Source organism: Sphingomonas corticis, assembly GCF_012035195.1.
In the GTDB taxonomy this organism is placed as follows: domain Bacteria; phylum Pseudomonadota; class Alphaproteobacteria; order Sphingomonadales; family Sphingomonadaceae; genus Sphingomonas; species Sphingomonas corticis.
On sequence record NZ_JAAVJH010000003.1, the window covers coordinates 53695 to 108600 of the forward strand.

Below are 54906 nucleotides of genomic sequence, written 5' to 3' on the forward strand. Positions count from 1 at the left end.
CAGGTGAGCGCAGGACGGTGACGGCCCGGCGGATGGCGCTGGCGCTGGTCTGCGCGCGCGCCCCCGCTCCCGCCCTCGCCAGCGTCGCGGCGCCGCGCGGCGCCGGGTCGGTGGTGTGGGAGGAACAGGCAGCGGGCGGGCACGGCATCGCGATCGACCATGCCGCCGCCTCGCCGTCCACCGACGCGCTGGAGCAGGAGATCGCCGCCCTGGGCGAGAACGAGAGCTACGCCACGGCCGAGCCGGGGCCGCTCGACGCGTTGATGCGCGCGGTCGGCCGCCTGCCCGAGCCGGCCACGTGGGGGCTGATGATCCTGGGCTTCGGCGGCATCGGCGGGGCGATGCGCCGCCGGATGCGCCGGTCCGACGCCGATTTCACCGCCCGCGTCCGTCGCATCGCCGATGGCGAGGATCCGCCGCGAGGCTGACGCGACCGGCCACGGAGTGGCTCAGTCCGGCCGGAACCGGTGCGCCTCCAGCGCGGCGCGATAGTCCGCCGGAATGCCGTCGCGCGGGTCGGTGACGACGATGACCGCGTCGTTGGTGGCGATGGCGCGGCCGTCCTGCATCATCACCGCCAGGATCTCGTAGGATCGCGTGCCGATGTGACCCGTGCCGACGCCCACCTCCACCTCCTCGGGATAGCTTCCTTCGGCGAGGTAGTTCACCGCGTTCATCGCCACCACGGCGCGGAAGCCGCCGGGCTGGTTCAGCCGGCCGAGCGCACGGTTGAAGCGCACCCGCGCATCCTCGAACAGCGCGGCGATCGCCACGTTGTTCAGATGGTTCATCGGGTCGAGATCCTGGAACCGCGTCGGCATGGCCGAGCGCAGCGGATACCGGTCGATCGACAGGCGGTTTGCGGAGGGGCGGGCCATCGGCAGGTGCCGGCCCCCGGCGACGTGCGCCGGGAGCCGTCGGGATCAGCGCGGCGCCATGCGGATCGCGCCGTCCAGGCGCACGTCCTCGCCGTTGAAGTACCCGTTCTCGATCATCGTGAGCGCAAGGCTGGCATATTCCTCCGGATTGCCGAGCCGCTTGGGAAAAGGCACCTGCGCGCCCAGCGCATCCTTCACGTTCTGCGGCGCGGCGGCCAGCAGCGGCGTGTTGAAGATGCCGGGCAGGATCGTGTTGACGCGGATCGCCTCGCCCATCAGGTCGCGCGCGATCGGCAGGGTCATGCCGACGACGCCGCCTTTGGACGCCGAATAGGCCGCCTGGCCGATCTGCCCGTCCTCCGCCGCGACCGACGCGGTGTTGACGATCGCGCCGCGATCGCCGTCCTCGGTCGGATCCAGCGTCAGCATGCCCGCCGCCGACTTGGCGATGCAGCGGAAGGTGCCGACCAGGTTGATCTGGATGATCGCGTTGAAGGCGTCGAGCGGGAAGTGCTTGATGCTGCCGTCCTCCTTCGATCGGCTGGCGGTCTTGATCGCATTGCCCGTGCCCGCGCAATTCACCAGGATGCGCTCCTGCCCGATGGCGGCGCGCGCCTTCTCGAACCCGGCATCGACCGACGCCTCGTCGGTCACGTTCACCTTGCAGAACACGCCGCCCAGTTCCTGCGCCAGCGCCTCGCCCTTCTCCTCGTTGAGGTCGAACAGCGCCACCTTCACGCCCTTCGCGGCGAGCGCGCGGGCGGTGGCGGCACCGAGGCCGGAGGCGCCGCCGGTGATGACGGCGGATACGGTGTTGTCGAGCTTCATGATGTCCCCTCTCGATGATCGTCATGCCGGGCTCGTCCCGGCATCCAGAGCCACGGGCGACCCCGCCCATGGCCCTGGACCCCGGGACGAGCCCGGGGTGACGGTGTTGTGATCGTTCTGAAATTCAGGCCGCCTTCGCGTCCTCGCCCTGCCAGTCGCAATTCTCGATGATCGTGACGTTGGCGACGCCCCCGCCCTCGCACATCGTCTGCAGGCCGTAGCGGCCGCCGCGGCGCTTCAGTTCGTGGACCAGCGTCGCCATCAGCTTGGTGCCGCTGGCGCCGAGCGGGTGGCCGAGCGCGATGGCGCCGCCGTTCACGTTCAGCTTCTGCGGGTCGGCCCCCGTGTGCTTCAGCCACGCCAGCGGCACCGGCGCAAACGCCTCGTTCACCTCGTAGAGGTCGATGTCCTCGATCTTGAGACCGGCGCGGCTCAGCGCCTTGTCCGTGGCGTACAGCGGCTCTTCCAGCATCACCACCGGATCGCCCGCGGTGACGGTGAGGTTCACGATCTTCGCCAGCGGCTTCAGACCGTATTTGGCCAGCGCCTCGCCGCTGACGATCAGCACTGCCGACGCGCCGTCGCAGATCTGCGAGGAGGAGGCGGCGGTGATGACGCCCGTCTCGGACAGCTTCTTCACGCCCGCCATGCCCTCCGCGGACGCGTCATATCGGATCCCCTCGTCGCTGCCGTGCGGCTCGCCGTCGACGGTGACGGGCACGATCTCGTCCTTGAACTTGCCACCCTGCGTGGCGGCCACCGCCTTCTGGTGGCTCTTCAGCGAATAGTCGTCGAGGTCCTCGCGCGTGAAGCCGAACTTCTTGGCGATCATTTCCGCGCCGGCGAACTGACTGAACTGGATGTTCGGATATTTCTCCTCCAGCCCCGGCGACTTGTTCTTGCCGAGGCCGGCGTCATAGAACAGCTTGAAGGTGGAGCCCATCGGCACGCGCGTCATGCTCTCAACGCCGGCGGCGATCACCACGTCCTGCGTGCCGCTCATCACCGCCTGCGCCGCGAACTGGATCGCCTGCTGGCTGGAGCCGCACTGGCGGTCGATCGTGACCGCGGGGGTCGATTGCGGCAGCTTCTTCGCGGCCAGCACCGCGTTGCGGCCGACCTGCCCGGCCTGCTCGCCGCCCTGGCTGACGCAGCCCATCACCACGTCGTCCACCGCCTCGCCGGGGATGCCCGAGCGTTCGATCACCGCGTCCAGGACCTGCGCGGCGAGATCGACCGGGTGCACGCCGGCGAGCTTCCCGCCGCGGCGTCCGCCCGCCGTCCGCACCGCTTCGACGATATAGGCCTCGGCCATCTTCCGACTCTCCATAACAACTGTTATCCCCGCTACTGATGGCGCGAATTGACGCGAACGGCAAGAGGTGGAGAGGCGAATGGATGTGGCAGAGGCGATCGTGGCGCGCCGGTCGGTGCGCGGGTTCCTCGACCGGGAGGTCGATCCGGCGCTGCTGAAGGAACTGGCGGTCCGCGCCGCGCGCGCGGCGACAGGAGGCAACATCCAGCCGTGGCACGTCGACATCGTCCACGGCGACAGCATGGCCCGGCTGAAGGCGATCATGGCGGGCAAGATCGAGCGGCGCGAGACGGAGACGCCGGGCTACGACATCTACCCGCGCGAGATGGACGACCGCTATCGCCAGCGCACCTTCGCCATCGGCGAGGAGATGTACGGCCGCCTGGGCATCCCGCGCGAGGACAAGAAGGCGCGCGCGATCTGGTTCGCGCGCAACTTCCAGTTCTTCGGCGCGCCGGCCGCCTATTTCGTCACGGTCGACCGCCGCATGGGGCCGCCGCAATGGTCGGACCTGGGCATGTACCTGCAGAACCTGATGCTGCTGGCCGTCGAGCACGGCCTCGCCACCTGTCCGCAGGAATGCTGGGCGGTGTATCCGAAGACGGTGGAGGCCTTCCTCGACGTGCCGGACGAGCGGATGCTCTTCTGCGGCGTCGCGATCGGCTACGAGGACGCGGACGATCCGGCCAACCTGACGCGCAGCGCCCGCGCGCCGGAGGAGGAGTGGCTGCGCGTGCTGGCGTAAAGAGGTCGGGCCGGGCCCCTCTCTCTCGGAAGGGTTGACGCTGCACCGCAGCATGGCCAGCTAGAGCGCGATAATCGAACATCGGGAGCGCGCCATGGCCACCGCCATCGCCGATCGGCCACAGGCGCCGGTCGGCCTGATCCATTTGTCCCTCGCTGTCGGCGGGTTCGCGATCGGCACCACCGAGTTCGCGACGATGAGCCTGCTGCCGGACATGGCGCGGGACCTCGCCGTCGATGCGCCCACCGCAGGGCACGTCATCAGCGCCTATGCGCTGGGCGTGGTGGTCGGCGCGCCGACGCTGGCGGTGCTGGGCGCGCGGATGGCGAAGCGGACGCTGCTGATCGTGCTGATGACGCTGTTCGCGCTCGGCAATGCGCTGTCCGCCTTCGCGCCGGGCTACGGCTGGATGCTGGCCTTCCGCTTCCTCAGCGGGCTGCCGCACGGAGCCTATTTCGGCATCGCCACGCTGGTTGCGGCGTCGCTGGTCGATCATGGAAAGCGGACGCAGGCGGTGGCGCGGGTGCTGCTGGGCCTCACCGTCGCGACGATCGTCGGCGTGCCGCTCGCCAATGTGCTGGGGCAGGTCGCCGGGTGGCGATCGGCCTTCCTCGTCGTCGCCGCGCTGGCCGGATTGACCGCGGTGCTGGTCGCCGCCTTCGCGCCGCGCGGCCGCGCCGATCCCGATGCCAGCCCGTTGCGTGAACTCGCCGCGCTGAAGCGGGCGCAGGTGTGGCTGACGCTGGGTGTCGGCGCGATCGGCTTCGGCGGGCTGTTCGCGGTCTACACCTATCTCGCCGACACCATGGCGGCCGTGACGCACGTCGGCCCCCGCCTGGTGCCGGTGGCGCTGATGGCGTTCGGTATCGGCATGACCGCGGGCAATCTGATCCTGCCGCGGCTCGCCGACCGGGCGCTGCTGCCGACCGCGGCGGGGCTGCTCGTGTGGAGCGCGGTGGCGCTGGCGCTGTGGCCGCTCGCCGCGGGCACGTTCGCGACGGTAATCGTCGCCATGCTGGCGATCGGCATCGGCGGTGCGCTCGGCACCGTGTTGCAGACGCGGCTGATGGACGTCGCCGGGGACGCGCAGGCGCTGGCGGCGGCGCTGAACCACTCGGCGTTCAACACCGCCAATGCGCTGGGCCCCTGGCTGGGCGGGCTCGCCATCGCGGCGGGTTACGGCTGGACCTCCACCGGATGGGTGGGCGCCGCGCTGGCGCTGGGTGGCCTTGCCATGCTGGCGGTGTCGTGGTCGCTGGAGCGACGGCGACCGCCGGTATAGGCGGGGACCAAGGCGACGGGGGTCGGGCGAAGTGCAGTGCGGCTACATGACGATGCCGGGCTTCGCCTCGTCCAGCGCGGCGAGCACCATGCGCTCCCACACGGCGGCGTCGCCGGCCGCCGCCATCGCCTCGCTGGGCGCGCGGAGCGTATGGAGCACCGCCACCGCATCGTCGCGATAATCGCGCCACGATTGCTCGATCAGGTCGGCGGCGGATTCCTCCTGCCCGTGCGCGTTCGCGCTGATGCGCTGCCCGGCCAGCACGCGCGCGATGCGCTCCACGGCGGGGGTGAGGGCGGTATCCATCGACGGTCTCCTGCGCTTCGGTGAGCGCGGAAACGTCTGGATTCGCCTTGGAGTTTCGCTCGCACGTTTCCCCTGAGCGAAGTCGAAGCCGATGCGCGTTGCGCGTGCCCTTCGACTTCGCTCAGAGCGATCGGACGGTTACGCGCTGGCTGCGCGCGGGCCGCCGCGGCCGCGCCCGCCGCGACGGCGGCGGCTGGCATTGGCATAGTCGCGCCCGCCGGTGTTCGCGCCGGCGCCGCGCGGGCTCGCGCTCGGGTCGTGCTGGCGCGATCCCTGGCTGGGGCGCGGGGCATGGCTGGCCTTGGGACGGGCCGGGCCGCGCTGGCGCTCGACCCGCGGCGCGGGGTCGGCGCCGATCGCCTTCACGCGCTCGGTCTTGATCGCCTCGGCGCGGCGCAGGAAGTCCTCCGGCAGCGCGCGCACCGGCACCTTCTGCCGCGTCAGCTTCTCGATGTCGCGCAGGAACGGCCGCTCGTCATCGGCCACCAGCGCGATCGCCTCGCCGCTGGCGCCCGCGCGCGCGGTGCGGCCGATGCGGTGGACGTACTGCTCGGGCACATTGGGCAGTTCGAAGTTGAACACGTGGCTGACGCCGGACACGTCGATGCCGCGCGCCGCGATGTCGGTGGCGACCAGGATCGGCACGGTGCCGTCCTTGAACGCCGCCAGCGCGCGCTCGCGTTGCGGCTGGCTCTTGTTGCCGTGGATCGCGTTGGCGGCGATGCCGTTGCCCGCCAGCAACTTCACGACACGGTCGGCGCCGTGCTTCGTCCGCGTGAACACGAGCGCGCGGTCGATGTCGGTCTCGCGCAGCAGCATCGTCAGCAGGGCCTGCTTCTCCGTCTGGTTGCAGAAGATCGCCGACTGGTCGACGCGCTCCGCCGTGGTCGCGGCGGGCTTGATCGTGACGGTGGCGGGATCGGTCAGGAACTGGCTGGCGAGGTCGCGGATCGACGTCGGCATCGTCGCGGAGAAGAACAGCGTCTGGCGCTTGCGCGGGACCATGCGCACGATCTTCTTCAGCGCGTGGATGAAGCCGAGGTCCAGCATCTGGTCCGCTTCGTCGAGGACGAGGATCTCGATCATCGACAGGTTGATGAAGCCCTGCTCGACACAGTCGATCAGACGGCCGGGCGTGGCGACCAGGATGTCGACGCCGCGCGCCACGTCCTGGCGGTTCTTGTTGATGCTGGTGCCGCCGAAGACGGTGGCGACGGTCAGCTTGCTGAACTGGCCATAGCCGCGCGCGCTGTCGGCGATCTGCGAGGCGAGCTCGCGCGTTGGCGCCAGGACGAGCATGCGGACATGCGTCGGCAGCACGCGCTTGCCCGCGGCGACGAGGCGCTGGATCGACGGCAGCACGAATGCGGCGGTCTTGCCGGTGCCGGTCTGCGCGATGCCGAGCAGGTCGCGGCCCTCGAGGAGGGTGGGGATGCTGTCGCGCTGGATCGGCGTGGGCGTGGTGTAGCCCTTGGCCTCGATCGCGCGGACGAGGGGTTCGGCGAGGCCGAGATGGGAGAAGGACATGGGATAGCCTGTACGTGGCCGTCCGCGCGCGCCGGACGCACGGGTGGCGGGGAGAATGGACACCCCGCGTGACTTGGGAAGCCGGAGAACCGTTACGGGAGGCGGAGCCGGAGCCTGTTGAGAAGCTCGATCACGCTGCTTTACGCCTCGGTGCTGCGCGATCTAGATGCTGCGGCGCAAAATGTCAATCAGTGCGCCGCGATCCAGCCGGCGAGGATCGTCAGCGCGCCCAGCCCCAGCGACAGTGGTACGCGCAGCCGCATCCAGTTGGCGGGCGCGTCGCTGCCCCGCACCAGCGCGCGGTCCACGGGCAGGGTGAGGAACAGCGCGATACCGGCAGCCACCAGCGCCCAGTCCAGCCGCCCGGTGACGAAGGCGGCGAGGAGGATCGCGACCGCGACCAGGCTCGGCACCACGGCCATCAGGGCGAGCCGCCCCTGCGCCGGATCGTCCGCCCGGCGCATGGCGAAGCCCCACCACATGCCGCCCAGGAAGCTGAGGATCAGCAGGGCGTAGAACAGCGCGAACAGCGGCGTGCCGCGGTCGCGGTCCAGCGCGAACGCGACCGCCGCCATCTGCGGCAGCAGTCCGGCATGCCCAAGCGCGAAGGCGGTGCGGCGAACCTGTCTCATGCCATTCTCCCTCTTGCCGCGGCAACCGCCGCCGCGGTGCGCCGCTCGCGCGTGTCAACGCGCTTCGCCGTCTCGATCGCCTCCACCAACTCCCGACGTGCGGTAAAGCTCAAGCGGTCCCAGCCGGCGCGCGCGCCCGCGGCGTCCAGCGCGGCGGCCAGGCTTGCGGGTACCGTCACCCCGCGCGGAGCGGTGTCCAGCGTCAGCGTCACCTCGCAGGTGCCCGCCTGCGCCACCCCGGCCGCCTCGCGATGCGATCGGCGAAAGGGGACGAATGTGCGGCCCGACATGATCGCGACGGTGCTGCGATAGGAATGATCGTTGATCGTCACCACCACCGGCGGACGCGCGCGGCCGAACACGTCGCGCGGATCAAAGGGCAGGGGAATGTGGCCGGGGTCGCCGTCTAGGCGCGCGGTGAATGTGACGGCGGGAGGGTGGGGCATAAGCGGCGCTTACCCTCGATCCCCACCCCAGGGCGAGCCCGGCATGGCGGTGTGGACGGTGCCAACGGCGCAGCCGTCGGCCGGATCGGGCGCCCGTCCACCAGCCCCGCAACCCGTCCGCTTCGCGACCGGTGCGCAGCGTGCGCGCCTACAGCTTGCGGGAAATCACTTCCTTCATGATCTCGTTCGTGCCGCCGTAGATCCGGCTCACCCGCGCGCCGCGCCACATCCGCGCGATCGGATATTCGTTCATATAGCCCGCGCCGCCGTGCAGCTGCAGGCACTTGTCCATCACTTCCCATTGCAGGTCGGTGTGCCACAGCTTCGCCGCGGCGCCTTCCTCGTTGGTCAGCTCTCCCCTCAGGTGGCGCTGGATCGCCCAGTCGAGGTGCGCCCAGCCGACCTGGAGCTTCGCCTTCAGGTCGGCGAGCACGAATTTGGTGTTCTGGAAATCGAAGACATAGCCCTTGAACGCCTTGCGCTCCTTGGTGAAGGCCACGGTGTCGTCGAACGCCTTCTGGCACGACGCCATCACGCTGACCGCGATCGACAGGCGCTCCTGCGGCAGCTGGCTCATCAGATAGACGAAGCCCATCCCCTCCTCGCCCAGGCAGTTGGTGATGGGCACGCGCACGTCTTCGAAGAACAGCTCCGACGTGTCCGCCGCGTCCTGCCCGATCTTGTCGAGCTTGCGCCCCTTGCCGAACCCCTCGCGGTCGCTTTCGACCAGGATGATCGACATGCCCTTCCACGCCGGCTGCGCATCGGGATCGGTCTTCGCCACCACCAGCGTCAGGTCGGTGTTCTGGCCGTTGGTGATGTACGTCTTCGACCCGTTGATGACGTAATGGTTGCCGTCCTTTCGCGCCGTGGTGCGGATCGACTGGAGGTCGCTGCCCGTGCCCGGCTCGGTCATGGCGATGGCGGTGATGACGTCGCCCGACACCATCTTCGGCAGCCACTCGCGCTTCTGCTCCTCGCTGCCGTAATGCTCCATGTAGCCGGCGACGATGTCCGACTGCAGCGAGAAGCCCGCGGGCACGCCCGCATAGGCCATCTCCTCGTCGACGACGGCGTTGTAGCCGAAATCCAGGCCCAGGCCGCCGTACGCCTCGGGCACGGTGGGGCACAGCATGCCCACCGCGCCAGCCTGCTGCCAGAAGGACTTGGGCACCAGCCGGTCCTTCTCCCACTGATCGGCGCGCGGCACGCCTTCCTTGGCGAGGAAGCTGCGCACCGTCTGCCGGAACGCCTCGTGATCCTCGTTATAGGCGAAACGGCCCGCGACCTGGTCGAGCGACATCGTGCAACCTCTCCTGAAACGTCGCGCAGAAGCGTGGCGGCGGCGCCCGATCGGGTCAAGTAACTTTTGTTATGGCAGCTCGCGCGCTCAGCACGGCAGGCGCAGCGTGGCACGGGTGGCGTCCGTGTGCGCCACCGTGAATTGCCCCCCGCACGAGGCGGCGAGCATCCGCGCGATCTGCAATCCCAGGCTGGTGGCGGTCTGCGCGTCGAAGCCGGGCGGCAGGCCGCGGCCATCGTCGGTGACGGTGACGCACAATTCCCGCGCCGAAGGGTCGTAGCCGACGTCCACCGCGATGCTTCCGGGCCGTCCGCTGGGGAGGCCGTGCTCCAGCGCATTGGCGATCGCTTCCGCCACCACCAGCGCGGTCGGGATGGCGGCGTCGGGCTCCAGCCGCACGTCGCCGTCGCCCTCCACGCTGAGCGCCACGTCGTCGCGGCCCGCCGCCTCCATCACGTCGCTGCCCAGCTGTCGCAGGAACGGAAGCAGGGGCAGCGCCTCGCCGCTCGCATTGTACAATTGCCGGCTGATCCGCCCGATCAGCGCCAGCCGTCGCGCCGTCTCCTCCAGTGCGGCGCGCGCCTCCGCGTCCGCCACGCGGGTGCGCTGCATCGACAGCAGCGCGGCGGCGACCTGAAGGTTGTTCGACACGCGGTGCTGCAACTCGCGGAACAGCAGCTCGCGCGTTTCCGCCAGCGCCCGGCTCACCTCGCGCTCGCGCGCCAGCTGGTGGATCGCGCCCTGCATCCAGTGGATCAGCACCACGTCGGTCACCACGACGAAGCCGTAGAAGGCCATCGCCACGCCGGACCCGCTGGACAGCGCCAGGCTGCGCACCGGCGGGATGAAGAAATACCACGCGATCAGCCCGCACGCCGCCGCCTGCACCCCGCCCAGCCGCGCGCCGAACAGCACGGAGGTGACGATGACCGCGGGGAAGAAGGTGAGGAAGGGATAGCCCGGCGGCAGCACCGGCGCCGCCGCGATCCGCACCAGCAGCGCGGTGACGGTCAGCGCCGCGGCAATGGCCCAGGCGAGCGGCGAGGATGCGGGCAGCACCGGAAAGCGCGCCAGCCACGTCTTGCCCTGCGGCGCATCGCCGGTGATCGTCTGTCCCCCCACCCCCCGCTTATGGCGCGCATCGGTGCCGGAGGGAAGCGGCGTGCGCCTATCGCGGTGCGCACCGCTCCAGCAGCGCACGCGTGCGTGCCGCGTCCAGCCCGCGGCGCGTGTCGGCGCAGCGGCGCCCGGCGGCGTCGAAGGCGACCGCATAGGGCAGCCCGGCGATGTCGGCGAACAGGTCGCGCCGGATCGCGGCGGCGGTGGCGGGGTCGGGCGTCCAGCGCCGCTCCGCCTTCACGCCGCGCGCGAGGCGGCCCGGGCGCGCGGGGGCGTCGCCGTCCGCCACCAGGACCGTCCAGGCTCCTGCCGCCGCCGTGATCTCGGGCAATCGCGCCACTTCCGCGTGGCACGGCGCGCACCAGTCGGCGACGAACAGCACCACCGCCCGGGGCGGATAGGCGGGCTCCGCCGGCGCCGCGCCCCCGGCGACCAGCGGGAGGGCGAGGCGGAGCATTCGGGTAAAGCTGCGCGTCGACATGGCGTGGCGAGGATGCGATGCTCGCGCGAAAAGGGGAAGTCCTCGTGGTCGCACCTACGCTCGTCATCCTGCTGGCACAGGCCGCGCCGGCCGTCGCTCCCGCCGTTCCGCCCGGCGCCTCCCTCCAGCAGCGCTTCGACGCGGCCAACACCGCCGCCGCGGACGGCCGCTGCGCCGAGGCGCTGCCGCTCTACGCCGCGCTGGAGGCGGAGCCGAAGCTGGCGCGCAACGCGGTCGCCATGGCCGCCATCGCGGTGCGCAAGGGCGGCTGCCAGACCCGGATGGCGCAGGTCGAGGACGGGGAGGCGTCGATCCGCCGCGGCCTGCCGGTGCTGGAGAAGCGGGGCACGGAGTTCGCCGTGGACGTGCGCGAGGCGCGGCTGCGGCTGGGCGACGCGGCACAGGCGCGCTTCGACTATGCCGGCGCGGCGGAGGATTATCGCGCCGCACTGGCGCTCGCGACCGGCATCTTCCGCATCCGCCCGCTGATGGCGCTGTCGCGCGTCACGATGTTCGACGGCGACGGCGCGGCGATCCGCCATGCCGAGGAAGCGCTGACGATCGCGACCGGCGACAAGCTGGCGCGCAAGGAACTGGCGGTCGTCCGCACCCAATACGCGCGCGCGCTGATGAACGCCGGCCGCAAGGACGAGGCGTATCGCGCGCTGAAGGCCAGCCTGAAGGAGCAGGGCGGACTGACCATGCGCGTCGGCGTGGACGACATCGTCACCCGATCCGACCTCGCGATCGCCGCGCGGCTGGCGGGCGACCAGGACGCCGCGCGCCAGTACCTCGCCTACACCGGCGCGGGCCGAATGCGCGACACGCCGTTCGCCAACGCCAAGCAGATCGACCTTCCCCCCTGCGGCGGCGAGACCGGGCTGAAGCCCGACGACATGGCGGTCGTCGAATTCTCGCTGGCGGACGACGGCCACGTCATCGGTGCGGCGCCGATCTACACCGGCGCCGGGCGCGAGGCCGCGCTGGAGTTCGCCCGCGCGGTCGCCCGCTGGTCGTGGGAAGCGGCGGACGTCGCGAAGATCCCGCTGCTGTTCCGCTACACCACCCGGGTCGAGCTGCGCTGCACCCGCGCCGCGGACCGGCCCGCGCTGACGGCGCCGCTGGCGGAGGAACTCGCCGGCTGGCTGGCGAAGGAGGGCGTGGCGCTGCCCGATCCCGCCGGCCGGTCGGACGCGGTGCTGGCGCCGGTACAGCGCGACCTGCTGAAGCGCGCCGCGGGCGGGCCGGCGCGGGTCGCCGCGCTGGCCGCGCTGGCCGACAACAGCGTGGTGCCCGCGGCGGAGCGCACGGCGGCGTGGACGGAGGCGGCGGCACTGTCGCGCACCGCCGGGGCGCCGGCGCCGGTCCGCACCTACCTCGCCATCCGCGTCGCCCAGCAGCGTGCCGACAGCGGGCGCGATCAGCGCGCCGCGCTGCGCGCGCTCCTCGCCGATCCGGCGATGGCCGCCGATCCGCTGTCGGCGGCGACGCTGCGGCTGCTGGTGGCGCAGCCGGTCTACCGCGCCGCGCCGCCGCCCGACGCGCTGACGCTGCTCGACGGCGTGGTCGATGCCCCCGCGCTGCCCGCGCGTCACCCGCTGAAGGTAGGCGCGATGCTCCAGCGCGCGGACCTGCTGGCGGCGCGCGGCGACCTGGCCGGGGCGCGCGCCGCGTTCGAGCGGACGGGCCTGACCGAGGAGCAGTGCGCGCTGATCGAGCCGCGCCCCGCGGTGCGTCGCGCCGGAGGGGACGCGAACGACTATCCGATGGCCGCGGTGCAGATGGGGTTCGAGGGCTGGGTGCGGGTGGAGTTCGACATCGCCGCCAACGGCACCACCGTGGTGCCGCGCGCGATCGCCGCCTATCCGCCGTTCGTGTTCAACGACGCGGCGCAGGGCATCCTGCGCGACGCGCGCTATACCAGCAGCTATCGTCCGTCAGGCAACGTGGCCTGCGCCGCCAACACGCAGTCGGTGGTGTTCCGCCTGCCGAACTGACGCGTGGAGGCAGTGGCGCCGGCCCGGCACGCGCGCTAGTCAGGCGGTCCACGGGAGAAGGAAGCGCCATGAAACTCGCCAGCCTGAAGCACGGTCGCGACGGCCGTCTCGTCGTCGTGTCGAACGACCTGGCCTGGTATGCCGACGCCGGCCACCTCTGCGCCACCCTGCAGGCGGCGCTCGACGATTGGGACCGCGTCGCCCCCGCGCTGGAGTTGCTCGCCACCGATCTCGAGCACCAGGCGATCCCGCGCGAGCGCTTCCACGAGCACGACGCCGCGGCGCCGCTGCCGCGGGCCTATCAGTGGGCGGACGGTTCCGCCTACGTGAACCATGTCGCGCTGGTGCGGCAGGCGCGCGCGGCGGAGATGCCGGACAGCTTCTGGCACGATCCGCTGATGTACCAGGGCGGCTCGGACGGCTTCCTCGCCCCGCGCGACCCGATCCCGCTCGCCGACGAGAGCTGGGGCTGCGACCTGGAGGGCGAGGTGGTGGTCGTCACCGGCGACGTGCCGCTGGGCGCGAGCCGCGAGGAGGCGCTGGCGGCGATCCGGCTGGTCGGCCTGACGAACGACGTGTCGCTGCGCAACCTGATCCCCGGCGAACTGGCGAAGGGTTTCGGCTTCTTCCAGTCCAAGCCGGCTTCCGCCTTCTCGCCGGTGTTCGTGACGCCCGACGCGCTGGGCGACTGGTGGCGCGACGGCAAGCTGCACCGCAGGCTGATGGTCGACCTGAACGGCCAGCCCTTCGGCCGTGCCGACGCGGGGGAGGACATGACCTTCGACTTCGGCACGCTGGTGGCGCACGCGGCGAAAACGCGGCGGCTGGGCGCGGGCACGATCGTCGGGTCGGGCACCGTCAGCAACCGAGACGCGGACGGCGGGCCGGGGAGGCCGGTGGCGGAGGGCGGCGTCGGCTATTCCTGCATCGCGGAGATCCGCACGATCGAGACGATCCGCGACGGCAAGCCCGCCACCCCGTTCCTGAAGGCAGGCGACACGGTGCGGATCTGGTGCGAGGACGACCGTCACCACCCGATCTTCGGCGTGATCGAGCAGGTGGTGGGCGAGTGAGCCCCGGCCGTGCCGGGCGCGTCCCGGCATCCGGGCACGGGGCCGTCGCGACGCGGGGGTGGTGGGGCGCGTCCCTGGCGCTCCTGCTCTGCGCCTGCGCCACCGCGCCGGCACCGCCCGCTATTCCTCCCGCCGCGCGCGTCGCGACGCCCGCGGACAATTACGGCGACCTGTTCGCCGCGGTGCAGGAACGCCGCATCTTTCCCGACGGCAAAACCTTCGTCGATGCGACGCCGAAGCGGTCCGTCGCCGATATTCTGCGCGACTGGCGCGCCGCCCGCCCGCGCGACGACGCCGGCCTGCGCGCCTTCGTGCTCGCCAATTTCGACGTGCCCGGCGACGGCGCCGCGCCGCCGCCCGCGGCCGAGCGGGTGCCGATGGCGGAGCATATCCGCGCGCTGTGGCCCGTGCTGACGCGCCCGCCGCTCGATCCCCCGGCCGGCTCCACCGCGCTGGCGCTGCCGCGGCCCTACGTGGTTCCCGGCGGCCGCTTCCGCGAGATGTACTATTGGGACAGCTATTTCACGATGCTGGGCCTGCGCGCGGACGGGCGGCAGGACCTGGTCGACGACATGGTCGCGAACTTCGTGTCGCTGGTCGAGCGCTACGGCCACGTTCCCAACGGCACGCGCACCTATTATCTCAGCCGCTCGCAGCCGCCGTTCCTCTACGCGATGATGGCGCTGTCGCCGCCGCGCGACGCGGCCGAACGCGCGCGGCGGCTGGCCGCGCTGCGACGCGAGCACGCGTTCTTCACCGCGCCGGAGCGGACCGCGGCGATGCCCGATGGCAGCCGCTTGCAACATTATTGGGACGGACGCGACACGCCGCGCGACGAGAGCTGGCGCGAGGACGTGGAAACGACGCGGGCGAGCGGGCGGGAGCCGAAGGCGGTGCATCGCCACCTGCGCGCCGCGGCGGAGAGCGGATGGGACTTCTCCTCGCGCTGGCTGGCGGACGGGCGCACGCTGGCCACGATCGACACGACGAACATCGTGCCGGTGGATCTCAACAGCCTGCTCTACGGCCTGGAGCGCGCCATCGCGGCGGCGTGCGCGGACGCGCGCGACGCGGGGTGCGCACGCGACTTCGGCGCCCGTGCGACCGCGCGCGCGGCGGCGGTGGAACGCTGGCTGTGGAGCGCGGGCGAGGGTCGCTACGGCGATTGGGACGCGGCGGAGCGGCGGCTGCGCCCCGGCGTGACCGCGGCGACGCTCTACCCGCTGTTCGCCGGGCTCGCCGCGCCGGATCGCGCCGCCGCGGTGGCGACGACGACCGAGCGCGCGCTGCTGGCGCCCAACGGCCTGCGCACGACGTTGGCTGCGACCGGGCAGCAGTGGGACCGCCCCAACGGCTGGGCGCCGCTGCAATGGATCGCGGCGGACGGGCTCAGCCGCTACGGCCGCGACGACCTGGCCGCCCGCATTGCGCAGCGCTTCGTCGCGACGGCGGAGCGCGAGTATCGCGCGTCGGGCAAGCTGCTGGAGAAATACGACGTGGAGGAGAGCCGCGCCGGCGGCGGCGGCGAATATCCGACGCAGGACGGCTTCGGCTGGACCAACGGCGTCGTCCGCGCGATGCAGGAGCGATATGGGGTGAGGTGAGGGCGCGTCGGTTCAGATGCCTGCGACCCGCCGCAACTCCGCGTTGATGCGGGTCTGCCATCCGTCCCCGCTTCGCTTGAACCATTCCACGAGGTCGCGATCAAGACGGATCGTAACCGGCTGCTTGGGATTGTCCGGCTTCGGCCGGCCGCGTCGGACGAGGCGCGCACCTTGAAAGGCGTCCGCTTCCTCGAACCAGGCATCGTCCAGCACGGGCCGGACGTCATCCATGTCGTCGGCGTTGCTCATGATAGTGGCGTCGTTCCTTGTCATTGGCCTTCCACATGGTGATGATGCGCCGTTCTCCCGGCCGTGGCGTCCAGACGACGAGAACAACCACCTCGTCGCGCATCATGCCTACCGTGATCGTGCGCTGCTCGTCCCGGCTGTGCTTCGGATCCGCGTGCGACAGGTAGAATCCCTCGAACACCAGCGCCGCATCCGCCAGATCGAGGCCGCGGTCCTGAAGAACTCTGGCGCGCTTGCTCTCATCGTAGCTGTATCGCATCCCCTCACAGGTCCTGCAATTCCGTACATACGGTAATCTGCTGCGTCAGGCAATGGCGTACGTACGAGAATACACCGCCTCAATGGAAATCGTGGCTGCGGATCGGGATCACCGGTTCCTGGCGGTCGCGATAGTGATAGTCGCTGCGCGGCGTCGGCTTCCATCCGGCATCGCCGCGGTCGGGGGCGCCGGGGTGGGTGGCGCCGTCGCCGCGCGCGACCATGCGTGGGAAGCCCTTGGGCAGGTCCACGTCGCCGACCTGGCGCAGCATCGCCGTCAGGTCGGTCACGCGGTCGATGATGACGTGGACGACGCTGCCTTCCTTCTGCACGCGGCCGCGCAGCGAAACCATCGCCGAGGACATGACGACGCGCCGCTGCGCCTCGAACCGGTCGGGCCACAGGATGCCGTTGGCGACCCCGGTCTCGTCCTCGATCGTGATGAACAGCACGCCCTTCGCGCTGCCAGGACGCTGGCGGACGAGGATGATGCCCGCCACCTCCACCGCCTTGCCGTCGAGATGCTCCAGCCGGTCGCACGCCACGATGCGCCGGTCGGCCAGGGCGGGGCGGAGGAATTGCAACGGATGCGCGCGCAGCGACAATTGCGTGGCGCGGTAATCCTCCACCACCTCGCGCCCCTCGGTCAGGCGGGCGAGCGTCACCGGCTCCTCCCGCCGCTCGATCCCGGCGAGCAGCGGCAGCGGCGCTTCGCCGAGTCCGCGGATCGCCCACAGCGCCTGGCGACGGTCCAGCCCCATGCCGGCGAAGCCGTCCGCCCGCGCCAGCTTCTCCAGCGCGGCGAGCGGAACGCCGGAGCGGCGCCACAGGTCCTCCACGCTGGAGAAGGGGCGGTCGCCGCGTGCGGCAAGGATGCGCCCCGCGTCCTCGCCGGAGAGGCCGGCGACGATGCGCAGGCCGAGGCGGAGGGGGCATCGGGGGGAGGAGGTGCCTTGATCCCCCTCACCCTTCCCACCCGGCTGCGCCGGGCGCGCCCAGTGGTGGGTGAACAGCGCCCCGCGCTGTTCAGTCCATGCCGGGGGCATGGACGACCCACCACTCCTCTCCCAGCGGGAGAGGGAGGGAGGCGCGTCAGCGCCGGAAGGATGAGGGCGATCCACGCCCGGAAGAAGGATCGTGTCCCAATCGCTTTCCATCACGCACACCGGGCGCACCTCCACGCCGTGCGCGCGGGCGTCGCGGACGATCTGCGCGGGGGCGTAGAAGCCCATCGGCTGGGCGTTGAGCAGCGCGGCGCAGAAGACGTCGGGATGGTGGCACTTCATCCACGACGAGGCATAGGCGATCTTCGCGAAGCTGGCGGCGTGGCTCTCCGGAAAGCCGTAGCTGCCGAACCCCTCGATCTGCTTCACCAGCCGCTCGGCGAATATCGGCGAGATGCCGCGCTCGCGCATGCCGGCGACCAGCTTCTCGTGGAAGCGGCCGACCCCGCCGGTCAGCTTGAAGGTCGCCATGGCGCGGCGCAGCTCGTCCGCCTCGCCCGGCGTGAAGCCCGCACCCAGGATCGCGACCTGCATCGCCTGTTCCTGGAACAGCGGCACGCCCAGCGTCTTCTTCAGCACCGTCTCCAGTGCGGGGCTGGGATAGTCGACCGTCTCCTTGCCCTCGCGCCGCTTCAGATAGGGGTGGACCATGTCGCCCTGGATCGGCCCGGGCCGCACGATCGCGACCTGGATGGCGATGTCGTAGAAATTGACCGGTTTCATCCGCGGCAGCATCGACATCTGCGCGCGGCTCTCGATCTGGAAGACGCCCAGCGTGTCGGCTTTCTGGATCATCGCGAAGGTGGCGGGATCGTCCTCCTGCATCGCCGGGCTGGCCATGTTCATCGCGATGCCCTTGTGCGCCGCCAGCAGGTCGAACGCGCGCCGCATGCAGCCGAGCATGCCCAGGCCGAGGATGTCGACCTTCATGAAGCTCAGCTCCTCGATATCCGCCTTCTCCCACTCGATGACGTGGCGGTCCGCCATCGCCGCGGGTTCGATGGGCACGAGGTCGTGCAGCGGAGCGCGGGTCAGCACGAAGCCGCCGGGATGCTGCGACAGGTGGCGCGGCGCCCCGATCAGCTGCCGCGCGAGGTCCAGCGCCTGCGCCAGCCGCGGCTCGCGCGCGTCGAGGTTCAGCGCGGCGACATGCTCGTCCGGCACGCCCTCGTTGGACCATCCCCACACCTGCGATGCCAATGCGCCGGTCATGTCCTCCGGCAGGCCCAGCGCCTTTCCCACTTCCCGGATCGCGCCGCGGGTGCGAAAGCGGCTGACGACCGCGGTCAGCGCGGCATGGTCGCGGCCGTAGCTGTCGTAGATCCACTGGATCACCTCCTCGCGCCGCTCATGCTCGAAATCGACATCGATGTCGGGCGGCTCGCGCCGCTCCTCGGATACGAAGCGCTCGAACAGCAGCTGGTGCTTGACCGGGTCGATCGAGGTGATGCCCAGCGCGAAGCAGATCACCGAATTCGCCGCCGATCCGCGCCCCTGGCACAGGATGTCCTGGCTGCGCGCGAACTGGACGATCGAATTCACCGTCAGGAAATAGGGCGCATAGTCCATCCGGCCGACCAGCGACAATTCGTGCTCCAGCAGCGTGCGATAGGCCGCCGGCGGGGTGGGGCCGAAGCGGTGGCGCAGGCCGTTCCACGCCATCGCCGCCAGCGCCTCCTGCGGCGACTTGCCGGGGATCACCTCCTCGTCGGGATATTGGTAGCTCAGGTCGCGCAGCGAGAAGGTGCAGCGCTCGACGATCGCGTCCACCGCCGACAGCGCGTCGGGATGGTGGCGGAACAGCCGCGCCATCTCGTCCGGGGGCATCAGGTGGCGGCCGGCATGGCGCTCGCGCCGGAAGCCCAGCTCGTCGATCGTGCACTTCTCGCGGATGGCGGTGACGACGTCCTGCAGCATCCGCTTGTCCGGATGATGGTACAGCACGTCGCCCGTGGCGAGCGGGGCGAGGCCGAAGCGCCGCGCCGCCGCGGCGGTATCGTGCAGCCGCAGCGCCTCGCCGGGACGGCGCCAGTGCGTCAGGCAGACGTGGCCGCGCCCCTCCGCGCCCGGGAACAGGTCCGCCATCCAGCGCAGGTCGCCTTCGCCGGTCCCGGCGACGTCCGGAACCAGTGCGGCGACAAGCCCGTCGGCGTGGCCCGCCACGTCCTCCCAGTGGAGGAAGCAGCGCCCCTTCTCGCCGCGCTGCGCCTGCGCGCGCGACTTGCCGAGCGTCAGCAATCGCGTCAGCCGGGTCCAGGCCGCCCTGTCCTGCGGCCACACCAGCAGCGCGGCGCCGCTGACGAGGTCGAGCCGGCAGCCGACCACCAGCCGCGGCGGCGCCGGGTGCTGCGCGGCGACCTGTTCCTGCGCGTAGAGCATCCGCACCACGCCCGCGACCGAATTGCGGTCGGTGACGCCCAGCGCGGGCATCCCCATCTGCGCCGCGGTGGCGAACAGCTCCTCGGGCGAGGACGCGCCGCGCAGGAAGGAGAAGTGGGTGGTGACCTGCAGCTCGCTGTACGTCATGACCGACGTCGATTAGGATGCGGCAAAGCCAGAAGGTGCGGCATGGGAAAGGTGGTGAGCGCGAGCGACTTCGATCCCCGCTTCGCACGGCTGATCGACGAACTGGCGCAGGACGGCGAACCCGTCACGATCGTCCGCGACGGGCAGGTGGTCGCGACGCTGACGGTGCCGTCGGTCATCGACGCACCCGAGCCGCGCCGCTTGGTGATCGGCATGCTACGCAGCCCCGATTATCGCGACGACTGGGACTTCGAAGCTCCGGTGATCGATCCCGATGATTGGAAAGACCGCCGATCCTCGCCCATGCCGCCGCCGGCCACCTGAAGGCGATCGACGCGCGGCTGTGACGCCATACGCGCGCCTGTAGGGTGTCACGCGCCCGTCCTGTCTCACGCGAACGTGCCATGCACGTACCACGTCAGGTCGCCCGTCTCCGCGCGCATCCCGTCACCGCGGCGGAACAGCCAGAAGCGCTCGCCCGCCTCGTCCTCGACGCGGAAATAGTCGCGCACCCCGTCCGCTTCCTGCGGGCGGCGCCACCATTCGCCGGTGATGCGCTCCGGCCCGTCGCCGCGCACGATGCGGTGGGTCACGCCGCGCCAGGTGAAGCGCAGCGGGGGATAGTCGGGCAGTTCGGCGATGACGTGGTCGACCCGCTCGGGCCGGCGCAGCAGGCGGGCGGGGCGGGGCCAGCGCGGGTGCCAGGCGTGGTCGCGCGCGCGCGCGTCCAGCCGGCGCACGTCGTCGCGCCGCAGCCGGGTCGCGGCGACGGCATCGTTGTCCAGCGGCGCGGCGCGGGCCACCGCGCGCTCGGGCACGTCGCTCTCCAGCGCGCGCGACCGCCACAGCCGGGCGGCGCCGATGCGGTTGACGATGGCATCGACCAGCAGCGAAAGGTCGGGCACGGTTCCGTCCGCCAGGTCGCCCGACAGCGCCTCGGCCTGGAGCGGATCGGCGCGCAGCACGTGCAGCGCCAGCGCCTCGATGCCGAAGCCGGGGTCCAGCGTCTCGATCCGTCGCGCCAGCAGCCGCAGCAGGTGCGCGGGCGCGCGGGTGGGGCGGGCGAGGCCGATGCGCACCACCTGCACCGCCGCATCCACCCGCGTCGCCACCAGCGCCACCGCGCGCGCGCCGCGGCCCGCCTGTGCCAGCGCCACGCCGAGCCGCGCGACCAATTGCGCCAGCCAGTGCGCGATCGGCTCGGCAGTCAGCAGCGGCTCGGCGAAGCGCTGCTCCACCGCGATCGGCTCCTCCGGTACCACCGGATCCAGCGGCTCGGCCGCGCGCCCGCTCGCCTGGTCCAGCCGCAGCGGCACCGACGTGCCGAACCGCCGCGCCAGCGGCGCGCGCGGCAGCGCGGCGAGATCGCGCACCGTGTCGATGCCCAGCCGCCGCAGCAGGTCCTGCGCGGGCGCGGCGATGCGCAGCGCGGCGACGGGGAAGGGGGCGAGCGCGGGCAGCGGGTCGCCGGGCGGCAGGATCGCCACCGCCTTTCCGGCGTGGCGCGCCAGCGCCCAGGCCGCGCCGGGCGTGTCCGCCACCCCCACCCGCGCGGCGATGCCCGCCCGCGCCAGCCCGCGCACCAGCCGCCGCGCCATCCGCTCCTCGCCGCCGTGGAGGTGCGCGACCCCGCTCAGGTCGAGGAACAGCCCGTCGGCGTCGGACACCGCCACCACCGGCGTCCAGCGCCGCGCCAGCGCGACCGCCAGGCGGTGCAGCGCGGCGGCGTCGCCCGCCGGGTCGGCGTCGCGCACCGCCATGTCGGGCACCGCGGCGCGCAGCTGCGTCAGCGCCATGCCCGGCTCCGCACCCAGCGCGCGGGCGGCGGGGGAGGCGGCGGCCACCTCCACCCGGCTGCCCACCTTGTGCACGGTGACGAGGATCTCGCCCGCGGGTGAAGGTGGCAGAGGCCGCGTATCGTCGCGCGAGGGCGCACAAACGCGCGCCACGGTGCCCGCGGTGCTGCGCCCCGTGTCGAAGAAGGCGGCCACCTCCTTCACCTGCGCGCCGGCATCGTTGGAGCCGCAGCGCCGGTCCCTGGCGGGATGATGAGCGGGATAGGGACCGTCGCCGGGATAACCGACCGCAGGCATGACGTTCCAGGCCGCCACCGCGATCTTCAGCGACGGGCGCACGCCCTCGCCGCCGGTGCGCACGGCGGGCATGGTGCGGGCCGGGGACAGGGCGACCGACGGATGGGACGGCTCACCTCGTGTGGTCGCGTCGCTTCTTCCTTCGTCATGCCGGGCTTGTCTCGGCATCCACGCTTCCGCGTCATCGACGGCGCGTGCGTTCGCGGGCCGGTGGATGCCGGAAGCCGCCCGGCGTGACGGTTGGACGGTCGCAACGCTATCCCCTGCGCCGGGGAGAGGGTGGCATCCGCCGCCCTCGTCGCCCGGTAGCCGCTTGTAGGGATGCTCCGCCGCCTCGCTGCGCCGTCCCATCTCGCGCATCGGCGGGCGCTGGTGCGCGGGGATGCGGGCGACGCGGCGCGCGACGTCGGCGCGCGTCTCCCCGGCCCAACACGCGCCCGCGCCGCCGGTGGCCTCGTCCACGCCCGCCAGCGGGCGCGCGACCGCGTCCGCATCATCGGTCCGTGCCCAGCGCGCGCCGGGGCGCCAGCCGGTGTTCTTCGGCGAATCGCACGCCTTGCCGCCCTGCTCGGCATCGCCGGCGCGCTTGAGCGGCAGGAGGTCGAGCCGCGCCCGCTCAGGCGGCGGCGGTGCGAGGGTGCGCTCGGCCCGCCTGACCAGGTCGATCGACCAGTCGGGCAGGTAGAGCGAGGCGACCCGTTTCATCGCATGCCTCCACGGTGAGAGCGAAGGGCTCGCCGCCGCGCTGGCGGACGAGCGAGAGGTTCCAGCGCGCGCGGCCGATGCCGGCCGTCGGCAGCGGCGCCGACGGGGCGGTGGCGATGCGCCAGCGCGTCACCGCGGCGGACGGCGCGCCGAGCGGATCGGTCGTCTCCCCGCTGCGCGTCGACGCGTGGCGCTTCATCAGCAGCGCGATCGTGCGCCCGCCCTCCGCCGCCAGCTGCAACCGCCGGGTGGAGGCCATGCCGACGCGCCGCGCCTCGCCGATCACGGCGCCCAGCGCGCGGTGGCGCAGCCCTTCCTCCATCAGCGCCAGTACCTCGGCATCGTCCGCAGCCTCGGCGTAGAGCACGCGCTCGGGCGACAGCCCCGCCTGGTAGAGGCCGGGTGCGAACAGGTCGCGCCGCCGCACGATCCACAGCACCGGCCCCCATGCCCGCGCAGCGATGCCGGCCAGGAACAGCGTCGCCGCGGCATCGTCGCCCATCCGCGGCGATGCCGCCGTCACCTCGTGCAGCGCGTCGAGCCGCAGCCCGCCGTTCGCCAGCTGCGAATCGATCCCCCCCGTGCCGAACGGCAGCACCTCGCGCCGGCGACCCTCGTGGCCGCCTTCGATCGCGCTCAGTTCGGCGCGCAGGGAAGCGAGGATACTGGACTGTGTCACGGCAGGGGAATACGACTCGATGTGGCGATCGTTCCTATTTTGTTCCCTGTCGCTCCGAAGAGTCAATCCGTATCGATGTGAGATGAGGCGCTTTTCGCCGCGGCTCCGCCGCGTCTTTCCCGCCCCTTCCACCCCCTAGCGCCTCGCTTGAAATATAATTACAAGCGCGCGAAAGGACGTTCGCCGCCCTTCCGGCGGCCGCACCGAGGAGAGAAACGTGGCGAGCGACGCCCGCAGCAACCTGAAGCCCCTGTCGCTGCACGTGCCGGAACCGCAATTCCGCCCCGGCGACACGGTCGACTTCGCCGCGGTGGAGATTCCCGCCGCCGGTGCCGCCCGCCGCCCCGATACGGCGGAAGCCGCGCGCGACTTCACCGACCTCGCCTACACGCTGGTGCGCGTGCTGGACGAGGAAGGGCACGCCGTCGGTCCGTGGAACCCCCGCCTCTCCGCCGATGCCAAGCGCCGGATGCTGCGCCACATGGCCACCGTCCGCGCCTTCGACGAGCGGATGTTCCGCGCGCAGCGGCAGGGCAAGACCAGCTTCTACATGAAGTCGCTGGGCGAGGAGGCGGTAGCGGTGGCCGCGGCGCACGCGCTGGACGCCGACGACATGTGCTTTCCATCCTATCGCCAGCAGGGCCTGCTGATCGCGCGGGGCTGCCCGCTGGTCGACATGATGAACCAGATCTACTCGAATACCGGCGACAAGCTGCAGGGCAAGCAGCTGCCGATCATGTACTCGGAGAAGCGCTTCGGCTTCTTCTCCATCTCGGGCAATCTGACGACGCAATATCCTCAGGCGGTCGGCTGGGCGATGGCCTCCGCGTCGAAGGGCGACACGCGCATCGCCGCGACCTGGTGCGGGGAGGGGAGCACCGCGGAGGGCGACTTCCACTCCGCGCTCACCTTCGCCACGGTCTATCGCGCGCCGGTGATCTTCAACGTCGTCAACAACCAATGGGCGATCAGCAGCTTCTCCGGCTTCGCGGGGGCGGAGGCGACCACCTTCGCCGCGCGCGCGATCGGCTACGGCATTGCGGGGCTTCGGGTGGACGGCAACGACGCGCTGGCCGTCTATGCCGCGACGCAATGGGCGGCGGAGCGGGCGCGAACCAATGCGGGACCGACGCTGATCGAGCATTTCACCTATCGAACCGAGGGCCATTCGACCTCCGATGATCCCACGCAATACCGCTCCGCAGGTGAGCCCACCGCCTGGCCGCTGGGCGACCCGATCCGCCGGTTGAAGGATCACCTGATCGCCCAGGGCGAGTGGGACGAGGAACGCCACGCCGCGATGGACAAGGAGATCGCCGAGGACGTGCGCGCGCAGCAGAAGGCGGCGGAGAAGAACGGCATCCTGGGCCACGGCCTGCACCAGCCGCTCGACACCCTGTTCGACGGCGTGTTCGAGGAGATGCCGTGGCACCTGCGCGAGCAGCAGGCGCAGATGATGGCCGAGGAAGCGGCGAGCGGCCGGCCATGGGCGCGGAAGTGACGATGATGCGGAGCGGCATCGTCATCCCGGCGAAGGCCAGCATCCATCTCTCCACCAGCGCCTCCGGCACGATGGACCCCGGCCTTCGCCGGGGTGACGGGTTTTGACATGACCGACACGATCGACCAATCGGCGGACGATACCGCCACCACCACCCGCATGAACATGATCCAGGCGATCAACTCCGCCATGGACGTGATGATGGAGCGCGACGCCGGCGTCGTCGTGATGGGCGAGGACGTGGGCTATTTCGGCGGCGTCTTCCGCGCGACCGCCGGCCTGCAGAAGAAATACGGCAAGACCCGCGTCTTCGACACGCCGATCACGGAGATCGGCATCATCGGCGTCTCCATCGGCATGGCCGCCTACGGCCTGCGCCCGGTGCCGGAGATCCAGTTCGCCGACTACATCTATCCCGCGCTCGACCAGCTGGTCAGCGAGGCGGCGCGGCTGCGCTACCGGTCGGCGGGAGAGTTCGTCTCCCCCATCACCGTCCGCTCCCCCTTCGGCGGCGGCATCTTCGGCGGACAGACGCACTCGCAGTCGCCCGAGGGCATCTTCACCCACGTCTCCGGCCTGAAGACGGTGATCCCGTCCACGCCCTACGACGCCAAGGGGCTGCTGATCGCCGCGATCGAGGACAACGATCCCACCATCTTCTTCGAGCCCAAGCGCATCTACAACGGCCCGTTCAACGGCCATTGGGACCGCCCGGCGGAGAATTGGTCGAAGCATCCCGCGGGCGAGGTGCCCACCGGCTACTACAGGATCCCGCTGGGCAAGGCGAACGTGGTCCGCACGGGCGAGGCGGTGACGATTCTCGCCTACGGCACGATGGTCCACGTCTGTGCGCAGGTGGTCGCCGATACCGGCGTCGACGCGGAGATCGTCGACCTGCGCACGCTGGTCCCGCTGGACATCGAGACGATCGAGGAGAGCGTCAGGAAGACCGGCCGCTGCATGATCGTGCACGAGGCGACGCGCACCGGCGGCTTCGGTGCGGAACTCTCCGCGCTGGTGCAGGAGCGCTGCTTCTACCACCTGGAGGCGCCGGTGGAGCGCGTCACCGGGTTCGACACGCCTTATCCGCACAGCCTGGAATGGGCCTATTTTCCCGGCCCGGTGCGGATCGGACAGGCGCTGAAGAAGGTCCTGAAGGACTGACCTCTCGCCCCACCCCCGTTCGTTTCGAGCGAAGTCGAGAAACGGGGGTGTCGCGCTGACGACAGCGTGTCTCGACTTCGCTCGACACGAACGGAAATGGACTAGGCGAATGGCACGTTTCACCTTCAAGCTGCCCGACATCGGCGAGGGCATTTCCGAGGCGGAGATCGTGGCGTGGCACGTCGCGGTCGGTGATCGCGTGGAGGAGGACCAGAGCCTCGCCGACATGATGACCGACAAGGCGACGGTGGAAATGGAATCGCCGGTCGCCGGCACCGTGGTCGAACTGGCCGGCGAGGTCGGCGACCAGGTGTCGATCGGCGCGCCGCTGGTGGTGATCGAGACTGAGGGCGAGGCGAGCGAGGCGCCGAACGATTTGAGCGTCGAGCCGCTGGACGAGACGCGGCGACCCGCGGCGATGCCGGAGCCGATCGAGGAGCAGACCTTCGAGGCCGAGAACCCGGGCGTGGAGGAGGTGGAAACCTCCTCTCCCCCTGTCGGAGAGGAAGGGGCCAGCTCGGCGCAGCCGAGTGGGAAGGTGAGGGGGAGCGAGGAAGCGGAACCCAGCGCCACGCCCCCTCACCCTTCCGCCGCTTCCCTCGCTCTCCCACAAGGGGAGAGGGACAAGCCGGTCCTCGCTTCCCCCGCGGTCCGCGCGCGCGCGGCGGACCTGGGCGTCGATCTGGCGCAGGTGCGCATCGCGGAGGGCGACCGCATCCGCCACGCGGATCTCGACGCCTACCTGCGCTACGCCAGCGGGCAGGGCTATCACGCCCCCCATGCCAGCCGAGCGCGGGCCGACGAGCAGGTGCGCGTCATCGGGATGCGCCGCCGCATCGCCGAGAACATGGCGGCGGCCAAGCGCCACATCCCGCACTTCACCTACGTCGACGAGATCGACGTCACCGAGCTGGAGCGCGTCCGCGCGGATTTGAACGCGAATCGGGGCAACCGGCCCAAGCTGACCATGCTGCCACTGCTGATCGTCGCGATCTGCCGCACCTTGCCCGACTTCCCGATGCTCAACGCGCGCTACGACGACGAGGCCGGGGTGGTCACGCGGCACGGCAGCGTCCACGTCGGCATGGCGGCGCAGACCGACGCGGGCCTCACCGTCCCGGTCATCCGCGACGCGCAGGACCGCAACGTGTGGCAGCTGGCCACGGAGATCGCGCGCCTGGCCGATGCCGCGCGCGCGTCGAAGCTGAAGCCCGAGGAGCTGGGCGGCGGCACCATCACCGTCACCTCGCTCGGCCCGCTGGGCGGCATCGCGACCACGCCGGTCATCAATCGGCCCGAGGTCGCGATCATCGGTCCGAACAAGATCGTCGAGCGCCCCGTCTTCCACGGCGACGACATCGTCCGCGCCAAGCTGATGAACCTGTCGATCAGCTGCGACCACCGGGTCGTCGACGGGTGGGACGCGGCGAGCTACGTCCAGGCGCTGAAGAAGCTGCTGGAGACGCCGGTGCTGCTGTTCGCCGACTGACGGGACGGGCCGGTCCAGGCGGAGCCGCGGGGAGCGACGCTCGCGGCCATGTCCTGAGCCGCCACCGGAAACGACACTCCGCGTCTCCGCGCGCCCGCGTGAACCCACTTCTTCTCGCCTGGCAGTACGAGCATCCCTGTCGCGAGCACGGACTTGCCGCTATCGCGCTCGCGTGACCTGCCGCTCTCCCGCCCGCCGTCGCTTCCTTCATCGGGCATCGCTGCCGTGACCGCGGCGCCGTCCCGCCGCGGGCTGATGCTCGGCATCGCGGCCTATGTGATGTGGGGCTTCCTGCCGCTCTACCTGAAGCTGCTGGCGGGCGTGCCCGCGGTGCAGATCCTGGCGCATCGCATCCTGTGGTCGCTGCTGCTGCTCGGCCTGATCGTGCTGGTCGCCCGGCGACTGCGCGGGATCGTCGCGGCGGCGCGGGGGCGGGTGCTCGCGATGCTGGCGGTCAGCGCCGCGCTGATCGCGGTCAATTGGTTCGTCTACATCTACGCCGTGGGCAATGGGCATACGATCGCGGCAAGCCTGGGCTATTTCATCAATCCGCTCGTCAACGTCGGCCTGGGCGTCGCAATCCTGGGCGAGCGGCTGCGGCGGATGCAGGGCGTGGCGATCGCGCTCGCCGCCGCGGGCGTGCTGGTGATGGCGGTGGCGGGCGGAGTGGGCGCGCTGTGGGTGCCGCTGACGCTGGCGCTGTCGTTCGGCACCTACGGGCTGGTGCGCAAGGTGGTCGCGATCGACGCGCTGGGCGGGCTGACGGTGGAGACGCTGCTGCTCGCCCCGCCCGCACTGGCCGTGCTGCTGCTGGCGGGGCAGGGGGGCGACGCCGCGTTCGGGCACGACCTGCGCATCGACCTGATGCTGATCGGCGCGGGCGCGATCACCGCCGCACCGTTGCTGATGTTCGCCGCGGCGGCGCGGTCGATGCCCTATTCGACCCTAGGCCTGCTGCAATATATCGCGCCGTCGTTGCAATTCGGCGAGGCCGTATGGCTGTTCGGCGAGCCGCTGCACGGCTTCCACATCGTCACCTTCGCGCTGATCTGGTGCGGCTGCGCGCTGTTCGCCTGGGATGGTCTGCGTGCGGCTAGAGCCGGCGGCGTCCGCTGAACAGCTGCACCAGCCCGACGATGATCGCGATGACGAGCAGGATGTGGATCAGCCCGCCGGCGACGTGGAAGCCGAAGCCGAGCAGCCACAGGATCAGCAGGATGACGGCGATGGTCCACAACATGGCAGGTCTCCTTCGGTAATCTCGGGCGGGGTTCAGGTCGCGGGCTTGTCCGGCTGTGCGCCGGTAATGACGGGGCCGTCCCCGCCGGCGCTGTCGCTGTCAGGATCCTCGCCGGGGCTGCCGCCGCCCGCGCCCATGCCGCTGCCGCGCACTTCGCCGGTCGCGGGATCGAAGGACGCGCGGCGGCCCTGCGACGGGGCCGGCGGCGCGACGGAGCCGGCCGGCTGCTCCTCGGCCAGCCGGCGCTCCTCCGCGATATCGTAGTCCTGCCCGCTGTACCCGCGATCGTGGTCGAAGGCGGGCTGGCGCTGCTGTTCCGGTGGTTTCGTCATGGCGCTACAACGCCTTGACCTGCCAAGCGTTCAGACGATTTCGAACAATCCGGCCGCGCCCATGCCGCCGGCGGTGCACATCGACACCACGACGTAGCGAACGCCGCGCCGCCGCCCCTCGACCAGCGCGTGGCCGACCAGCCGCGATCCCGTCATGCCGAAAGGATGGCCCACCGCGATCGCCCCGCCACTGACGTTGTAGCGATCCGGATCGATGCCGAGGTGATCGCGGCAATAGAGGCACTGGCTGGCAAAGGCCTCGTTCAGTTCCCACAGGCCGATATCGTCCACGGACAGCCCGGCCCGCTCCAGCAGCCTGGGGATGGCGAACACCGGGCCGATGCCCATCTCCTCCGGCCCGCAGCCCGCCGCCTGGAAGCCGCGATAGATGCCGAGGATCTCCTTGCCCTCCGCCTCGGCGGTCGCGCGATCCATCACGATCTGCGCCGCGGCGCCGTCAGACAGCTGGCTGGCGTTGCCGGCGGTGATGTGGCTGCCCGGCCCGGTAAAGGCGCCGCCCGGCCACACCGTCTTCAGCGCGGCGAGCGCCTCCGCCGTCGTGCCCTCGCGGATACCCTCGTCGCGGGTGACGGTGACGGTCTCGCTACCGGTGCGGTTGCCTTCCTTGTCGAACAGCGCCTTTTCGACCGTGATCGGCGCGATCTCCGCGTCGAAACGGCCTTCCGCCTGCGCGCGGGCGGCACGCTGCTGGCTCTGCGCGCCATAGGCGTCCTGCGCTTCCCGGCTGATGCCATAGCGCTCCGCCACGATCTCCGCCGTTTCGATCATCGGGATGTAGGCGGCGGGCTCCTTCGCCGTCACGCTCTGGTTGACGAAGCGGGGCGCGTCCTTCGTCACCGTGTAGCTGATCGACTCCATCCCGCCGGCCAGCGCGACGTCGATGTCGCCCGCGACGATCGACCGTGCCGCCAGTGCCACCGCGGTCAGGCCCGAGCCGCATTTGCGATCCAGCGTGAAGGCGGGCACCGACTGCGGCAGCGCGCCGGCGAAGATCGCCATGCGCCCTGCATTGCCGCCCTGCGTACCCCATTGGTTGCCCACGCCCCAGAACACGTCGTCGATCCGCGCCGGGTCGATCCCCGCACGCTCGACCGCCGCGTTCATGACGTGCCCGGCCAGAACCGGCGCCTCGGTGGCGTTGAAATAGCCCTTGTAGGCGCGGCCGATGCCGGTGCGGGCGGTGGAAACGATCGCGGCTTCGCGCATGGGCCTCTCCTCTATCCGGTGCGGGAGCGGCCTAGCGTGCGCATCACTCGCGTGCCACCGGCTTGTTGTCCGCCGTGTGCGTGCCGTCGTACATGGCCTGGGCGGTGCCCGATCCGACGCGCAGCTTCGCCGCACGATCGTTGCGCGAGAGCGTGAAGAAGAGGACGATCGCGATCACCGCGACGAGCGCGACGATCGCGGGCCAGCCGCCCATCGTGCGGACGGAACGGTGCGGGCGGGTGGCGTTCGACATGGCGGCTCCTTCGTACGATCCAGATCAAGATCGTGCCGCGGAATGCGCGAGGCCGGGCGGGTGTTCCGGTCCCGCCGGTGACGAAATCTTGCTGCTATTCCGCGGCGATGCCGTGCGCCAGCGCCGCCTCCGCCTGATCCAGCGCGCGCGGATCGTCCACGTCCAGCCACCACGATGCGCCCACGTCCACGGTGTGCGCCCCCCCGGTCGCGGCCAGCGCCTCCACCCCGGCGGAGATCGAGCCGGCGCCACCGGCGGCGATCGAGCCGCGCAGCGCGTCGTGGAAGCGACCGTCGACCGCGAAGACGCCGGTGTCGAAGCAGTCGTAATCGGCGAGGTGCTTGCCGATCGCGACAATGCGGCCGCCGGCGTCGGTGCGCACGCGGGTCACGTCGTCCATGTCGACCAGCGGATTGTCGAGCCGGCGGTCGATCCCCAGCGTCAGCGGCGCGTCGGGCGCGGCGACGAGGGCGGCGACCAGCGCGGGTTCGACCAGATGGTCGGCCATCATCAGCAGGTGCCGCTGCGCGCCGATCGCGTCGGCGCCGGTCAGCACCGAGTGACCGTTGGGTCGCGTCCAGTCCGCGGTGCGCACGCACCGCACCGGCACGCCCAGCCGCGGCGCGGCGGCGGCCAGGTGACGTTCCAGCCCCTCGGCCTCGTAGCCGGTGACGACGGTGAAGGCAGTCGCGCCGCCGTCGTGCGCGGCGTGGATCACGCGCTCGATCAGCGGCACGCCGGCGACGGGCGTCAGCGGCTTGGAAGGGGAGACCGCGCGCAGCCGGCTACCGAAGCCGGCTGCGACGATGAGCGCGTGCATCGCGCTTCGGTCCTGGTGGCTCTGCCGCTTACTCGGCGGCGAGGCGGGTGTCGGCGTGGATGAACTCGTCGGTCATCTGCGCCGCGACGTCGTCGGTCACCTGCTCGGGCGGGTGCTTGCAGAAGAACGCCGACGGGCCGGTCAGCGCGCCGCCAATCCCGCGGTCGAGGCCGAGCTTCACGCAGCGGATCGCGTCCACGACCACGGCCGCCGAATTCGGCGAATCCTCGACGGACAGGCGCAGCTCCAGGTTCATCGGCACGCCGCCGAACAGGTCGCCCTCCAGGCGGAGGAAGCACAGCTTGTTGTCGCCGAGCCAGGGGATGTAGTCCGACGGGCCGACGTGGATGTTCTCATCCGCCAGCCGCTCCGCGATGACGGCCTGCACCGCCTCGGTCTTCGACTCCTTCTTGCTCGCCAGCCGGTTGCGGTCGAGCATGTTCATGAAGTCGGTGTTGCCGCCGGTGTTCAGCTGATAGGTGTGATCGATCGTCACGCCGCGCTGGCCGAACAGGTTGGAGAGCACGCGGTGGACGATCGTCGCGCCGACCTGCGCCTTCACGTCGTCGCCGATGATGGGCAGGTTCGCGTCGGCGAACTTCTTCTCCCACTCGGGCCGAGAGGCGATGAACACGGGCATGCAGTTCACGACGCCGACACCGGCCTCGAGCGCGCATTCCATGTAGAACTCGGTCGCCTCCTGGCTGCCGACGGGCAGGAAGTTGACGAGGATCTCGGCGCCGGTGCGCTTCAGCTCCTCGACGATCTCCGCCTTGGACGCGTCGCGCGCGGCGGTGTCGATCTCGAAGCCGCGGTCGTTGGCGGCGGTCAGCATGTGCGCGGCCACGCCGTCCAGCTTGGCGCCCATCTTCACGACGGTGCCGGTCTTCGGCACGTCGGCGTGAAACACCTTGGTGCAGTTCGGCTTGGCGAAGATCGCCTCGCCCAGGTCCAGCCCGACCTTGCGCGAATCGACGTCGAACGCCGCCACGAAGTCCAGGTCGCCGACCTTGTATCCGCCGATATCCTCGTGGATCAGGCCGTTCGCGGCATTGGTGCCTGCATAATGGTACTTGCCCTGCACGAGGCTGCTCGCGCAGTTGCCGACACCGATAACCGCCACCTTGATCGTCGTCATTGATCCCCACTTGCCGGGCCGCAGCCGGCGAAAGACACTAGGTTTGCCGCTTCGTGACAGATACGTGGCAACTGTCAAGCGACGCATGGATCGCTATAGGGACCGCGCAGACGGGCCGCGAGGGAAAAGGTGAACGATTTTCAACCGAGTGTGGCGGGAAAGCCGCGCGAACTGCAAGGCTTTCTGAATCGCACGCTTTATCACCCGCTGGCCAACCGGCTGGCGCGGCTGCTCGTCCCCACGCCGGTGACGCCGAACATGGTTTCCGTCGCCGGCGCGGTGATGGTGGTGGCCGCGGGCGTGCTCTACGCGCTGGTCGGCACGCCGGCGGCGATCGCGCTGGGCGCGGTGCTGCACCTGGGCTGGCACGTGGTCGACGGCGCGGACGGCGCGCTGGCGCGGATGTCGGGCCGCGCCTCGCCGTCCGGCGAGATCGTCGATGGAATGTGCGACTATTTCGGCCACGGCATCCTCTACGCGCTGCTGGCGACGCGGCTCGACGACACGATGGGCGCCGCCGCCTGGGCGATCGCGCTGGGCGCGGGGATCAGCCGCGCGGTGCAGTCGGTGTTTTGCGAGAGCCAGCGGCGCACCTACCAATGGTGGGCCTACGACGTGCCGTGGCTGCAGACCGCCAAGGCGGAAGGCAGCGGAATCGGCGTGACGCTGTCGGCCTTCTACCTGTGGGCGTGGCGCAAGATGTCGGGACCGACGCAGGTGGTGAACCGGTTGGTCGCCAGCGCGGAGGCGGACCCGGCGGAGCGGCGGCGCATCGCCACGATCGCGCGGGAGGCGGGGCGGACGACGCTGCCGGTGGTGGCGGTGCTGGGCGCGAACCCGCGCACCGTGCTGCTGGCGCTCAGCATGATCGTGATGGGAACCTCCTTATGGTTCTTCCTCGTCGAACTGGTCGTCCTCAACATCGTGCTGGTCTTCGCCATCGCGCAGGCGGCGGCGAGCGGCCGGCGCATCGCGGCGCTGATCGCGCGCGGGCACCGATAGGAGAGCGACGATGGCCGGTCTATGGTTCGAGGAATTCGCCGTCGGGCGCCGCTTCGTGCACGAGGTGCGGCGGACGGTGACCGATGCCGACAACATCCTCTTCTCCGCGCTGACCTACAATCCGGCGGCGCTGCACATCGACCATGCTTATGCCGCGACGACGGAGTTCGGCCGGCCGCTGATGAACTCGCTCTTCACGCTCGGCCTCGTCATCGGCCTCAGCGTGCAGGACACCACCTTCGGCACGACCGTGGCGAACCTGGGGATGAGCGAGACCAGCTTTCCCAAGCCGGTCTTCGCCGGCGACACCATCCGAGTCGAGACCGAGGTGAAGGCGCTGCGCCCCTCCGCCTCGCGGCCGGGGCAGGGCGTGGTGACGTTCGAGCATGTCGGCATCAACCAGCGCGACGAGATCGTCTGCCGCACCACCCGCGCCGCGCTGATGATGGCGCGGCCGGCGGCCTGATCGCAGGAACCTTTCCGCCCCTTGCGGATTGCAGCGGCAAGACAAAAGGGGTGAGTATCATGCGTTTGATGGCGATCGGCCTGGTGGCTGGCGCGGGCCTGCTCGCGCTTTCGGCGTGCAATCGCGAGGAACCCGCGATGGGTTCGCCCATGTCCGGCGGGGCGAGCGCCACGGCGATGCTGCGCACGGCGGCGGGTGCGGACGGCGGTCGCGCCACGGTGACCGAAGTGGCCGGCGGGCTGCGCTTCACCGTCGACGTGAAGGACATGCCCCCCGGCACCCACGGCGCCCACGTCCATACCACGGGCCGCTGCGACCCGCCGGCGTTCGAGACGGCAGGACCGCACTGGAATCCGACCACGATGAAGCACGGGACGATGAACCCGCAGGGGCCGCACCAGGGCGACCTGCCCAATCTGGTCGTCGACGGCAGCGGCCGCGGCACGGTGGGCGCGACCATCCCCGGCGCGACGCTCGCCTCGCTGCTCGACGCCGACGGGGCGACGGTGGTCGTTCACGCGGGCGCGGACGACCTGCGCACGGATCCGTCGGGCAACAGCGGCGGGCGGATCGCCTGCGGGATCCTTCAGGTCAACTGACGGGCAAGGTCAGTCGATCGGCTCCCCGGCGGCGCGCGCGCGATCCTCGCGCGTCCGCTCCGCCGCTGGCACCAGCCGGAATGCGGCGACGCCTGCGGCGAAGGTGATCGGCACCGACAGCAGCAGCGCGAGCATCCCCGTCGACAGGCTGCCGCTCAGCGTCGACACGCGCCCGGCGAGATAGGGGCCGAGCGCGAGGCCGAGCAGCGTCGTGCCGATGAAATAGGTCGCCGTCGCCGTGCCCCGCATTCGCGGCAGGACCAGGTCTTGCGTGGTCGCCGCCGAGCCGCCCAGCCCCCAGGCGGAGAAGAACTGCGCCGCGAACAGGCAGGGGTAGAGCACCCACGGTTCCCCGGTGGTGAAGCCGATCGCCATGAACGGCACCGGCAGCACGGTCGCGGCCGTGACGACGATCAGCCGTCCCGCCGGGTGTCGCCGCCGCAGCCGGTCGGCCAGCACGCCGCCGACGGTGACGCCCAGGAAGCCGGACAGCGCTCCCGACCCGCCGATCATCAGCCCCGCCGTCGCCGGGTCCACGCCCAGCACGCGCATGGCATAGGGTGCCGCCCAGAAGGCGGCGGCGTAGCTGAGAAAGGCGTTGAGGCCGTAGGCGACCACCGTGCACAGGAACGCCGGCGTCGCGACGATCAGCGCGAAGGTGGGCGGATCGCGCTCGCGCAGCGCGCTCGCCCAGGAGAAGACGGCGTAGACGCCGCCGCCGACGGCGGCCCATTGCGCGACCGGCTCACCCGCGGACACCAGCGCGATCACCGCGGCGGTGATGATCCCGGCCGCCAGCAGGTTCGCCCCCAGCGCCCGTCCGCCGCGCCGCGCCGCGCCGATCAGCGTCAGCGGTGGCAGGATGGTCAGCAGCTCGTCGAAGAAGGCGCCGAAGGGGCGGGGGTGCGGCGCGGTGGCGATGCCCTCGGACAGGCCGCGCGCCGGCTCGCGCAGCGTCGCGATCCACAGCGCCAGCAGCAATCCGGGGATACCCACCGCCAGGAACGCGGCCTGCCATCCGACCAGCCCCATCGGGCCGCCCGCGGGATAGGCGCGGTTCCAGCCCTGCACGATCAACCCGCCGATGAAGAGCGAGCAGCCGCCACCGACGTAGAGCCCGGCCGAGTAGATCGACAGCGCGGTGGCGCGCAGCCGCTTGGGAAACCAGTCGGAGATCAGCGAATAGGCGGACGGGCTGGCGGTCGCCTCGCCCACGCCGACGCCGATGCGCGCCGCCGCCAGGTGCGTGCCGGTGGAGGACAGGCCCGACAGCGCGGTCATCGTCGACCACAAGGTGAGCCCCACCGTCATCAGCCGCACGCGATGCCAGCTGTCCGCCAGCCGGCCGAGCGGAATGCCGAACAGCGAGTAGAAGACGCCGAACGCGGTGCCGTAGAGGAAGCCCAGGTCCTCGTCCTTCAGGTTCAGGTCGCGCTTGATGTCCTCGGCCAGGATGGAGATCACCTGCCGGTCGACGAAATTGAGGATGTAGACGAGGAACAGGACGAAGAGGACGTACCACGCATAGCCGCTCGCGCGGGTCTCGCTTTCCGGTGCCATGCGCCCCTCCCTCTCTGTGCCGGCAGGCGTAACAGAGCGGGGGCGAGCGGGGGAAGCGCTAACTTCCCGCAAGCGGCCAGCGCATCACGGGTTCGTAGCGTGCGCCGTCGCTCGTCAGGTGGCTCTCGTAGAGGTAGAGGTGGTCCAGCGGGAAGTCCGCGGTGGCGAGCGCCGCGTTCGCGGCCAGCCAGCGGTCCAGCGCGGCCGTGTCGTGCCCCGTGCGCGGCAGGCGCGCGAGCGTCACGTGGGGCAGGTAGCGCCGCGTGTCCGGCGCGATGCCGGCGCGTCCCAGCGTCTGGTCCACCTTGCGATGCAGCGCCGTCAACGGCTCCACCGGCAGCACGCGCGCCCACAACGTGTCCGTCCGTCCGCGCTGCGCGAAGGTGCCGACCCCGTCGATCCGCGCCGCCAGGGCGGGGGCGACGACCTGCGACAGCGCCAGTGCGGCGTCCTCCGCCACCGGGCGCTCCACCTCTCCGAGGAAGCGGACGGTGACGTGCAGCTGCTCGTCGTCCTGCCAGCGTGCCCCGGGGACCGCGTCCATCGCGTCGATCAGCGCGGCACGGATCGCGGGCGGCGGGCGGAGGGCGACGAACAGGCGGTGCATGGCGGCTCAACGGCGCATTGTAACGTCGGGTTGCTGCCCCCGACGGCGTGCTTGAAAAGGAACGGAAGCGGGACGATATTCGATTGGTTCGGCAACTGTGCCGGATGAAGGAGCTTTGACACAATGGCCAACTGGTCCGACCCGCGACCCTCCGCCGCCCCGTTCGGGACGCAGGCGGGCGCCGCGCGCGACACCGCGCACGACGCGGGTCTGCGCTCGTACATGCTGTCGGTCTACAATTACATGACGTCGGGCGTGCTGCTGACGGGTATCGTCGCGCTCGGCTTCGCGCTGTCCGGGATGGCGGCGCAGGTGTTCCAGACGCCGCTTCGCTGGCTGATCGTGCTTGCGCCGCTCGCCTTCGTCTTCGCGATGAGCTTCGGCCAGGGCAAGTTCTCCACGGGCACGCTGAAGGCGATGTTCTGGGGCTTCGCCGTGACGATGGGTCTGTCGCTGTCGACGATCTTCCTCGTCTACTCGCCGCTCGCCATCGCGCAGGCGTTCTTCGCCACCGCGGCGGGCTTCGCGGCGCTCAGCCTCTACGGCTACACGACGAAGAAGGACCTGTCGGCGTTCGGCACGTTCCTGATCGTCGGCCTCGTCGGCCTGATCGTCGCCAGCCTCATCAACCTGTTCGTGCAGTCCGGCCCGCTCGGCCTCGTCATCTCGATCGTCGGCGTGCTGCTGTTCGCCGGGTTGACGGCCTACGACACGCAGCGCACGAAGAGCCTGTACTTCCAGGTCGCCGGCTCGTCCGAGCTGGTCGGCAAGGCGGTGGTGATGTCGGCGCTGAGCCTGTACCTCGACTTCATCAACATGTTCCTCTTCATCCTGCGCCTGTTCGGCGGCAACCGCGACTGATCGCGGCGGGTTGATGGTCTTGCAGGGGCTCGGCGGGCGACCGCCGGGCCCCTTCGCTTTGGATGGGTGCCATGCTGCTGAAGATCGACGCGCTGCTCGACTATGCCTTTCCGGCCCCCGCCGACGTGCTGCTGCAGGTGGAGGCGGCGGCGATGCCAGACCAGCGGCTGGAAGCGCAGTCGCTGGTGATCGAGAGCGACCATCCGATCCGTGCCGTGGCGGGGGAGGAGGGAATCGGCCAGCGCACCTGGGCGCGCGCCGAGCGCCGGCTGGTCGCGCGCTACGCCGCGACCGTGCGGATCGAGCGGACGCCGGTACAGCTGGAGGCGCTGCCGCCCACTCCCGTCGCGGCGCTGCCCGCGGGCGCGATCCCCTATCTGCTGCCCAGCCGCTACTGCGAGGCGGACCGGTTCGACCATTTCGTCCGCACGCGCTTCCCCGGTCTCGCCGGCGGGGCGCTGGCGACGGCACTCGCCGCGTGGGTGGAGGCGAACGTCGCCTATGACGGCAGCGTCGTGAACGGCGGCGGGGCGCTCGCCACCTTCGCCGAGCGGCGTGGGGTGTGCCGCGACCACGCGCACCTGCTGGTCGCGCTCGCGCGCGCGGGCGAGATCCCGGCGCGCTGCGTCTCCGCCTACGCTCCCGGCGTCGACCCGCCCGATTTCCACGCCGTGGCCGAACTGTGGCTCGACGGGGCATGGCGGCTGGTCGACGCCACCGGCATGGGCAACGCCGACGACCTCGCCCGCGTGGCGGTGGGGCGCGATGCCACCGACATCGCCTTCATGACGGTGTTCGGCAGTGCGCGGATGATGGCGCAGCACGTCTCGGTCGCGCGCATCGGCTGACAGGAACGCGCCCCACCATCGTGCGTTGGCAACATCGAGACATCATCGCGGTGGGAGAAGGACGATGGGCGAGACACCGATCGACGAGCGCGCGCTGGACAGCCTGTCGGTAGCGCCCGGCAGCAACGAGCACGGCAGGGACGAGCGGCAGGACGCCGGCCGCGACGCCTCGATCGAGCGCCGGCTGAAGGACGATCCGGAGAACAGCGACGCGCGGCTGGACGCAGGCCTGGACGAGTCCATGGACGCCTCCGATCCGCCCGCCTCGACGCAGCCCGTCCACCGCAACGATCCCGCGCCCTCGTCGGGCTACGACGCGGCGGCAGAGGCGGAGCGACAGCAGGACGCCTGACCCCTCGACGGCGCATTGTTGCGTCATTGCCGCACTCGCTGAAACAAAAACGACACGTACGCTCCGTTCGTCGCATCCATGTTGCGGTGCGGCACGGAGCGTGTTCGTTTTCATGCTCGGACGATGCGGGCGTTAAGGCGGCTGTTAACCATCTTGAGGCATCGTCGTCCGCGTTGGATCACCGGGGTCGGGGATGGGACGATGACAGCCAGGATGAAGCCGGCCGAAGGGTCGATGACCCTCGCGGAGATGAAGGAGTTCGCAGGGTTCGCCGCCGCCACGCAGCGGTACATCCGCCGCAGTCTGGACATCGGCCTGGACCGTGAGGACGCGCTGCAACGCTGGTCGCGCGACATCGTCGAGGCGGCGAGCATCCGCGCCCAGGCACGCCACTACGTCCGCCTGCCGGACATCCGGGCCACCGTGCCCGACGACAGCGGGCTGGACCATGCCGAGCCGCTGCTGGCGCCGCTGGTCACGCTCACCGCGTTCGACCTGGGGCAGGGGCGGATCACCAGCTTCTCCGCCTATCGCTTCCTGTACGAGCGGCTGGTCGGCGCGAAGGTGCGGCCGTGGCTGCCCGCCGCCTTCTGCTCCGCCGCGGCGATGCCGCACCTGCATCCGGAGCTGCGCCGCGCGCTGCTGCAATCGATCAGCGAGGCCGCGGCCACCGCGTCCGGCTGGTCCTCGCGCCAGCCCGCCTTCTTTCCGCATTGGGTCGAGAAGGTGGAGGCCAACGCGCTGCCGAACTGAGGCGGGTCTTCGTCATGCCGGGTTCGTCCCCGCATCCACGGTGCCGCACAAGCTCGAGCGATGGGATGGCGCGTGCTCGCGGCGCAGGTGCCGGTCTCTACCGATCCCCAGGCCACGGAACCGCTACCGGCACGCCCGCCAGCCCATCGTGCCGCGGTTCGCCTGATCCAGGTGGAAGTGGTCGCGGTGCGCGGCGTTGTAGTCGGGGGACAGCACCGTCGCGAACAGGCCGCAGGCGCCGTCGCGCACCTCACGCAAAAAGGCGCGGTCCGCCGGCGCCCCGTTCCAGTCGTTCACCACGCTGACCCGGCGCCCGTCGGACAGGCGGAAGGCGGCGATGTCGATCGCGTCGGCGGTGGCGTGCTCGCTCCACGATCCGGCGTCGCGCCCGTACATGCGGCGACAATTGTAGCTGCCGAAATGCTCGATGGCGACCACGCGCGCCCCCAGGTGGCGCTGCGCCGCGGGGGCGACCACGTTCCACTCCCACATAGCCAGTGCCGCCGCCACGGGACAGGCGATGCCTAGGCTGGCGGGACGATAGGGGATCGACCGCGCCCCCGCCGCGCGCAGCCGCACCGCGTCGGCATAGCCGCATCGTTCGCCGTCCCGGCGCGGCGGCAGCATCTGGTAGCGCACGCCCGCCCGCTCCAGCAGCGCGCGGCAGGCGGCGAAGTCGTCGGTCAGCGCGGTCAGCTTGCGTCCGGTGAACAGGCCCACCGGCTGCCCCAGGTCCAGCGGCGTCCACGGCAGGTCCTGCGGCCGCCCGCGCAGCACGCCCCAGGCGACGATGCCCGCCACCAGCAGCGCCGCCAGCAGCGCGGCGCAGCCCACGCCGCGCCGCACGCGCCGCATCACCCGCGAAGCGCGCCGGTCAGCGGTTCGGACGTGACGGGATAGCCGAGGTCGTCGGGAATGCAGAGGTGGGGTACTCCGTCGCGGGTCTCCGGCCACGGCGTCACCACGCGCAGGGGGGTGTCCCGCGCATGGGCGACCGCGTCGGCATGGGAGCGGAACCGTGCCAGCCGCTCCAGGTTGCGCCGCGTGGGAAAGATGATCGACAGCTTGCCCGCGTCGGCATCGTCCAGCACGCGCTGCGCCGTCGCCCAGACCAGCCGCACGTTTTCCGTCGCGTCGACGCGCGCCGGCGGCGCGTCGTCCGGCAGGCGGGCGAGGAAGAAGCGCGTGTCGAAGATGCGCAGGTGGCGATGCTGCGGCCGCCAGCGCGCGAACGGCGTCAGCCGGTCGAGCGCCAGCGTCGCCCCGGCCTCGGCCAGCACCTGCGCGAACGGCGTGCCGGCGTGCAGCGCGTCGCGCATCGTCGCCAGCGTCGCGGCGTCCGGCGTGGCCGAGAGGCCGACCGGCAAGCCCGCCTCCTCGATGGTCTCGCGCACCGCGGCGATCCGCGCCGCGGTCTCCCAATCGTCGTCGCCCGCGCCCATCGTGGCGGCCAGCGCATGGTCGCCGGGATCGACGCGCCCGCCGGGGAAGACCATCGCCCCCGCGGCGAAGGCCATGGCCTTGGCGCGCTCCACCATCAGCAGTTCGGGCGCGCCGTCGACGCAGTCGCGGAACACGACCAGCGTGGCGGCGGGGATCGGCGGCGGCAGTTCGGCGGCGTCGACGAAGGCGTCGGCCACGGGATCGTGCGTCTGGGTCATGCCGTCACCTCGTAGATCGTCGGTCCGGCCCAGGCGGCGGCGTCGCGGCGGATGTCGGTGACGAAGGCGATCGCCTCCGCCACGCGGAAATGCGCGTCCAGCGCGGCGCGGTCGCGCCACGTCTCGAAGAAAACGAGGCGGTAGGGGTTCTCGCAATCGCGCGCGACGGCATGGTGCAGGCAACCGTCCTCCGCACGGGAGCGGCGCACGTGCGCGAGCGCGCTCGCCAGGAACGCCTCGAAATTGTCCGGCCGCGCCGTCAGGCTGCCGGTGACGATCAGCATCCGCCTCTCCCGCATGGATTGTCGCGCGGCATCATCGCAGCAGCGGGCGGCGCAGGGCAAGTCGAACGGGAGAAAAGGGCGGGCTGGTGGAGCTGAGGGGAATCGAACCCCTGACCTCTGCAGTGCGATTGCAGCGCTCTCCCATCTGAGCTACAGCCCCGCCCGCGCCCCGGATTTCGCCGGGGAGCGACGCCATTAGCGGGCCTTTTCGGGCGATGCAACACGGCTTCGCCAATCAATCGTCGATCTTGCCGAACGCCGACGGACGGTGTCGTCGCCGCGCCGGATCGTCCGTTGCCCAACCGTAACATCAGGAACCATCGTCCCGTTCGCCGCTTGATGGAGAGCAATGCGACGTCGCGGACGCGGCGCGCGTGCTTGTTCGCTTTCAGGAGGACGCTCATGGGCTACGAACGCTACCCGCGCGGAAACGACCGCGATGATTATGGCCGCCGCGACACGCAGGACGAGGGCCGCGATTACGGTTCCGGACGCGCCTACAGCTATTCCAGCGCGCGCGATTACGCGGCGAGCGGCCGCTACGACCGCGACGACGGTTTCGGCGGCGGCCGCGGAGGCCGCGACGACGACGATCGCGGCGGCTATGGCCGCAGCGAGTACGGCAATGCGGGCTACGCGCAGCAGGGCGGCGGATTCGGGCGCAGCGGCGGCGGCGGCGGTGATCGCTATCGTCAGTCCGGGCAGTCCGGATATGGCCAGTCGAGCTACGGCCAATCGAATTACGGCCAGTCGAACGAGGGTCGGTCCGGCTACGGCCAGTCGAGCTACGGCCAGTCGAACTACGATCAATCGGGCTACGGGCGTTCGGGCGGCGGCGATCGCTACGGCGGCGGCAGCTATGGCGCGGGCCGCCAGTCGCGCTACGCGCAGGGCGACGAATATCACGGCAGCTACGCGCATGACGGCCGCCGGTTCGAGGATGTCGGCGCACGCCGGCATTGGGACGACGACAATCGCCAGCGCGGAAGCGGCGGCGGACGGGACTATGGCCGCCAGCCGCAGGGCTACGACTATGACGAGCGCGGCTTCATGGCGCGTGCCGGCGACGAGGTGCGGTCCTGGTTCGGCGACGAGGAGGCCGAACGTCGCCGCGAGATGGATAGCCGCTACGACGAGCGCTACTACAATCAGCAAGGTGGCCAGCAGGGCGGACAGCCGCGCGGCCGGAACGAGCGCGACAGCGACTATCATAGCTGGCGGTCGGGTCAGATCGCGGCGCTGGACCGCGACTATGACGAATACCGGCAGGAGAACCGCTCCAAGTTCGAGAACGAATTCTCGTCCTGGCGCACCAACCGGCAGACCCAGCGCCAGTCGCTCGACCAGGTGAAGGAGCATGCCGAGGTCGTCGGCTCCGACGGCACCCACGTCGGCACCGTCGACAAGGTGCGCGGCGACCGCATCCTGCTGACGAAGAACGACGCCGACGCCGGCGGGCGCCACCACTCGATCCCATCCAGCTGGCTCGGCCAGGTGAGCGGCGACAAGGTGACACTGACGAAGACCGCGGACGAGGCGAAGCGCCACTGGCGCGACGAGGAGCAGAACCAGGCGTTGTTCGGCTACGACGACAAGGCGTCCGACAAGGGCTCGAGCCGGGCGAGCGGCGGCGACCAGGCCGGCGGCACCGACCTGAACCGCAGCTTCTCCGGCACGTACGACAAGAAGTCGTAAGCGCCGCGACGCGAGCATGAAGGGCCCGGGCGGCGACGCCCGGGCCCTTTGTGTTGGCGCGGCGCGATCGTTAGGAAGCGGGGCATGAACGACAATCTCGACGCCGACCGCGCCACGTTCGTCACCCATCTCGAATGTTCGCTGACCGGCGAGCACTACGAGGCGGACCGGCTGCACAATCTGTCCCGCGCGGGGCGCCCGCTGCTGGTGCGCTACGATCTCGCTGCCGTCGCGGCGGCGCTGCCGCGCGACACGCTGGAACGGCGCGCGACCGATCTGTGGCGCTGGCGCGAATTGCTGCCGGTGCGGCGCACGGAGGATGTCGTCAGCCTGGGCGAGATCGAGACGCCGCTGGTGCCGGTCCGGGCGAGCGGCGGCGCGCACGTGCTGGTGAAGGACGAGGGCCGGCTGCCCACCGGCAGCTTCAAGGCGCGCGGCCTCGTCATGGCGGTGGCGATGGCGAAGGAACTGGGCGTCACGCGCATCGCCATGCCGACCAACGGCAACGCCGGCGCGGCGCTCGCCGCCTATGCGGCGCGCTGCGGCATCGAGACGATCGTCTTCTGTCCCGAGGACACGCCCGAGGTGAACGTCCGCGAGATCGCGATGCAGGGCGCGCGCGTGTGGCGCGTCAACGGCCTGATCGACGATTGCGGCGCGATCGTCGGCAAGGGCGCGGCGGAGGGACGCTGGTTCGACTTCTCCACGCTGAAGGAACCGTACCGGATCGAGGGCAAGAAGACGATGGGGCTGGAGCTGGTCGCGCAGCTGGGCTGGCGCGTGCCCGACGCGATCTTCTATCCCACCGGCGGCGGCACCGGGCTGATCGGCATGTGGAAGGCCTTCGACGAGCTGGAGCGGATGGGCTGGATCGGCGCGAAGCGTCCGCGGATGTACGCGGTGCAGGCGGCCGGATGCGCGCCGATCGTGCGCGCGTTCGAGGCGGGGGAGGAGCATGCCGAGCGCTGGGAGGACGCGCACACCGTCGCCGCCGGCATCCGCGTGCCGCGCGCGGTCGGCGACTTCCTGATCCTGCGCGCGGTGCGCGAGAGCGGGGGCAAGGCGCTGGCGGTCGGCGATCCGGCGATCCTCGCCGCGGTGGACGAGTGCGCGCGGCGCGACGGCCTGCTGCTGTGTCCGGAAGGCGGGGCGACGCTGGCCGCCTATCGCCAGGCGCTGCGCAGCGGAGAGGTGGACGAGGAGGAGCAGGTCGTCCTGTTCAACTGCGCCACCGGGCTGAAATACCCGATGCCCCCGGCCGATCGGACGCTGGATCGGCACGGCGACATCGACTTCGACGCGCTCTGACCGTGGGCGACGGCCCCGCACCCCGCCCGCCGGCCGATCCTTTCGGCGACGGACTGCTGCTGCGGCGCGTCGCGCGCTGGCTGCCCTTCGCGCTGGCGGGACATTTGCTGGTCGGTGTGCCGACGCTGCTGATCTCGCTGGTGGTGGCCTATGGCACCTACGTCCAGGCGCAGGCGACGCAGCGGATGCAGCAGGCGGCGGCGTGGCCGTTCGTCGCCTACGATACCAGCAACTACACGGACGACGGGCGGCACCGGATCAACTTCACCCTCGTCAACAACGGCGTCGGACCGGCGCTGCTGGGACCGGTGGAGCTGCGCTATCGCGGACGCGTGATCCGGTCGCCCGTCGAGTTTCTGGCGGCCTGCTGCGGCTATCGCCGGGGCGATGCGATCCAGTTGGGCACCGCCCCGCCCAGCGACGTGGCGCTGCGTCCGGGGGAGCGGATCGCCTTTCTTGAACTGGCGGACGTCCCGGCCAACGCGCGCATGATCGCGGCGATCGAGCGAGAGCGCTGGAAGCTGGACGTGCGGTCCTGCTATTGCTCGATCTTCGAGGAATGCTGGACCATCCGCGGCGTGCAGGCCAAGCCGGTGCCCGTCGCGGCCTGCCCCACCGACTGGGTCCGCTATCGCGAGCGCTGATCCGTCAGGCGGTGAGCGGCAGGTAGGGCGAGCAGCGACGGCGTCGCTCCACGCCGGTGGGCGTCAGCACCAGGAAGCCGAGCTGCTCGCGCACGAGACCCAATTCCTTCAGCCGCGACACCGAGCCGCGATCGCAGGCGGCCGGCAGGATCATGCGCGATCCTGCGCTGCGTGCCGACCATAGGAGATCCGCGACCTCGTCGGTCGCCCTGACGTTGTGACCCATTCCACCCCCTGTACGGGTGAGCGGCTCCCCGGCGCCGCCATGCTTGCCACGGTTCCCCAACCGCTGCCCGCGAGTTGGGTCCGATCCGCGACGATTCGTCAATACCCCACGCAGGTTAAGGCATCCTTTTGAGACTTGTCGGGGCATTCCGCCGGTCAACCGACGCGATGGGCGACCAGATCGTCCACCACGCTGGGGTCGGCGAGGGTCGACGTGTCGCCCAGCGTGCCCGTGTCGCCCTCCGCGATCTTGCGAAGAATGCGCCGCATGATCTTGCCGGAGCGCGTCTTCGGCAGTCCCGGCGCGAACTGGATCGCGTCGGGCGTGGCGATCGGCCCGATCTCCTTTCTCACCCACGCCTTCAGCGTCGCCGCCAGCTCGTCCGACGCGGTCTCGCCCGAGTTGAGCGTGACATAGGCGTAGATGCCCTGGCCCTTCACCTCGTGCGGCATCCCCACCACCGCCGCCTCCGCAACCGCGGGGTGCAGCACCAGCGCGCTCTCCACTTCCGCGGTGCCCATGCGGTGCCCGCTGACGTTGATGACGTCGTCGACGCGGCCCGTGATCCAGTAATAGCCGTCCTCGTCCCGGCGGCAGCCGTCGCCGGTGAAATACTTGCCGCGGTAGGTGGTGAAGTACGTTTGGAAGAAGCGGTCGTGGTCGCCGTAGACGGTGCGCATCTGCCCCGGCCAGCTGTGCGTGATGACCAGGTTGCCGCTCGTCGCGCCCTCCAGCACCGTGCCGTTCTCGTCCAGCAGCTGCGGGCGGACGCCGGGCAGGGGCGTCGTCGCGGAGCCGGGCTTCAGCGCGGTGGCGCCGGGCAGCGGGGCGATCAGCGCGCCGCCGGTCTCCGTCTGCCACCAGGTGTCGACGATCGGGCAGCGTCCCTCGCCGACCACCTCGTGGTACCAGCGCCACGCCTCCGGGTTGATCGGCTCGCCCACCGTGCCGAGCAGTTGCAGCGACGAGCGGTCGGTCATCCGCACCGGGGCGTCGCCCTCCTTCATCAGCGCGCGCAACGCGGTGGGTGCGGTGAACAGCGTGTGGACGCGGTGCCGGTCCACCACCTGCCAGATGCGGCCGGCGTCGGGCCAGTTGGGCAGCCCCTCGTACATCAGCGTCGTCGCACCGTTCGCCAGCGGACCGTAGACGATGTACGTATGCCCGGTGACCCAGCCGATGTCGGCGGCGCACCACCACATGTCGCCGGGCCGGTAGTCGAAGACCAGGTCGTGCGTGTAGCTGGCGTAGAGCAGATAGCCGCCGGTGGTGTGCAGCACGCCCTTGGGCTTGCCGGTCGAACCGGAAGTGTAGAGGATGAACAGCGGGTCCTCCGCATTCATCGGTTCGGGCGCGCAATCCGCGTCCACCTGCGCCGCGGCGTCGTGATACCACACGTCGCGCTCGCCCATCGCCACGTCGGCACCGGTCGCCTTCACCACGATTACCCGCTCGAGGCCGGGCGTGCTTTTCGCCGCTTCGTCGACGCAGGCCTTCAGCGGTACGCGCCTGCCGCCGCGCCGGCCCTCGTCCGCGGTGACCACCAGCTTGCTGTCGCAATCGGCGATGCGCCCGGCGAGCGCGTCGGCGGAGAAGCCGCCGAACACCACCGAGTGAACCGCACCGATCCGCGCGCAGGCGAGCAGCGCGAACGCCGCCTCGGGAATCATCGGCAGGTAGATGGTGACGCGGTCGCCCTTCGCCACGCCCTGCGCCTTCAGCACGTTCGCGAAGCGGCACACCTCCGCGTGCAGCTGTCGATAGGTGAAGCGGCGCGGCTCCTCGCCCGGCGCGTCCGGCTCCCACACGATCGCCGCCTGGTCGCCGCGCTCGGTCAGGTGGCGGTCGATGCAATTGACGCTGGCGTTCAGCGTGCCGTCGGAGAACCAGCGGATGCGGAAGTCCGCCTGCTCGAACGACCAGTCGCCCGCCTCAGTCGGTGCCGCGATCCAGTCCAGCCGCCCGGCCTGCTCCAGCCAGAAGGCGTCGGGCTCCGCCACGCTGCGCGCGTAGAGCGCGTCGTAGCCGGCGGCATCGACCTTCGCCTTCGCGGCCCATTCGGCGGGGACGGGATAGCGGTCGGCGGGTTCGGACATGGCGCGCGCTCCTTGATCGCGGCGTGATGCCCCGCGCGAGCGGAGGTGACAAGGGAGCCGGGCGGCGCGGAAGGCGACGTGCGATCAGGCGGAGCGCGTCAGCGCGTGGAGCAACGGCTCGCCGAAGACCGCCATCAGCTCGCCCGGGCGGATCGCGTCCGGCTCGACGTGGTGCTGGCCAAGATTGCCGTCGTAGATCGCGAACAGCAGGCGGGCGAGCCGGCCGTCGTCGAACCGCGGCACGCGCCCGTGGCGTTGCAGGATCGTGTGTAGCGCGTCCGTCAGCGTCGCCAGGAACGCGGCGCGATGCGCGGCGAGCAGAGGAGCGACGCTCGGCTGGCGCACGGCGTACAGGGTGAATTCGGCCTGGAGCAGGAACCAGTTCCGGTCGATCGGATCGGCGCGCATGATCTCCGCGAAGAAATCCGCCATCGTGCCGCCGGCCGCGTCCACCCGCACCACGATCTCCCCCAGCCGCTCGCGCAGGCGCTGCACCATCCGGTCGTAGAGCGCGAGGAACAGGTCCTCCTTCGAACGGAAGCTGGAATGGAAGGCGCCGCGCGTCAGGCCGGCGCGCCCGCAGATGTCGTCGATCGACGCACCATGGAAGCCGCGCTCCGCGAAGGCCTCGGCGGCGCCGTCCAGCACCCGCGCGATGGTGTCCGTGCGGGTAGGGCGGGTGCGCTGGCGACGGTTCATGCCCGCCTTCTTCCACGCCGCAACCGCCGCTTCAACCGTGCCGCCGGAAAGTCGATACGAAGCGGTATTGTGTGCCATGTCCGATCGTGACATGGTGCCGGCAAGGCGAACGTCCGAAGATGCGGACGTCGCCGCATGGGAGAGATGCGATGACCGGCGTTCCGCACGGCCAGCTGCCGCGCGCCCGCTTGATGGCCCTGCTCGCCGGCATCGCGGCCGCGTCGGCCGGCTGCGACCGGCCGGCCGCCGATCCGCCCGCGGGCGTGACGGTGGTGCGCGGCGACCCCGGTCCGTCCCCCGTGCAGACCGCGCCGGCTGCGGCGCCGGAGCGGGCCGCTCCGACACCACGCCTGCAGGATGCCGCCACGCCGCGCTTCGCCCCGCGGGCCGACCTGCTCGCGGAGATCGCGGAGGACGGCACGTTGCGTCCGCTGCCCGCGCAGATGACCCAGCCCCGCTCCGCCGCCACGCAGCCGCATCGCGCGTCGTGGGAGGCGGAACTGCGCGGACGACGGCTGGAGGACACGGCGACGGCTGCGGACGGCGAGCAACGATAACGACGAGGAGGAGAGGACCATGGCGCGAAGGTTTGGGCGGAGACACGCGGGGCGGCGCTGGATCACGGCGGCCGCGGTGCCGGTCGCGGCGGGCATGGCGCTGGCGATGTCGGTGCCGGTCGCGGCCCAGGCACCCGCCCCCACCGCGGCATCCACCGCGAAAAGCGGCGCCGCGCCGTGCCGGACGACGTGCCTGACCCCGGGGGACCACCAGCTGACGCTGGATTTTCGCGGCACGAAGCGGACTTACCTGGTTCATGTGCCGCGCGACTATACCGGCGCCACGCCGGTGCCGCTGCTGATCGACATGCACGGCTGGGGCTCCAATCCGGGCGAGCAGCGGTTCGTGTCGGGGCAGTTCCAGCAATCCGACCAGCGCGGCTTCATCGCGGTGTGGCCGCAGGGCCAGGACAATAGCTGGAACGGCTTCAACTGCTGCGGCAAGTCGATGGAGAACAACGTCGACGACGTCGGTTTCCTGCGCGCGCTGGTGGATACGATGAAGGGGCAGGCCAATATCGCGGGCGATCGCGTCTATGCCAGCGGCCTGTCCAACGGCTGGTCGATGGCGATGCGCGCGGCGTGCGATGCCGCCGACGTGTTCCGCGCCGCGGCGGGGGCGTCGCAGATGCTGAACCAGCCCGAACGGTGCCGCCCCTCGCGGCCGATCGGCATCACGTCCTTCCACGGTCTGCTCGATCTGCTGGCGCCCTACGGCGGCAACCCGCTGCTGGGCTTTCAAAGCGCTCGAACCAGCTTCGCGTCCTGGGCGACGATCAACCGCTGCACCGGCGCGCCGGTGCGCGGCCAGCTGAGCGGGCTGTCGCGCACGGAGACGTTCATCCATTGCGCCGGCAAGGCGCGGGTGGGGCTGGTGACGGTCGGGGCGGGTGGGCACATCACCTACCTGAACCTCGACGGGGTCAACATCGCCGGATACATCTGGGACGTGGCGTTCGCGCACTGAGCACAAGCGTCACAACACGCGATAGGGCACCACGCGCCTGATGTCCGGATCCACCGCGATGGTGCGGTCGCTGGGCGGAAAGGCGCGCTGGTCGCAGTCGGCGCGGGGGCACAGGCGGCAGGAAATGCCGATCGGCGTCGGCGCCCCCGCGCCGCTCGCGCCGCGGTCGATCGCGTCGGCGTAGACGAAGTCGGCGGCGTGGATCGCCTCGCACCCCAGCACCACGGCGTAGCGGCGCGCCAGCCGGTCGAACCGGCCGGACGGCTTCACCAGCCCCTTCGCCATCGAGACGTAGCGCGCGCCGTCCGGCGTCTCCGCGTGCTGGACGAGGATGCGGTCCGCGTTCGCCACCGCCTCGTGCACGTGCCACAGCGGGCAGGCGCCGCCGAACCGGGCGAAGCGCAGCCGCGTCGCCGAGTGGCGCTTGGTGATGTTGCCCGCCATGTCGACGCGGCAGAAATAGAAGGGCACGCCTTCCTCGCCCGGCCGCTGGAGCGTGGAGAGGCGGTGGCAGCATTGTTCGAAGCTGACGCCGAAGCGGCGCGACAGGCGGTCGATGTCGTGGCGCATCGCGCGCGCCGCGGCGCGGAAATCGGCATAGGGCATCAGCAGCGCGCCCGCCGCATAATTGGCGAGCCCGATGGCGAGCAGCCGTCGCGCCTCCTCCCCCGGCAGTTCGGCGGCGGCGGTGATCGCGGCGATCTCGCGCGCGAAGGCGGTGGCGGCGAGGCGGTGCGCGGCGAGGAAGCGGCGCGTCTCCGCCGGGGCGGCGGCGTTGAGCGTCAGCAGCCCGGCCTCAAAACGGGCGAGCGGCGCGTCCTCGCGCGGGTCGAGCGCGACGGCGATGCCGCGGGCGGCGAGCGCGTCCTCCACGCTCCGCCCTCCCGCCTCGCCGTCGTGGCACAGCCGCTCCGCCGCGCGATCGAGCACGTCGACGTAATTGCCCGCTTCGTGGAACCAGTCGCGCACCGCTTCCCACGGCAGCCGCGCGCCCGCGCCGGCGGTGAACGCCTCTTCGGCGAGCGCCAGCCGCTCCTCCGCCGCGCGGCGCGCGGCGTGGAGCGCGACCAGGCGGTCGGCAAGATCGGGATGTTCCTCCGCCAGTCGCGACGCCTCTTCCGGCGCGACCGGGGGAAGCGTGGGATCGGCCAGCGCGTCCGCCAGCGCGGCGAGGCGGCGGGCGGGCGCCTCGCCCTCGATCGCGGCGAGCACCTGCGGATAGTGGCGCGCCAGCGCCGCGCCGACGGCGGGGGTGAGCGGGCGCTCGTCGGTCTCCAGCTGCGAAAGGTAGCTGACCGACAGGCCCAGCCGTGCCGCCATGGCGCGCTGGTTCAGCCCCGCGGCGCGTCGCAGGTCGCGCAGGGAGCGGCCGGCGTAGAGGCGTGGCTTCACGATCTATCCTTTTTCGGCAAGAGTAGTTCGCAAATCCTGCCTTCGCAAGTTCGCAACTTCGCATTTGCCCCCGGCGCGGGCGCGCGGCAGGAAGGGGCGTCCACGCAGGAGAGATGCATGTCCTCGACGATCGCCGAACTGGAGAGGAAGCGCGAGGCGGCGCGGGTGGGCGGCGGGCAGAAGCGGATCAACGCGCAGCACGCCAAGGGCAAGCTGACGGCGCGCGAGCGGCTGGACGTGCTGCTGGACGAGGGCAGTTTCGAAGAGCTCGACATGTACGTCGAGCACAATTGCGTCGATTTCGGCATGCCGGACCAGGTGATCCCCGGCGACGGCGTGGTGACGGGGTCGGGCACGATCAACGGCCGGCTCGTCTTCGTCTTCTCGCAGGACTTCACCGTTTTCGGTGGCAGCCTGTCGGAGCGGCACGCGCAGAAGATCTGCAAGATCATGGACATGGCGATGAAGGTCGGCGCACCCGTGATCGGCCTGAACGATTCGGGCGGCGCGCGCATCCAGGAAGGCGTCGCCTCGCTCGGCGGCTATGCCGAGGTGTTCCAGCGCAACGTGCTGGCATCGGGCGTGGTGCCGCAGCTCAGCCTCATCATGGGGCCATGCGCGGGCGGGGCGGTGTACTCGCCGGCGATGACCGACTTCATCTTCATGGTGAAGGATTCCAGCTACATGTTCGTCACCGGGCCCGACGTGGTGAAGACGGTGACGAACGAGGTCGTCACGCAGGAGGCGCTGGGCGGCGCCGTCACGCACACGACGAAGACCAGCGTCGCCGACGTCGCGTTCGAGGACGATATCGAGGCGCTGCTGGCGGCGCGCGACTTCATCGACTTCCTGCCGCTGTCCAATCGCGAGGCGGTGCCCGAGCGACCGACCGACGACCCGTGGGACCGCGCGGACGAGAGCCTCGACACGCTGATCCCGGCGAGCGCGAACCAGCCGTACGACATGCACGAGCTGATCCGGAAGGTGGTGGACGAGGGCGACTTCTTCGAAGTGCAGCCGGCGCACGCGGGCAACATCATCATCGGCTTCGGCCGGGTGGAGGGGCGCACCGTGGGCGTGGTTGCCAATCAGCCGATGGTGCTGGCCGGCGTGCTCGACATCAACTCGTCGAAGAAGGCGGCGCGTTTCGTGCGCTTCTGCGACGCCTTCGACATCCCGATCCTGACGTTCGTGGACGTTCCCGGCTTCCTGCCCGGCACCGCGCAGGAGCATAACGGCATCATCAAGCACGGCGCGAAGCTCTTGTTCGCCTATGCCGAGGCGACCGTGCCGAAGATCACCGTCATCACGCGCAAGGCCTATGGCGGCGCGTATGACGTGATGGCGTCCAAACACCTGCGCGGCGACCTCAACTACGCCTGGCCGACCGCGGAGATCGCCGTGATGGGCGCGAAGGGCGCGGTGGAGATCATCTTTCGCGGGCTGAACGAGGAAGGGATCGCGGAGAAGACCGCCGAATACGAGGCACGTTTCGCCAACCCCTTCGTCGCGGCGTCGAAAGGCTTCGTCGACGAGGTGATCCTGCCCCATTCCACCCGCCGCCGCGTGGCGCTGGGCCTGCGAAAGCTGAAGGGCAAGGCGCTGGAGAACCCGTGGAAGAAGCATGACAACATCCCGTTGTGAGCGGCCGACCTGCACATTATAAGGTGATGTGAAGGAGAAGCCCGATGCAGACCGAACGCGTGACGTTCCTGACCACAGCCGAACACAAGGCGGCGCTGGATGCCTTTGCGCGGGGAAGCGGCATGTCGGTGGGCCATGTCGTTCGCGAGGCGACCAGCCGGTACATGGCGGAGGGCGACGTCAGCGAAGAGGAGGAGCTCTCGTTGCTGGTGGACGAACTGAATGTCGCCGTGCCGAAAATGATCGAAGACATCGACGCGGCGATCAGCGCGATCAACGAGGCGAATGCCCATGTCGACGCCGTTCTCGCGGGCGAGGAACGATGAGCTCACTTGCCGACACCATCAAGGCGGTCCGAACGGTGCTGTTGCTCCAGGATAAGCTCGCCGAACTTACCAGGACGGTCGAGCATCAGGGCGCGCGGCTCTCGCAACTGGCGAATGCCCATTCGGACCTGCGCGATCGCGTCAGCCGGCTCGAAGGCGTCATCGAGGGCGCGGCGATGGCGGCGCGGCAGCGGAGGATCGAGGAATGAAGCTGGGTCGCCTGAACCACGTCGGCGTCGCCACGCCGTCGATCGCGGCGTCGGTCGAGACCTATCGCACGTTGCTCGGCGCCGATGCGATCGGCGCGCCGTTCGATCTGCCGGCGCAGGGGGTGAAGGTGTGCTTCGTCAATGCGCCCAATACGCAGATCGAGCTGATCGAGCCGTATGACGAAACCTCGCCGATCGCCGGTTTCCTCAAGAAGAACCCGGCGGGTGGGCAGCATCACGTCTGTTTCGAGGTGCCGGACATCCACGCCGCGGTCGCGCACCTGACGGCGAACGGCGCGACGGTGCTGGGGAGCCCGCGGATCGGCGCGCACGGGACGCCGATCGTCTTCGTGCACCCGAAGGATTTCGGCGGGATGCTGGTGGAATTGATGGAAGAGCCGAAGGGCGCTCACTGATCTGCACCCCATTCGTGTCGAGCGTAGTCGAGACACGGTCGGACAGGCTTCTCGACTTCGCTCGAAGCGAACGGGACTGGAGGAGGATGACGATGGCCGATTACGAGACGATCCTGACCGAGCGGAAGGGCGATGTGCTCGTCGTCACGCTGAACCGTCCCGAGCGACTGAACGCCGCCTCGTTGCAGATGGCGGACGACCTTTCGGTCGCGCTGTACGACTTGCAGGGCGCGCGCGCCTTGCTCATCACCGGGGCGGGACGCGCGTTCTGCTCGGGCGCGGACCTTCAGGCGCGCGGCGCCGACAGCGCGGTGAAGGGGGGCGACGCCAGCCATCGCGCGCTGATGAACCACTACAATCCCGCGCTCTCGCAGATCATGCGGCTGAACGTCCCCGTCGTCACCGCGGTCAACGGACCGGCGGCGGGCGTCGGCTGCTCGATCGGGTTGAGCGGCGACTTCGTCTTCGCCGGGCGCTCGGCCTATTTCCTCCAGGCGTTCGTCAACATCGGTCTGGTGCCGGACGGCGGCTCCACCTGGCTGCTGACCAGGGCGATCGGCAAGGCGCGCGCGACACGCATGATGATGCTGGGCGAGCGGATCGGCGCGGAGCAGGCCGAGGACTGGGGCCTGATCCACAAGGCGGTCGACGACGACCGGCTGATGGACGAGGCACTGGCGCTGGCGACCCGGCTGGCGGCGGGGCCGACGGTCGCGCTGGCGACCATGCGCCGCAACATCATGACCGCGCTCGACGGCACGTTCGACGAGGTGCTGCGCGCCGAGGCGGAGGGCCAGCGCATCGCCGGCGGCACGCAGGACGCGCGGGAAGGGGGGCTGAGCTTCCTTCAGAAGCGCAAGCCCGAATTCAAGGGCCAGTAAACGCCCCTTCGTGCCGAGCGACGTCGAAGCACAGGCGCGTGGCGTTCGACTTCGCTCAGCACGAACGGCTTTTTGGTATGTAGGACCATGACCCAACCCACGATCGAGACCAACACCGGCGAGGACAGCGGCGCGGCGCCCAGAGCGGGCGCGGCACCCGCAGCGGGCGCGCCCTCGCTGGAGGCGTGGGCGAAGGCGGCGGACAAGGAGGTGAAGGGCAGGGACCTCACCTGGGCCACGCCGGAGGGGATCGACGTGAAGCCGCTCTACACCGCGGCGGACGTGGACGGCTGGGAGCCGGGGCTGCCCGGCTTCGCCCCCTTCGCACGCGGGGTGCGCGCGTCGATGTACGCGGGGCGCCCGTGGACGATCCGGCAGTACGCGGGCTTCTCCACCGCGGAGGAGTCGAACGCCTTCTACCGCCGGAACCTGGCCGCCGGGCAGAAGGGGCTCTCCGTCGCCTTCGATCTCGCCACCCACCGCGGGTACGACAGCGACCATCCGCGCGTCACCGGCGATGTCGGCAAGGCCGGCGTGGCGATCGACAGTGTCGAGGACATGAAGATCCTGTTCGACGGCATCCCGCTGGACCAGATGTCGGTCAGCATGACGATGAACGGCGCGGTCATCCCCATCCTC

The 54906-nt window shown here is 70.8% G+C and carries 58 protein-coding genes, 1 tRNA gene and 1 pseudogene (1 of these 60 only partly in view); 29 read left to right on the forward strand and 31 right to left on the reverse strand.

The features are described from left to right. Positions 1-275: 275 nt before the first annotated feature. Positions 276-428, forward strand: a pseudogene (locus tag HBH26_RS21290) (PEPxxWA-CTERM sorting domain-containing protein); the annotation flags it as partial. A 21-nt stretch (positions 429-449) separates the two neighbouring features. Here the strand turns inward: HBH26_RS21290 and HBH26_RS05320 are convergent. The 3 genes from HBH26_RS05320 to HBH26_RS05330 all read right to left on the reverse strand — a co-directional run bounded on the left by HBH26_RS05320 (position 450) and on the right by HBH26_RS05330 (position 3021). After that, positions 450-878 carry an acyl-CoA thioesterase gene (locus HBH26_RS05320; protein ID WP_168133581.1) on the reverse strand — a complete coding sequence of 143 codons (429 nt, stop codon included), beginning with the start codon at positions 876-878 and terminating at the stop codon, positions 450-452. Between the two features lie 45 nt (positions 879-923). Continuing rightward, on the reverse strand, positions 924-1706 hold the full coding sequence (locus tag HBH26_RS05325; RefSeq protein ID WP_168133582.1) for an SDR family NAD(P)-dependent oxidoreductase: 783 nt from the start codon (positions 1704-1706) through the stop codon (positions 924-926). Between the two features lie 124 nt (positions 1707-1830). Beyond that, the gene (locus HBH26_RS05330) at positions 1831-3021 is read right to left on the reverse strand and encodes an acetyl-CoA C-acetyltransferase (protein WP_168133583.1); all 1191 of its coding nucleotides are present in this window, start codon (positions 3019-3021) and stop codon (positions 1831-1833) included. A 79-nt stretch (positions 3022-3100) separates the two neighbouring features. On the opposite strand from HBH26_RS05330, the gene HBH26_RS05335 reads away from it, so the two are divergent. Further along, on the forward strand, positions 3101-3766 hold the full coding sequence (locus HBH26_RS05335) for a nitroreductase (RefSeq protein ID WP_168133584.1): 666 nt from the start codon (positions 3101-3103) through the stop codon (positions 3764-3766). Positions 3767-3860: 94 nt separating this feature from the next. Continuing rightward, positions 3861-5048, forward strand: a complete 1188-nt coding sequence (locus HBH26_RS05340; protein WP_168133585.1) for an MFS transporter — start codon at positions 3861-3863, stop codon at positions 5046-5048. A 42-nt stretch (positions 5049-5090) separates the two neighbouring features. Here HBH26_RS05340 and HBH26_RS05345 read toward each other — a convergent pair whose 3' ends face one another. The 7 genes from HBH26_RS05345 to HBH26_RS05375 all read right to left on the reverse strand — a co-directional run bounded on the left by HBH26_RS05345 (position 5091) and on the right by HBH26_RS05375 (position 10838). Then, the gene (locus HBH26_RS05345; RefSeq protein ID WP_168133586.1) at positions 5091-5354 is read right to left on the reverse strand and encodes a hypothetical protein; all 264 of its coding nucleotides are present in this window, start codon (positions 5352-5354) and stop codon (positions 5091-5093) included. Positions 5355-5492: 138 nt separating this feature from the next. Continuing rightward, positions 5493-6881 (reverse strand): DEAD/DEAH box helicase, encoded by a 1389-nt coding sequence (locus tag HBH26_RS05350; protein ID WP_168133587.1) that lies wholly within the window; start codon positions 6879-6881, stop codon positions 5493-5495. Positions 6882-7069: 188 nt separating this feature from the next. Next, positions 7070-7513 carry a DUF3429 domain-containing protein gene (locus HBH26_RS05355; protein ID WP_168133588.1) on the reverse strand — a complete coding sequence of 148 codons (444 nt, stop codon included), beginning with the start codon at positions 7511-7513 and terminating at the stop codon, positions 7070-7072. After that, a complete protein-coding gene (locus tag HBH26_RS05360; protein ID WP_168133589.1) occupies positions 7510-7959 on the reverse strand; it encodes a DUF1905 domain-containing protein in 450 nt (149 codons plus the stop codon). The genes HBH26_RS05355 and HBH26_RS05360 overlap by 4 nt, the downstream gene beginning before the upstream one ends. 148 nt (positions 7960-8107) lie before the next feature. After that, positions 8108-9262, reverse strand: coding sequence for an acyl-CoA dehydrogenase family protein (locus HBH26_RS05365; RefSeq protein WP_168133590.1), 1155 nt, complete (start codon positions 9260-9262; stop codon positions 8108-8110). A gap of 87 nt (positions 9263-9349) precedes the next feature. Continuing rightward, the gene (locus HBH26_RS05370; RefSeq protein WP_168133591.1) at positions 9350-10384 is read right to left on the reverse strand and encodes a histidine kinase dimerization/phosphoacceptor domain -containing protein; all 1035 of its coding nucleotides are present in this window, start codon (positions 10382-10384) and stop codon (positions 9350-9352) included. A gap of 46 nt (positions 10385-10430) precedes the next feature. Next, entirely contained in the window at positions 10431-10838 is a 408-nt protein-coding gene (locus HBH26_RS05375) for a TlpA family protein disulfide reductase (RefSeq protein WP_168133592.1), read from the reverse strand. Between the two features lie 68 nt (positions 10839-10906). On the opposite strand from HBH26_RS05375, the gene HBH26_RS21145 reads away from it, so the two are divergent. The 3 genes from HBH26_RS21145 to treF all read left to right on the forward strand — a co-directional run bounded on the left by HBH26_RS21145 (position 10907) and on the right by treF (position 15536). Continuing rightward, positions 10907-12859: an energy transducer TonB gene (locus HBH26_RS21145; RefSeq protein ID WP_168133593.1), complete on the forward strand. Its 1953-nt coding sequence runs from the start codon at positions 10907-10909 to the stop codon at positions 12857-12859. Positions 12860-12927: 68 nt separating this feature from the next. Continuing rightward, positions 12928-13932, forward strand: a complete 1005-nt coding sequence (locus HBH26_RS05385) for a fumarylacetoacetate hydrolase family protein (protein WP_168133594.1) — start codon at positions 12928-12930, stop codon at positions 13930-13932. Continuing rightward, on the forward strand, positions 13929-15536 hold the full coding sequence (gene treF, locus HBH26_RS05390) for an alpha,alpha-trehalase TreF (protein ID WP_338057254.1): 1608 nt from the start codon (positions 13929-13931) through the stop codon (positions 15534-15536). The genes HBH26_RS05385 and treF overlap by 4 nt, the downstream gene beginning before the upstream one ends. 12 nt (positions 15537-15548) lie before the next feature. Here the strand turns inward: treF and HBH26_RS05395 are convergent, their stop codons facing one another. The 3 genes from HBH26_RS05395 to HBH26_RS05405 form a co-directional block, all read right to left on the reverse strand. Then, positions 15549-15785 carry a BrnA antitoxin family protein gene (locus tag HBH26_RS05395; protein WP_239024596.1) on the reverse strand — a complete coding sequence of 79 codons (237 nt, stop codon included), beginning with the start codon at positions 15783-15785 and terminating at the stop codon, positions 15549-15551. Then, entirely contained in the window at positions 15760-16044 is a 285-nt protein-coding gene (locus HBH26_RS05400) for a BrnT family toxin (RefSeq protein WP_168133596.1), read from the reverse strand. Before HBH26_RS05400 ends, HBH26_RS05395 begins: the two co-directional genes overlap by 26 nt. A gap of 79 nt (positions 16045-16123) precedes the next feature. Further along, positions 16124-19573: an error-prone DNA polymerase gene (locus tag HBH26_RS05405; protein ID WP_168133597.1), complete on the reverse strand. Its 3450-nt coding sequence runs from the start codon at positions 19571-19573 to the stop codon at positions 16124-16126. A 42-nt stretch (positions 19574-19615) separates the two neighbouring features. Here HBH26_RS05405 and HBH26_RS05410 point away from each other — a divergent pair, with 42 nt between their 5' ends. Then, entirely contained in the window at positions 19616-19897 is a 282-nt protein-coding gene (locus HBH26_RS05410) for a type II toxin-antitoxin system Phd/YefM family antitoxin (protein WP_168133598.1), read from the forward strand. 65 nt (positions 19898-19962) lie between these two features. Here HBH26_RS05410 and HBH26_RS05415 read toward each other — a convergent pair whose 3' ends face one another. Both HBH26_RS05415 and HBH26_RS05420 read right to left on the reverse strand, forming a co-directional pair. Beyond that, positions 19963-22371: a Y-family DNA polymerase gene (locus tag HBH26_RS05415; protein WP_239024597.1), complete on the reverse strand. Its 2409-nt coding sequence runs from the start codon at positions 22369-22371 to the stop codon at positions 19963-19965. Beyond that, positions 22283-23050 (reverse strand): protein ImuA, encoded by a 768-nt coding sequence (locus HBH26_RS05420; RefSeq protein ID WP_168133599.1) that lies wholly within the window; start codon positions 23048-23050, stop codon positions 22283-22285. The genes HBH26_RS05415 and HBH26_RS05420 overlap by 89 nt, the downstream gene beginning before the upstream one ends. Before the next feature lie 217 nt (positions 23051-23267). On the opposite strand from HBH26_RS05420, the gene HBH26_RS05425 reads away from it, so the two are divergent. The 4 genes from HBH26_RS05425 to rarD all read left to right on the forward strand — a co-directional run bounded on the left by HBH26_RS05425 (position 23268) and on the right by rarD (position 28320). Continuing rightward, positions 23268-24551 carry a thiamine pyrophosphate-dependent enzyme gene (locus HBH26_RS05425; RefSeq protein WP_168133600.1) on the forward strand — a complete coding sequence of 428 codons (1284 nt, stop codon included), beginning with the start codon at positions 23268-23270 and terminating at the stop codon, positions 24549-24551. 159 nt (positions 24552-24710) lie between these two features. Then, positions 24711-25715, forward strand: coding sequence for an alpha-ketoacid dehydrogenase subunit beta (locus HBH26_RS05430; RefSeq protein WP_168133913.1), 1005 nt, complete (start codon positions 24711-24713; stop codon positions 25713-25715). A gap of 109 nt (positions 25716-25824) precedes the next feature. Next, the gene (locus HBH26_RS05435; protein ID WP_168133601.1) at positions 25825-27204 is read left to right on the forward strand and encodes a dihydrolipoamide acetyltransferase family protein; all 1380 of its coding nucleotides are present in this window, start codon (positions 25825-25827) and stop codon (positions 27202-27204) included. A 225-nt stretch (positions 27205-27429) separates the two neighbouring features. After that, the gene (gene rarD, locus HBH26_RS05440) at positions 27430-28320 is read left to right on the forward strand and encodes an EamA family transporter RarD (protein ID WP_168133602.1); all 891 of its coding nucleotides are present in this window, start codon (positions 27430-27432) and stop codon (positions 28318-28320) included. Here the strand turns inward: rarD and HBH26_RS05445 are convergent. From HBH26_RS05445 to HBH26_RS05470, 6 genes are all read right to left on the reverse strand, one after another. Then, the gene (locus HBH26_RS05445; RefSeq protein ID WP_168133603.1) at positions 28298-28444 is read right to left on the reverse strand and encodes a lmo0937 family membrane protein; all 147 of its coding nucleotides are present in this window, start codon (positions 28442-28444) and stop codon (positions 28298-28300) included. The genes rarD and HBH26_RS05445 overlap by 23 nt on opposite strands. A 32-nt stretch (positions 28445-28476) precedes the next feature. After that, positions 28477-28776 (reverse strand): hypothetical protein, encoded by a 300-nt coding sequence (locus HBH26_RS05450; RefSeq protein ID WP_168133528.1) that lies wholly within the window; start codon positions 28774-28776, stop codon positions 28477-28479. 30 nt (positions 28777-28806) lie between these two features. Further along, entirely contained in the window at positions 28807-30003 is a 1197-nt protein-coding gene (locus HBH26_RS05455; protein ID WP_168133604.1) for an acetyl-CoA C-acyltransferase, read from the reverse strand. A 43-nt stretch (positions 30004-30046) separates the two neighbouring features. Next, positions 30047-30256 carry a hypothetical protein gene (locus HBH26_RS05460; protein WP_168133605.1) on the reverse strand — a complete coding sequence of 70 codons (210 nt, stop codon included), beginning with the start codon at positions 30254-30256 and terminating at the stop codon, positions 30047-30049. A 94-nt stretch (positions 30257-30350) separates the two neighbouring features. Further along, positions 30351-31076 carry a phosphocholine cytidylyltransferase family protein gene (locus HBH26_RS05465; RefSeq protein ID WP_168133606.1) on the reverse strand — a complete coding sequence of 242 codons (726 nt, stop codon included), beginning with the start codon at positions 31074-31076 and terminating at the stop codon, positions 30351-30353. 28 nt (positions 31077-31104) lie between these two features. Further along, a complete protein-coding gene (locus HBH26_RS05470) occupies positions 31105-32214 on the reverse strand; it encodes an inositol-3-phosphate synthase (RefSeq protein ID WP_168133607.1) in 1110 nt (369 codons plus the stop codon). A 129-nt stretch (positions 32215-32343) separates the two neighbouring features. On the opposite strand from HBH26_RS05470, the gene HBH26_RS05475 reads away from it, so the two are divergent. The 3 genes from HBH26_RS05475 (at position 32344) to HBH26_RS05485 (ending at position 34281) form a co-directional block, all read left to right on the forward strand. Further along, positions 32344-33216, forward strand: coding sequence for a CDP-alcohol phosphatidyltransferase family protein (locus tag HBH26_RS05475; protein WP_168133608.1), 873 nt, complete (start codon positions 32344-32346; stop codon positions 33214-33216). 10 nt (positions 33217-33226) lie between these two features. Then, the gene (locus HBH26_RS05480; RefSeq protein WP_168133609.1) at positions 33227-33682 is read left to right on the forward strand and encodes a MaoC family dehydratase; all 456 of its coding nucleotides are present in this window, start codon (positions 33227-33229) and stop codon (positions 33680-33682) included. A 68-nt stretch (positions 33683-33750) separates the two neighbouring features. Continuing rightward, positions 33751-34281, forward strand: coding sequence for a superoxide dismutase family protein (locus HBH26_RS05485; protein WP_168133610.1), 531 nt, complete (start codon positions 33751-33753; stop codon positions 34279-34281). 9 nt (positions 34282-34290) lie between these two features. Here the strand turns inward: HBH26_RS05485 and HBH26_RS05490 are convergent, their stop codons facing one another. Both HBH26_RS05490 and thpR read right to left on the reverse strand, forming a co-directional pair. Next, complete coding sequence (locus HBH26_RS05490; protein ID WP_168133611.1) at positions 34291-35841, reverse strand: spinster family MFS transporter; 1551 nt, start codon at positions 35839-35841, stop codon at positions 34291-34293. Between the two features lie 58 nt (positions 35842-35899). After that, positions 35900-36448, reverse strand: coding sequence for an RNA 2',3'-cyclic phosphodiesterase (gene thpR / locus HBH26_RS05495; protein WP_168133612.1), 549 nt, complete (start codon positions 36446-36448; stop codon positions 35900-35902). Between the two features lie 123 nt (positions 36449-36571). Here thpR and HBH26_RS05500 point away from each other — a divergent pair, with 123 nt between their 5' ends. From HBH26_RS05500 to HBH26_RS05515, 4 genes are all read left to right on the forward strand, one after another. Beyond that, positions 36572-37309 carry a Bax inhibitor-1/YccA family protein gene (locus tag HBH26_RS05500; protein ID WP_168133613.1) on the forward strand — a complete coding sequence of 246 codons (738 nt, stop codon included), beginning with the start codon at positions 36572-36574 and terminating at the stop codon, positions 37307-37309. Positions 37310-37380: 71 nt separating this feature from the next. After that, entirely contained in the window at positions 37381-38157 is a 777-nt protein-coding gene (locus HBH26_RS05505) for a transglutaminase-like domain-containing protein (protein WP_168133614.1), read from the forward strand. 64 nt (positions 38158-38221) lie between these two features. Then, positions 38222-38509 (forward strand): hypothetical protein, encoded by a 288-nt coding sequence (locus HBH26_RS05510; protein WP_168133615.1) that lies wholly within the window; start codon positions 38222-38224, stop codon positions 38507-38509. A gap of 201 nt (positions 38510-38710) precedes the next feature. After that, positions 38711-39262: a hypothetical protein gene (locus tag HBH26_RS05515; protein ID WP_168133616.1), complete on the forward strand. Its 552-nt coding sequence runs from the start codon at positions 38711-38713 to the stop codon at positions 39260-39262. Positions 39263-39385: 123 nt separating this feature from the next. On the opposite strand, the gene HBH26_RS05520 is transcribed toward HBH26_RS05515, so the two are convergent. The 4 genes from HBH26_RS05520 to HBH26_RS05535 all read right to left on the reverse strand — a co-directional run bounded on the left by HBH26_RS05520 (position 39386) and on the right by HBH26_RS05535 (position 41367). Beyond that, on the reverse strand, positions 39386-40117 hold the full coding sequence (locus HBH26_RS05520) for an extensin-like domain-containing protein (protein ID WP_168133617.1): 732 nt from the start codon (positions 40115-40117) through the stop codon (positions 39386-39388). Continuing rightward, positions 40117-40923 (reverse strand): NUDIX hydrolase, encoded by an 807-nt coding sequence (locus HBH26_RS05525; protein WP_168133618.1) that lies wholly within the window; start codon positions 40921-40923, stop codon positions 40117-40119. Before HBH26_RS05525 ends, HBH26_RS05520 begins: the two co-directional genes overlap by 1 nt. Further along, positions 40920-41207 carry a putative quinol monooxygenase gene (locus HBH26_RS05530; RefSeq protein WP_168133619.1) on the reverse strand — a complete coding sequence of 96 codons (288 nt, stop codon included), beginning with the start codon at positions 41205-41207 and terminating at the stop codon, positions 40920-40922. The genes HBH26_RS05525 and HBH26_RS05530 overlap by 4 nt, the downstream gene beginning before the upstream one ends. An 84-nt stretch (positions 41208-41291) precedes the next feature. Continuing rightward, positions 41292-41367, reverse strand: a tRNA-Ala gene (locus HBH26_RS05535). Positions 41368-41609: 242 nt separating this feature from the next. On the opposite strand from HBH26_RS05535, the gene HBH26_RS05540 reads away from it, so the two are divergent. The 3 genes from HBH26_RS05540 (at position 41610) to HBH26_RS05550 (ending at position 44854) form a co-directional block, all read left to right on the forward strand. Next, on the forward strand, positions 41610-42902 hold the full coding sequence (locus HBH26_RS05540; protein ID WP_168133620.1) for a DUF2171 domain-containing protein: 1293 nt from the start codon (positions 41610-41612) through the stop codon (positions 42900-42902). Positions 42903-42986: 84 nt separating this feature from the next. Continuing rightward, positions 42987-44210, forward strand: a complete 1224-nt coding sequence (locus HBH26_RS05545; RefSeq protein ID WP_168133621.1) for a threonine synthase — start codon at positions 42987-42989, stop codon at positions 44208-44210. 2 nt (positions 44211-44212) lie between these two features. Next, positions 44213-44854, forward strand: a complete 642-nt coding sequence (locus HBH26_RS05550) for a hypothetical protein (protein ID WP_168133622.1) — start codon at positions 44213-44215, stop codon at positions 44852-44854. Between the two features lie 4 nt (positions 44855-44858). On the opposite strand, the gene HBH26_RS05555 is transcribed toward HBH26_RS05550, so the two are convergent. From HBH26_RS05555 to HBH26_RS05565, 3 genes are all read right to left on the reverse strand, one after another. Next, positions 44859-45008 (reverse strand): hypothetical protein, encoded by a 150-nt coding sequence (locus HBH26_RS05555; protein WP_168133623.1) that lies wholly within the window; start codon positions 45006-45008, stop codon positions 44859-44861. A 227-nt stretch (positions 45009-45235) separates the two neighbouring features. After that, the gene (gene acs, locus HBH26_RS05560; protein ID WP_168133624.1) at positions 45236-47176 is read right to left on the reverse strand and encodes an acetate--CoA ligase; all 1941 of its coding nucleotides are present in this window, start codon (positions 47174-47176) and stop codon (positions 45236-45238) included. Between the two features lie 84 nt (positions 47177-47260). Next, entirely contained in the window at positions 47261-47953 is a 693-nt protein-coding gene (locus HBH26_RS05565; RefSeq protein WP_168133625.1) for a TetR/AcrR family transcriptional regulator, read from the reverse strand. Between the two features lie 71 nt (positions 47954-48024). On the opposite strand from HBH26_RS05565, the gene HBH26_RS05570 reads away from it, so the two are divergent. Next, positions 48025-48432 carry a hypothetical protein gene (locus tag HBH26_RS05570; RefSeq protein WP_168133626.1) on the forward strand — a complete coding sequence of 136 codons (408 nt, stop codon included), beginning with the start codon at positions 48025-48027 and terminating at the stop codon, positions 48430-48432. A 19-nt stretch (positions 48433-48451) separates the two neighbouring features. Beyond that, a complete protein-coding gene (locus HBH26_RS05575; RefSeq protein ID WP_168133627.1) occupies positions 48452-49399 on the forward strand; it encodes a CE1 family esterase in 948 nt (315 codons plus the stop codon). A 9-nt stretch (positions 49400-49408) separates the two neighbouring features. Here the strand turns inward: HBH26_RS05575 and HBH26_RS05580 are convergent, their stop codons facing one another. After that, complete coding sequence (locus tag HBH26_RS05580; RefSeq protein WP_168133914.1) at positions 49409-50794, reverse strand: short-chain fatty acyl-CoA regulator family protein; 1386 nt, start codon at positions 50792-50794, stop codon at positions 49409-49411. Positions 50795-50908: 114 nt separating this feature from the next. Between HBH26_RS05580 and HBH26_RS05585 the strand changes: the two genes are divergently transcribed. The 6 genes from HBH26_RS05585 to scpA form a co-directional block, all read left to right on the forward strand. Further along, entirely contained in the window at positions 50909-52435 is a 1527-nt protein-coding gene (locus HBH26_RS05585; protein ID WP_168133628.1) for an acyl-CoA carboxylase subunit beta, read from the forward strand. Positions 52436-52479: 44 nt separating this feature from the next. Further along, a complete protein-coding gene (locus HBH26_RS05590) occupies positions 52480-52761 on the forward strand; it encodes a hypothetical protein (RefSeq protein WP_168133629.1) in 282 nt (93 codons plus the stop codon). Further along, positions 52758-52970 (forward strand): hypothetical protein, encoded by a 213-nt coding sequence (locus HBH26_RS05595; RefSeq protein ID WP_168133630.1) that lies wholly within the window; start codon positions 52758-52760, stop codon positions 52968-52970. Before HBH26_RS05590 ends, HBH26_RS05595 begins: the two co-directional genes overlap by 4 nt. Continuing rightward, positions 52967-53386, forward strand: coding sequence for a methylmalonyl-CoA epimerase (mce, locus tag HBH26_RS05600; RefSeq protein WP_168133631.1), 420 nt, complete (start codon positions 52967-52969; stop codon positions 53384-53386). The genes HBH26_RS05595 and mce overlap by 4 nt, the downstream gene beginning before the upstream one ends. A gap of 92 nt (positions 53387-53478) precedes the next feature. Then, on the forward strand, positions 53479-54267 hold the full coding sequence (locus HBH26_RS05605) for an enoyl-CoA hydratase-related protein (protein WP_168133632.1): 789 nt from the start codon (positions 53479-53481) through the stop codon (positions 54265-54267). An 87-nt stretch (positions 54268-54354) separates the two neighbouring features. Next, a protein-coding gene (gene scpA / locus HBH26_RS05610; RefSeq protein ID WP_168133633.1) for a methylmalonyl-CoA mutase crosses the window boundary here: on the forward strand, positions 54355-54906 show its beginning. The gene runs 1662 nt beyond the window's last position; the window shows 552 of its 2214 coding nt (coding positions 1-552); its start codon is at positions 54355-54357; the stop codon falls past the right edge of the window.

Coding starts and splice junctions, on each gene's coding strand:
- HBH26_RS05330 (WP_168133583.1), bottom strand. CDS start 3,021: ATGGCCGAGGCCTATATCGTCGAAGCGGTGCGGACGGCGGGCGGACGC.
- HBH26_RS05545 (WP_168133621.1), top strand. CDS start 42,987: ATGAACGACAATCTCGACGCCGACCGCGCCACGTTCGTCACCCATCTC.
- mce (WP_168133631.1), top strand. CDS start 52,967: ATGAAGCTGGGTCGCCTGAACCACGTCGGCGTCGCCACGCCGTCGATC.
- HBH26_RS05570 (WP_168133626.1), top strand. CDS start 48,025: ATGACCGGCGTTCCGCACGGCCAGCTGCCGCGCGCCCGCTTGATGGCC.
- HBH26_RS05335 (WP_168133584.1), top strand. CDS start 3,101: ATGGATGTGGCAGAGGCGATCGTGGCGCGCCGGTCGGTGCGCGGGTTC.
- HBH26_RS05525 (WP_168133618.1), bottom strand. CDS start 40,923: ATGACCCAGACGCACGATCCCGTGGCCGACGCCTTCGTCGACGCCGCC.
- HBH26_RS05325 (WP_168133582.1), bottom strand. CDS start 1,706: ATGAAGCTCGACAACACCGTATCCGCCGTCATCACCGGCGGCGCCTCC.
- thpR (WP_168133612.1), bottom strand. CDS start 36,448: ATGCACCGCCTGTTCGTCGCCCTCCGCCCGCCGCCCGCGATCCGTGCC.
- HBH26_RS05395 (WP_239024596.1), bottom strand. CDS start 15,785: ATGAGCAACGCCGACGACATGGATGACGTCCGGCCCGTGCTGGACGAT.
- HBH26_RS05590 (WP_168133629.1), top strand. CDS start 52,480: ATGCAGACCGAACGCGTGACGTTCCTGACCACAGCCGAACACAAGGCG.
- HBH26_RS05345 (WP_168133586.1), bottom strand. CDS start 5,354: ATGGATACCGCCCTCACCCCCGCCGTGGAGCGCATCGCGCGCGTGCTG.
- HBH26_RS05400 (WP_168133596.1), bottom strand. CDS start 16,044: ATGCGATACAGCTACGATGAGAGCAAGCGCGCCAGAGTTCTTCAGGAC.
- HBH26_RS05485 (WP_168133610.1), top strand. CDS start 33,751: ATGGCGATCGGCCTGGTGGCTGGCGCGGGCCTGCTCGCGCTTTCGGCG.
- HBH26_RS05470 (WP_168133607.1), bottom strand. CDS start 32,214: ATGACGACGATCAAGGTGGCGGTTATCGGTGTCGGCAACTGCGCGAGC.
- HBH26_RS05410 (WP_168133598.1), top strand. CDS start 19,616: ATGGGAAAGGTGGTGAGCGCGAGCGACTTCGATCCCCGCTTCGCACGG.
- HBH26_RS05455 (WP_168133604.1), bottom strand. CDS start 30,003: ATGCGCGAAGCCGCGATCGTTTCCACCGCCCGCACCGGCATCGGCCGC.
- HBH26_RS05605 (WP_168133632.1), top strand. CDS start 53,479: ATGGCCGATTACGAGACGATCCTGACCGAGCGGAAGGGCGATGTGCTC.
- HBH26_RS05515 (WP_168133616.1), top strand. CDS start 38,711: ATGACAGCCAGGATGAAGCCGGCCGAAGGGTCGATGACCCTCGCGGAG.
- HBH26_RS05500 (WP_168133613.1), top strand. CDS start 36,572: ATGGCCAACTGGTCCGACCCGCGACCCTCCGCCGCCCCGTTCGGGACG.
- HBH26_RS05340 (WP_168133585.1), top strand. CDS start 3,861: ATGGCCACCGCCATCGCCGATCGGCCACAGGCGCCGGTCGGCCTGATC.
- HBH26_RS05505 (WP_168133614.1), top strand. CDS start 37,381: ATGCTGCTGAAGATCGACGCGCTGCTCGACTATGCCTTTCCGGCCCCC.
- HBH26_RS05465 (WP_168133606.1), bottom strand. CDS start 31,076: ATGCACGCGCTCATCGTCGCAGCCGGCTTCGGTAGCCGGCTGCGCGCG.
- HBH26_RS05385 (WP_168133594.1), top strand. CDS start 12,928: ATGAAACTCGCCAGCCTGAAGCACGGTCGCGACGGCCGTCTCGTCGTC.
- HBH26_RS05405 (WP_168133597.1), bottom strand. CDS start 19,573: ATGACGTACAGCGAGCTGCAGGTCACCACCCACTTCTCCTTCCTGCGC.
- HBH26_RS05365 (WP_168133590.1), bottom strand. CDS start 9,262: ATGTCGCTCGACCAGGTCGCGGGCCGTTTCGCCTATAACGAGGATCAC.
- HBH26_RS05490 (WP_168133611.1), bottom strand. CDS start 35,841: ATGGCACCGGAAAGCGAGACCCGCGCGAGCGGCTATGCGTGGTACGTC.
- HBH26_RS05355 (WP_168133588.1), bottom strand. CDS start 7,513: ATGAGACAGGTTCGCCGCACCGCCTTCGCGCTTGGGCATGCCGGACTG.
- HBH26_RS05375 (WP_168133592.1), bottom strand. CDS start 10,838: ATGCTCCGCCTCGCCCTCCCGCTGGTCGCCGGGGGCGCGGCGCCGGCG.
- HBH26_RS05360 (WP_168133589.1), bottom strand. CDS start 7,959: ATGCCCCACCCTCCCGCCGTCACATTCACCGCGCGCCTAGACGGCGAC.
- HBH26_RS05565 (WP_168133625.1), bottom strand. CDS start 47,953: ATGGCACACAATACCGCTTCGTATCGACTTTCCGGCGGCACGGTTGAA.
- HBH26_RS05510 (WP_168133615.1), top strand. CDS start 38,222: ATGGGCGAGACACCGATCGACGAGCGCGCGCTGGACAGCCTGTCGGTA.
- HBH26_RS05480 (WP_168133609.1), top strand. CDS start 33,227: ATGGCCGGTCTATGGTTCGAGGAATTCGCCGTCGGGCGCCGCTTCGTG.
- HBH26_RS05595 (WP_168133630.1), top strand. CDS start 52,758: ATGAGCTCACTTGCCGACACCATCAAGGCGGTCCGAACGGTGCTGTTG.
- HBH26_RS05460 (WP_168133605.1), bottom strand. CDS start 30,256: ATGTCGAACGCCACCCGCCCGCACCGTTCCGTCCGCACGATGGGCGGC.
- HBH26_RS05555 (WP_168133623.1), bottom strand. CDS start 45,008: ATGATCCTGCCGGCCGCCTGCGATCGCGGCTCGGTGTCGCGGCTGAAG.
- HBH26_RS05445 (WP_168133603.1), bottom strand. CDS start 28,444: ATGTTGTGGACCATCGCCGTCATCCTGCTGATCCTGTGGCTGCTCGGC.
- HBH26_RS05450 (WP_168133528.1), bottom strand. CDS start 28,776: ATGACGAAACCACCGGAACAGCAGCGCCAGCCCGCCTTCGACCACGAT.
- HBH26_RS05430 (WP_168133913.1), top strand. CDS start 24,711: ATGAACATGATCCAGGCGATCAACTCCGCCATGGACGTGATGATGGAG.
- HBH26_RS05530 (WP_168133619.1), bottom strand. CDS start 41,207: ATGCTGATCGTCACCGGCAGCCTGACGGCGCGGCCGGACAATTTCGAG.
- HBH26_RS05350 (WP_168133587.1), bottom strand. CDS start 6,881: ATGTCCTTCTCCCATCTCGGCCTCGCCGAACCCCTCGTCCGCGCGATC.
- acs (WP_168133624.1), bottom strand. CDS start 47,176: ATGTCCGAACCCGCCGACCGCTATCCCGTCCCCGCCGAATGGGCCGCG.
- HBH26_RS05320 (WP_168133581.1), bottom strand. CDS start 878: ATGGCCCGCCCCTCCGCAAACCGCCTGTCGATCGACCGGTATCCGCTG.
- HBH26_RS05575 (WP_168133627.1), top strand. CDS start 48,452: ATGGCGCGAAGGTTTGGGCGGAGACACGCGGGGCGGCGCTGGATCACG.
- HBH26_RS05520 (WP_168133617.1), bottom strand. CDS start 40,117: ATGCGGCGCGTGCGGCGCGGCGTGGGCTGCGCCGCGCTGCTGGCGGCG.
- HBH26_RS05415 (WP_239024597.1), bottom strand. CDS start 22,371: ATGAAACGGGTCGCCTCGCTCTACCTGCCCGACTGGTCGATCGACCTG.
- HBH26_RS05540 (WP_168133620.1), top strand. CDS start 41,610: ATGGGCTACGAACGCTACCCGCGCGGAAACGACCGCGATGATTATGGC.
- HBH26_RS05435 (WP_168133601.1), top strand. CDS start 25,825: ATGGCACGTTTCACCTTCAAGCTGCCCGACATCGGCGAGGGCATTTCC.
- HBH26_RS05585 (WP_168133628.1), top strand. CDS start 50,909: ATGTCCTCGACGATCGCCGAACTGGAGAGGAAGCGCGAGGCGGCGCGG.